The organism is Streptomyces gilvus, assembly GCF_022513565.1.
Classification (GTDB): Bacteria; Actinomycetota; Actinomycetes; order Streptomycetales; family Streptomycetaceae; genus Streptomyces; species Streptomyces gilvus.
The window spans coordinates 173,015-229,904 of sequence record NZ_JAKWBE010000011.1 but is presented as its reverse complement, the minus strand read 5'-3'; the positions used below and the strand labels follow the sequence as shown (position 1 = coordinate 229,904).

General features: G+C 71.0%; 52 protein-coding genes, 1 tRNA gene and 1 pseudogene (1 of these 54 only partly in view). 32 read left to right on the top strand and 22 right to left on the bottom strand.

Annotation, left to right across the window (positions count from 1 at the left end; translation table 11 throughout):
* Positions 1-333 precede the first annotated feature (333 nt).
* The 4 genes and pseudogenes from MKW14_RS19415 to MKW14_RS19400 all read right to left on the bottom strand — a co-directional run bounded on the left by MKW14_RS19415 (position 334) and on the right by MKW14_RS19400 (position 4,790).
* Entirely contained in the window at positions 334-1,167 is an 834-nt protein-coding gene (locus tag MKW14_RS19415) for an S-methyl-5'-thioadenosine phosphorylase (RefSeq protein WP_240863886.1), read from the bottom strand.
* Between the two features lie 117 nt (positions 1,168-1,284).
* Positions 1,285-1,605 (bottom strand): FmdB family zinc ribbon protein, encoded by a 321-nt coding sequence (locus tag MKW14_RS19410; protein ID WP_240863885.1) that lies wholly within the window; start codon positions 1,603-1,605, stop codon positions 1,285-1,287.
* A gap of 67 nt (positions 1,606-1,672) precedes the next feature.
* Positions 1,673-2,965 (bottom strand): MFS transporter, encoded by a 1,293-nt coding sequence (locus MKW14_RS19405; RefSeq protein ID WP_240863883.1) that lies wholly within the window; start codon positions 2,963-2,965, stop codon positions 1,673-1,675.
* A 288-nt stretch (positions 2,966-3,253) separates the two neighbouring features.
* Positions 3,254-4,790, bottom strand: a pseudogene (locus MKW14_RS19400) (potassium/proton antiporter).
* A gap of 239 nt (positions 4,791-5,029) precedes the next feature.
* On the opposite strand from MKW14_RS19400, the gene MKW14_RS19395 reads away from it, so the two are divergent.
* Positions 5,030-7,870, top strand: coding sequence for a penicillin acylase family protein (locus MKW14_RS19395; protein ID WP_240863881.1), 2,841 nt, complete (start codon positions 5,030-5,032; stop codon positions 7,868-7,870).
* Positions 7,871-7,949: 79 nt separating this feature from the next.
* On the opposite strand, the gene MKW14_RS19390 is transcribed toward MKW14_RS19395, so the two are convergent.
* A complete protein-coding gene (locus MKW14_RS19390) occupies positions 7,950-8,534 on the bottom strand; it encodes a 5-formyltetrahydrofolate cyclo-ligase (RefSeq protein ID WP_240863879.1) in 585 nt (194 codons plus the stop codon).
* A gap of 133 nt (positions 8,535-8,667) precedes the next feature.
* Between MKW14_RS19390 and galU the strand changes: the two genes are divergently transcribed.
* The 7 genes from galU (at position 8,668) to MKW14_RS19355 (ending at position 14,341) form a co-directional block, all read left to right on the top strand.
* Positions 8,668-9,570 carry a UTP--glucose-1-phosphate uridylyltransferase GalU gene (gene galU, locus MKW14_RS19385; protein ID WP_240863877.1) on the top strand — a complete coding sequence of 301 codons (903 nt, stop codon included), beginning with the start codon at positions 8,668-8,670 and terminating at the stop codon, positions 9,568-9,570.
* A gap of 5 nt (positions 9,571-9,575) precedes the next feature.
* Positions 9,576-10,898: a molybdotransferase-like divisome protein Glp gene (glp, locus tag MKW14_RS19380; RefSeq protein ID WP_240863874.1), complete on the top strand. Its 1,323-nt coding sequence runs from the start codon at positions 9,576-9,578 to the stop codon at positions 10,896-10,898.
* 130 nt (positions 10,899-11,028) lie between these two features.
* A complete protein-coding gene (gene moaC, locus MKW14_RS19375) occupies positions 11,029-11,541 on the top strand; it encodes a cyclic pyranopterin monophosphate synthase MoaC (protein ID WP_133045849.1) in 513 nt (170 codons plus the stop codon).
* Positions 11,538-12,080: a MogA/MoaB family molybdenum cofactor biosynthesis protein gene (locus MKW14_RS19370; protein WP_240863873.1), complete on the top strand. Its 543-nt coding sequence runs from the start codon at positions 11,538-11,540 to the stop codon at positions 12,078-12,080. Before moaC ends, MKW14_RS19370 begins: the two co-directional genes overlap by 4 nt.
* A 20-nt stretch (positions 12,081-12,100) precedes the next feature.
* Positions 12,101-12,706 carry a GNAT family N-acetyltransferase gene (locus MKW14_RS19365; RefSeq protein WP_240863871.1) on the top strand — a complete coding sequence of 202 codons (606 nt, stop codon included), beginning with the start codon at positions 12,101-12,103 and terminating at the stop codon, positions 12,704-12,706.
* 177 nt (positions 12,707-12,883) lie between these two features.
* Positions 12,884-14,128, top strand: a complete 1,245-nt coding sequence (gene sepX, locus MKW14_RS19360) for a divisome protein SepX/GlpR (RefSeq protein WP_240863870.1) — start codon at positions 12,884-12,886, stop codon at positions 14,126-14,128.
* 139 nt (positions 14,129-14,267) lie between these two features.
* Positions 14,268-14,341, top strand: a tRNA-Ala gene (locus MKW14_RS19355).
* A gap of 72 nt (positions 14,342-14,413) precedes the next feature.
* Here MKW14_RS19355 and MKW14_RS19350 read toward each other — a convergent pair.
* Genes MKW14_RS19350 through MKW14_RS19330 form a run of 5 tightly spaced genes read right to left on the bottom strand, consistent with a single transcriptional unit; the run spans position 14,414 to position 17,976 of the window.
* The gene (locus MKW14_RS19350) at positions 14,414-15,646 is read right to left on the bottom strand and encodes a site-specific integrase (protein WP_240863868.1); all 1,233 of its coding nucleotides are present in this window, start codon (positions 15,644-15,646) and stop codon (positions 14,414-14,416) included.
* A complete protein-coding gene (locus tag MKW14_RS19345; RefSeq protein ID WP_240863866.1) occupies positions 15,634-15,843 on the bottom strand; it encodes a helix-turn-helix domain-containing protein in 210 nt (69 codons plus the stop codon). The genes MKW14_RS19350 and MKW14_RS19345 overlap by 13 nt, the downstream gene beginning before the upstream one ends.
* Positions 15,840-17,231 (bottom strand): replication initiator protein RepSA, encoded by a 1,392-nt coding sequence (gene repSA / locus MKW14_RS19340; protein WP_308314610.1) that lies wholly within the window; start codon positions 17,229-17,231, stop codon positions 15,840-15,842. Before repSA ends, MKW14_RS19345 begins: the two co-directional genes overlap by 4 nt.
* Before the next feature lie 26 nt (positions 17,232-17,257).
* Positions 17,258-17,470, bottom strand: coding sequence for a hypothetical protein (locus MKW14_RS19335; protein WP_240863864.1), 213 nt, complete (start codon positions 17,468-17,470; stop codon positions 17,258-17,260).
* On the bottom strand, positions 17,467-17,976 hold the full coding sequence (locus MKW14_RS19330; RefSeq protein WP_240863863.1) for a hypothetical protein: 510 nt from the start codon (positions 17,974-17,976) through the stop codon (positions 17,467-17,469). Before MKW14_RS19330 ends, MKW14_RS19335 begins: the two co-directional genes overlap by 4 nt.
* A gap of 189 nt (positions 17,977-18,165) precedes the next feature.
* Here MKW14_RS19330 and MKW14_RS19325 point away from each other — a divergent pair, with 189 nt between their 5' ends.
* Positions 18,166-18,486 carry a putative quinol monooxygenase gene (locus MKW14_RS19325; RefSeq protein WP_240863861.1) on the top strand — a complete coding sequence of 107 codons (321 nt, stop codon included), beginning with the start codon at positions 18,166-18,168 and terminating at the stop codon, positions 18,484-18,486.
* Positions 18,483-19,718, top strand: a complete 1,236-nt coding sequence (locus MKW14_RS19320; protein WP_240863858.1) for a helix-turn-helix domain-containing protein — start codon at positions 18,483-18,485, stop codon at positions 19,716-19,718. Before MKW14_RS19325 ends, MKW14_RS19320 begins: the two co-directional genes overlap by 4 nt.
* Positions 19,719-20,431: 713 nt before the next feature.
* Here the strand turns inward: MKW14_RS19320 and MKW14_RS19315 are convergent.
* Complete coding sequence (locus MKW14_RS19315) at positions 20,432-20,914, bottom strand: GNAT family N-acetyltransferase (RefSeq protein ID WP_240863856.1); 483 nt, start codon at positions 20,912-20,914, stop codon at positions 20,432-20,434.
* A gap of 68 nt (positions 20,915-20,982) precedes the next feature.
* On the opposite strand from MKW14_RS19315, the gene MKW14_RS19310 reads away from it, so the two are divergent.
* Positions 20,983-21,789 (top strand): exodeoxyribonuclease III, encoded by an 807-nt coding sequence (locus tag MKW14_RS19310; protein ID WP_240863854.1) that lies wholly within the window; start codon positions 20,983-20,985, stop codon positions 21,787-21,789.
* A gap of 9 nt (positions 21,790-21,798) precedes the next feature.
* On the opposite strand, the gene MKW14_RS19305 is transcribed toward MKW14_RS19310, so the two are convergent.
* A complete protein-coding gene (locus MKW14_RS19305; protein WP_240863852.1) occupies positions 21,799-22,440 on the bottom strand; it encodes a MerR family transcriptional regulator in 642 nt (213 codons plus the stop codon).
* Between the two features lie 126 nt (positions 22,441-22,566).
* On the opposite strand from MKW14_RS19305, the gene MKW14_RS19300 reads away from it, so the two are divergent.
* The 4 genes from MKW14_RS19300 (at position 22,567) to MKW14_RS19285 (ending at position 26,162) form a co-directional block, all read left to right on the top strand.
* A complete protein-coding gene (locus tag MKW14_RS19300) occupies positions 22,567-24,066 on the top strand; it encodes a flavin-containing monooxygenase (RefSeq protein ID WP_240863850.1) in 1,500 nt (499 codons plus the stop codon).
* Entirely contained in the window at positions 24,063-24,980 is a 918-nt protein-coding gene (locus MKW14_RS19295; protein WP_240863848.1) for an alpha/beta fold hydrolase, read from the top strand. Before MKW14_RS19300 ends, MKW14_RS19295 begins: the two co-directional genes overlap by 4 nt.
* Positions 24,977-25,861 (top strand): SDR family oxidoreductase, encoded by an 885-nt coding sequence (locus MKW14_RS19290; protein ID WP_240863846.1) that lies wholly within the window; start codon positions 24,977-24,979, stop codon positions 25,859-25,861. Before MKW14_RS19295 ends, MKW14_RS19290 begins: the two co-directional genes overlap by 4 nt.
* Positions 25,862-25,949: 88 nt before the next feature.
* Positions 25,950-26,162 carry a hypothetical protein gene (locus tag MKW14_RS19285; RefSeq protein WP_240863844.1) on the top strand — a complete coding sequence of 71 codons (213 nt, stop codon included), beginning with the start codon at positions 25,950-25,952 and terminating at the stop codon, positions 26,160-26,162.
* A gap of 64 nt (positions 26,163-26,226) precedes the next feature.
* Here the strand turns inward: MKW14_RS19285 and MKW14_RS19280 are convergent, their stop codons facing one another.
* Positions 26,227-29,454 carry a S41 family peptidase gene (locus tag MKW14_RS19280; protein WP_240863841.1) on the bottom strand — a complete coding sequence of 1,076 codons (3,228 nt, stop codon included), beginning with the start codon at positions 29,452-29,454 and terminating at the stop codon, positions 26,227-26,229.
* A gap of 164 nt (positions 29,455-29,618) precedes the next feature.
* On the opposite strand from MKW14_RS19280, the gene MKW14_RS19275 reads away from it, so the two are divergent.
* The 7 genes from MKW14_RS19275 (at position 29,619) to MKW14_RS19245 (ending at position 35,647) form a co-directional block, all read left to right on the top strand.
* Positions 29,619-30,212 (top strand): TetR/AcrR family transcriptional regulator, encoded by a 594-nt coding sequence (locus MKW14_RS19275; protein WP_240863839.1) that lies wholly within the window; start codon positions 29,619-29,621, stop codon positions 30,210-30,212.
* 127 nt (positions 30,213-30,339) lie between these two features.
* Positions 30,340-32,550 carry an MMPL family transporter gene (locus MKW14_RS19270; protein ID WP_240863837.1) on the top strand — a complete coding sequence of 737 codons (2,211 nt, stop codon included), beginning with the start codon at positions 30,340-30,342 and terminating at the stop codon, positions 32,548-32,550.
* 158 nt (positions 32,551-32,708) lie between these two features.
* On the top strand, positions 32,709-33,155 hold the full coding sequence (locus MKW14_RS19265; protein WP_240863835.1) for a hypothetical protein: 447 nt from the start codon (positions 32,709-32,711) through the stop codon (positions 33,153-33,155).
* Positions 33,156-33,318: 163 nt separating this feature from the next.
* Complete coding sequence (locus tag MKW14_RS19260) at positions 33,319-33,879, top strand: isochorismatase family protein (RefSeq protein WP_240863832.1); 561 nt, start codon at positions 33,319-33,321, stop codon at positions 33,877-33,879.
* Between the two features lie 52 nt (positions 33,880-33,931).
* The gene (locus MKW14_RS19255; protein WP_240863830.1) at positions 33,932-34,429 is read left to right on the top strand and encodes a YbaK/EbsC family protein; all 498 of its coding nucleotides are present in this window, start codon (positions 33,932-33,934) and stop codon (positions 34,427-34,429) included.
* Positions 34,426-35,271 carry an EamA family transporter gene (locus MKW14_RS19250; protein ID WP_240863827.1) on the top strand — a complete coding sequence of 282 codons (846 nt, stop codon included), beginning with the start codon at positions 34,426-34,428 and terminating at the stop codon, positions 35,269-35,271. The genes MKW14_RS19255 and MKW14_RS19250 overlap by 4 nt, the downstream gene beginning before the upstream one ends.
* Before the next feature lie 100 nt (positions 35,272-35,371).
* Positions 35,372-35,647, top strand: coding sequence for a DUF1876 domain-containing protein (locus tag MKW14_RS19245; protein ID WP_240863825.1), 276 nt, complete (start codon positions 35,372-35,374; stop codon positions 35,645-35,647).
* 33 nt (positions 35,648-35,680) lie between these two features.
* On the opposite strand, the gene MKW14_RS19240 is transcribed toward MKW14_RS19245, so the two are convergent.
* The 6 genes from MKW14_RS19240 to MKW14_RS19215 form a co-directional block, all read right to left on the bottom strand.
* Entirely contained in the window at positions 35,681-36,847 is a 1,167-nt protein-coding gene (locus tag MKW14_RS19240) for a serine hydrolase domain-containing protein (RefSeq protein WP_240863824.1), read from the bottom strand.
* A 74-nt stretch (positions 36,848-36,921) separates the two neighbouring features.
* Complete coding sequence (locus MKW14_RS19235) at positions 36,922-37,380, bottom strand: organic hydroperoxide resistance protein (RefSeq protein WP_240863823.1); 459 nt, start codon at positions 37,378-37,380, stop codon at positions 36,922-36,924.
* 170 nt (positions 37,381-37,550) lie between these two features.
* The gene (locus MKW14_RS19230; protein WP_240863820.1) at positions 37,551-38,006 is read right to left on the bottom strand and encodes a MarR family winged helix-turn-helix transcriptional regulator; all 456 of its coding nucleotides are present in this window, start codon (positions 38,004-38,006) and stop codon (positions 37,551-37,553) included.
* Entirely contained in the window at positions 38,003-38,770 is a 768-nt protein-coding gene (locus tag MKW14_RS19225; RefSeq protein ID WP_240863818.1) for an energy-coupling factor ABC transporter ATP-binding protein, read from the bottom strand. The genes MKW14_RS19230 and MKW14_RS19225 overlap by 4 nt, the downstream gene beginning before the upstream one ends.
* A complete protein-coding gene (cbiQ, locus tag MKW14_RS19220; RefSeq protein ID WP_240863816.1) occupies positions 38,758-39,555 on the bottom strand; it encodes a cobalt ECF transporter T component CbiQ in 798 nt (265 codons plus the stop codon). The genes MKW14_RS19225 and cbiQ overlap by 13 nt, the downstream gene beginning before the upstream one ends.
* 1 nt (position 39,556) lies before the next feature.
* The gene (locus MKW14_RS19215; protein ID WP_240863814.1) at positions 39,557-40,615 is read right to left on the bottom strand and encodes an energy-coupling factor ABC transporter permease; all 1,059 of its coding nucleotides are present in this window, start codon (positions 40,613-40,615) and stop codon (positions 39,557-39,559) included.
* Positions 40,616-40,785: 170 nt separating this feature from the next.
* On the opposite strand from MKW14_RS19215, the gene MKW14_RS19210 reads away from it, so the two are divergent.
* A complete protein-coding gene (locus tag MKW14_RS19210; protein ID WP_240863812.1) occupies positions 40,786-41,133 on the top strand; it encodes an SsgA family sporulation/cell division regulator in 348 nt (115 codons plus the stop codon).
* 39 nt (positions 41,134-41,172) lie between these two features.
* On the opposite strand, the gene MKW14_RS19205 is transcribed toward MKW14_RS19210, so the two are convergent.
* From MKW14_RS19205 to MKW14_RS19195, 3 genes are all read right to left on the bottom strand, one after another.
* On the bottom strand, positions 41,173-42,846 hold the full coding sequence (locus MKW14_RS19205) for a penicillin-binding transpeptidase domain-containing protein (RefSeq protein WP_240863810.1): 1,674 nt from the start codon (positions 42,844-42,846) through the stop codon (positions 41,173-41,175).
* Positions 42,847-42,940: 94 nt separating this feature from the next.
* Positions 42,941-44,566 (bottom strand): penicillin-binding transpeptidase domain-containing protein, encoded by a 1,626-nt coding sequence (locus MKW14_RS19200; RefSeq protein ID WP_240863808.1) that lies wholly within the window; start codon positions 44,564-44,566, stop codon positions 42,941-42,943.
* 110 nt (positions 44,567-44,676) lie between these two features.
* Positions 44,677-46,416: a dolichyl-phosphate-mannose--protein mannosyltransferase gene (locus MKW14_RS19195; protein ID WP_240863806.1), complete on the bottom strand. Its 1,740-nt coding sequence runs from the start codon at positions 46,414-46,416 to the stop codon at positions 44,677-44,679.
* Between the two features lie 96 nt (positions 46,417-46,512).
* Here MKW14_RS19195 and rsmI point away from each other — a divergent pair, with 96 nt between their 5' ends.
* The 9 genes from rsmI to MKW14_RS19150 all read left to right on the top strand — a co-directional run.
* Positions 46,513-47,373: a 16S rRNA (cytidine(1402)-2'-O)-methyltransferase gene (gene rsmI, locus MKW14_RS19190; RefSeq protein WP_240863804.1), complete on the top strand. Its 861-nt coding sequence runs from the start codon at positions 46,513-46,515 to the stop codon at positions 47,371-47,373.
* 244 nt (positions 47,374-47,617) lie between these two features.
* The gene (locus MKW14_RS19185) at positions 47,618-48,043 is read left to right on the top strand and encodes a hypothetical protein (protein ID WP_240863802.1); all 426 of its coding nucleotides are present in this window, start codon (positions 47,618-47,620) and stop codon (positions 48,041-48,043) included.
* Positions 48,044-48,090: 47 nt separating this feature from the next.
* On the top strand, positions 48,091-48,978 hold the full coding sequence (locus MKW14_RS19180) for a TatD family hydrolase (RefSeq protein ID WP_240863800.1): 888 nt from the start codon (positions 48,091-48,093) through the stop codon (positions 48,976-48,978).
* A 121-nt stretch (positions 48,979-49,099) separates the two neighbouring features.
* Entirely contained in the window at positions 49,100-50,371 is a 1,272-nt protein-coding gene (locus tag MKW14_RS19175; RefSeq protein ID WP_240863798.1) for a resuscitation-promoting factor, read from the top strand.
* A 60-nt stretch (positions 50,372-50,431) separates the two neighbouring features.
* Positions 50,432-51,355, top strand: a complete 924-nt coding sequence (gene rsmA / locus MKW14_RS19170) for a 16S rRNA (adenine(1518)-N(6)/adenine(1519)-N(6))-dimethyltransferase RsmA (RefSeq protein ID WP_240863796.1) — start codon at positions 50,432-50,434, stop codon at positions 51,353-51,355.
* Positions 51,352-52,251 (top strand): 4-(cytidine 5'-diphospho)-2-C-methyl-D-erythritol kinase, encoded by a 900-nt coding sequence (locus tag MKW14_RS19165; protein WP_240863794.1) that lies wholly within the window; start codon positions 51,352-51,354, stop codon positions 52,249-52,251. The genes rsmA and MKW14_RS19165 overlap by 4 nt, the downstream gene beginning before the upstream one ends.
* Before the next feature lie 342 nt (positions 52,252-52,593).
* Positions 52,594-54,399, top strand: a complete 1,806-nt coding sequence (locus MKW14_RS19160; RefSeq protein WP_240863792.1) for an ABC-F family ATP-binding cassette domain-containing protein — start codon at positions 52,594-52,596, stop codon at positions 54,397-54,399.
* A gap of 194 nt (positions 54,400-54,593) precedes the next feature.
* Positions 54,594-56,429 (top strand): outer membrane protein assembly factor BamB family protein, encoded by a 1,836-nt coding sequence (locus MKW14_RS19155; RefSeq protein ID WP_240863790.1) that lies wholly within the window; start codon positions 54,594-54,596, stop codon positions 56,427-56,429.
* A 64-nt stretch (positions 56,430-56,493) separates the two neighbouring features.
* Positions 56,494-56,890, top strand: partial view of an outer membrane protein assembly factor BamB family protein gene (locus MKW14_RS19150; RefSeq protein WP_240863788.1) — the beginning only. It continues 1,352 nt past the right edge of the window; only the first 397 of its 1,749 coding nucleotides appear in the window; its start codon is at positions 56,494-56,496; its stop codon lies beyond the right edge, outside the window.

Below are 56,890 nucleotides of genomic sequence, written 5' to 3'. Positions count from 1 at the left end.
AGATCACCACCTGCGTCGGAGAACCGGCTTGCAGGCCCACGATGAGGCTTCGAGCCGATCTCTGCCGCAGCCGGTGGACTACCGACGAGTTGTGGACAACTCCCTCACCCGAACGGGGACTTCCGCTCGGCCGGATCTCCCGCCGCTCGGTCGAACCCCCTGCCGCTCGGTCGGATCTCCCGCCGCTCGGTCGGACCCCCTGTCGCTCGGTCGGATCTCCCGCCGCTCGGTCGAACCCCCTGTCGCTCGGCCGGATCTCCCGCCGCTCGGTCGGACCCCCTGTCGCTCGGCCGGATCTCCCGCCGCTCGGCGGACCTTCCGCCCGGCGCCGCGTCACGGCAGCTCGAAGCCCGGATCCATCCCGCCCAGCGCCGTCGTGCACAGGCAGTTCCGGTCCTCGTTCGCCGGCAGGGCGGCCACGGCGTCGAAGAGGACACCCCGCAGCCGGTCGACGTTCGCCGCGAACACCCGCAGCACCTCGTCGTGCGAGACGCCCTCGCCGGTCTCGGCACCGGCGTCGAGATCGGTCACCAGGGTCATCGACGTGTAGCACAGCTCCAGTTCACGGGCGAGCGCCGCCTCCGGATGGCCGGTCATGCCCACCACCGACCAGCCCTGCGCCTGGTGCCACAACGATTCCGCACGGGTCGAGAAGCGCGGCCCCTCGACCACGACCAGCGTGCCGCCGTCCACCGGCTCCCAGTCCCGGCCCCGCGCGGCCTTCAAGGCCGCGCCCCGTCCCACCGGGCAGTACGGGTCCGCGAGGGACACGTGCACAACATTGGGGACGGCGCCGCCGGGCAGCGGCAGCCCGTCGAAGTACGTCACCACCCGGGACTTCGTCCGGTCGACCAGCTGGTCCGGCACCAGCAGCGTGCCGGGCCCGTACTCGGGGCGCAGACCGCCCACCGCGCAGGGCCCCAGGACCTGCCGCACGCCCAGGGACCGCAGGGCCCACAGGTTGGCCCGGTAGTTGATCCGGTGAGGCGGCAGATGGTGGCCGCGTCCGTGCCGGGGCAGGAAGGCGACGCGCCGCCCGGCGACCTCGCCGAGGAAGAGGGAGTCGCTGGGAGGGCCGTACGGGGTGTCCACCCGGACCTCGGTCACGTCGTCGAGGAACGAGTAGAAGCCCGAGCCGCCGATTACACCGATCTCTGCGTTCGCCATGGCCAGCACAGTATCCGTCCCCGGCGGGGCACGGAGAACCGCCCGCGAACGCCGCGGACCGCCCGCGAACGCCAAGGACCCTGCCGTCGTACGACGGCAGGGTCCCGGAAGCGGAGCCTAGGCGGCGGAGCTGCTGCTGGAGGAGGTGCCGGTGCCCGAGGACTTCGAGTCCGAGGACGACGTGGACGACGACGTGGACGACGACGAGGTCGAGGTCGAGGTCGCCGGCTTGGACGACGACGGCGAGCTGCTCGACGAGGAGCCGCGGCTGTCGTTGCGGTAGAAGCCCGAGCCCTTGAAGACAATGCCGACCGCGGAGAACACCTTCTTCAGGCGGCCACCGCAGTTGGGGCACTCGGTCAGAGCGTCGTCGGTGAACTTCTGCACCGCCTCGAGGCCCTCGCCGCACTCGGTGCACTGGTACTGGTAGGTCGGCACTGTCTTCCTCCTGGCACTCTCACTCAATGAGTGCTAACGAGGGTCCATAGTGACGTATTCCTGAGGATCAGTCCACCGTCACCGGCACGCGGTGACCGACGCCACGTGCGACGGTCCGGCCGCGGGGGTGCGCCGAGAGCCTGGACCGCAGTGCCAGGAGGGTCGCCAGCGCGAGCACTGTACCGGCCATCGGCACCAGGAACCCCGCTCCGTCCCAGAAGCGGTCCTCGAGCTGCCCGGCGACCGTGACGGCGGCCGCCTGGCCGAGCGCCACGGCACCGGTCAGCCAGGTGAACGCCTCGGTGCGGGCGCCGGCCGGAACCAGCCCCTCGACCAGGGTGTAACCGGTGATCAGCGCGGGCGCGACGCACATGCCGACCAGCAGGCCGAGGCCGGCCAGGACGAACAGGGAGTGCGCGGCCCACAGGCCGGAGGCCACCAGGGCGAGCGCGCCGTAGCCCACGACGAGACGGCGTTGCGGGGCGGTCTTCCACGCGACGGCGCCGCAGACGATGCCGGAGAGCATGTTGCCCGCGGCGAAGACGCCGTACAGCACGCCGTTCAGTCCGGGCTCCCCGATCGACTCGCTGAACGCGGCCAGCGACACCTGCATGCCGCCGAAGACGGAGCCGATGCCCAGGAAGGCCACCACCAGGACGCGCACTCCGGGCACCCGTAGAGCCGAGGCGTGCTCCACGCGTGCGTGCCCGGCGAGGGTGGTCGCCGGCTGGGTGCTCTTCTGCGCCGCGAACAGCAGTCCGCCGAGCAGGGTGAGCCCTGCCTCCGTCACCAGACCCGCGGCCGGGGTCACGGTGGTGCACAGGGCGGTGGCCAGCAGGGGACCGAACACGAAGGTGAGCTCGTCCGTGACGGACTCGAAGGCGGCCGCGGTGGTCATCAGGGGCGTGTCCTGCAGCTTCATGCCCCAGCGGGCGCGCACCATCGGGCCGATCTGCGGCACCGAGGCACCCGTCGGAACGGCCGCCGCGAACAGCGCCCACAGGGGCGCGTGGGCCAGCGCGAGGGCCGTCAGCGTCAGCCCCGCGAGCGAGTGCAGCAGCACGCCCGGGACGAGGACGGCGCGCTGCCCGTGGCGGTCGGCGAGCCGGCCGCTGTAGGGCGCGAACAGGGCCATGGAGACGCCGGTGACGGCCGCGGTGGCGCCCGCGGCGCCGTACGAGCCGGTGGTGTGCTGCACGAGCAGCACGATGGAGATGGTGAGCATCGCGAACGGCTGGCGCGCCGCGAAGCCGGGGAGCAAGAACGTCCAGGCGCCGCGGGTGCGCAGCAGCTGCCCGTACCCGGGGCGGGCCGGCGCCGCCGCGTTCCCGGACGGCTCGGTGGTGACCGTGGATGCCACGGCCCGTGCCTTTCTGCCGCCTGGTAGCGCGCCCGTGCGGGGGCGCCGAGAGCTGTCCTCTTGCGCGGAACTGCGGTAGATGCCGGTGTCCACTGCAAAGGACGGGCCGGCCGCCATACGGTCGCGCCAGCTCTGCGTCAGGCAGAGTTGGTTCGATCAGGGTGCGCCTTCATCGTACAGGGATCACCGTCTTGTCCGCCTGTGAAAACGAGCACCACGCGCGCGTACACCTGCGATTGGCGCCGGGGTGAACCATACGAAGCACGCCCTTAACGCCCCGGGGGGCGTTCAGCGCCCCGCGCCCGCCCCGTTCGTCCCCAGCCACCCGGCCAGCTTGCCGCCGTGGCCCACGGCGCGCAGCCGCCGTTCCGCGGCGTCGCGCACCGGATCCGTGGCGACGACCAGTAGTTCGTCGCCGCGCCGCAGCACCGTCGTCGGCATCGGAACAAACGATTTTCCTTCGCGGACGACGAGTGTGACGGCGGCTCCGGCCGGCAGGCGCAGCTCGTTGACCTCGACGCCGTGCATCTTCGAGCCCTCGGGGATCGCCACGGACAGCAGGTGCCCGCGCAGCCGCTCCAGAGGTGCGGACTCGATGCCGAGGTCCGCCGCCTCGCCGCCCTCGCCGAGGTTCAGCTTGCGGGCCAGCCACGGCAGGGTCGGCCCCTGGACGAGCGTGTAGACGGCGACGAGCACGAAGACGATGTTGAAGATGCGGCGGCTGGAGTCCACGCCCTGCACCATCGGGATCGTCGCCAGGATGATGGGCACGGCCCCGCGCAGCCCGGCCCACGACATCAGCGTCTGCTCCTGCCAGGGCACACGGAACGGCGACAGGCACAGCACGACGCTCAGCGGGCGCGCGACCATGGTCAGCGCCAGGCCGATGACGAGGGCGGGCACGACGTCGTCCCCGAGGTCGTGCGGGGTGACCAGCAGGCCGAGCAGGACGAACATGCCGATCTGGGCGATCCAGCCGAGCCCGTCGGCGAACCCGCGCGTGGCGGGCCAGTGCGGCAGTTTCGCGTTGCCCATCATCATCGCGGCGAGGTAGACCGCCAGGAAGCCGCTGCCGTGCGCCAGGGCGCCTCCGGCGTACGCCGTCACCGCGATCGCCATGACGGCGATCGGGTAGAGGCCGGAGGCGGGCAGTGCCACGTGCCGCAGTCCCCAGGATCCGAGCCAGCCCACCGCGAGACCGATGGCGGCGCCGATGGCGAGTTCGAGAGCTATCTCGCCCAGCAGCACGTACCAGTGCTCGACCGGGCCGGCCGTGGAGAACGCCACCACCAGGATGACCACGGGAGCGTCGTTGAAGCCGGACTCGGCCTCCAGCGTGCCCGTCACGCGCGCGGGCAGGGGAATCCTGCGCAGCACCGAGAAGACCGCCGCCGCGTCCGTCGAGGAGACGACCGCGCCGATGATGAGGGCCTGCCGCCACTCCAGCCCGACCAGGTAGTGGGCGGCCGCGGCCGTGACCCCCACGCTGACCGCGACTCCGGCCAGCGCCAGCGCGGAGGCGGCGGGCAGGGCCGGCCGGATCTCCTTCCACTTCGTGCCGAGACCGCCCTCGGCCAGGATCACCACGAGGGCCGCGTATCCGATGACCTGGGTGAGCGCGGCGTTGTCGAAGCGGATGTCGCCGATGCCGTCCTGGCCCATGAGGATCCCTATGGCCAGGTACACGAGCAGGCTGGGGAGCCCGCTGCGCGAGGAGATCCGGACCGCTGCCACGGCGACGAGCAGAACGAGCGAGCAGACGAGCAGTAGCTGGTTGAGGTGGTGGACAGTCAGCGGCCGTTCCCTTTCCCTGGCTCACACGCATCCCGCGTGGGAGCTCACGTACATGGGACACGAGGTCGTGGGACTCCGCATCCAAGTACTTCGTTACCTTACCTAACTCTTGACGATTTCTTGACGCTCCGCGAGGCAAGATCGAACGCCCGCCCGCGCTCGTTCCCGACACCGCGTCAAGGGGCTCAGGGCCCTGCGCCTATGGTTGCTCCAGCGCTCATTCAAAGTCACAGCCCGCCTGCCGCTCGCGTTAGGACAGCAAGGACAGCGATGCCCCCCAACATCACCGCCACAACGGGTGACAAGCCCGGCAAGTCCGGCAGGAAGAAGGGGCGCAAAGCCCGACTCATCGTGCTGGTACTGGTCTTGGCCCTCATCGCGGGCGTTGCCTACGGGGCGTACTGGTCCATCAGCACCGTGCGTGCGTCCTTCCCGCAGACGACGGGTTCGATAACACTCGACGGTCTGTCAGGACCCGTGGACGTCAAGCGCGACGGTTACGGCATTCCGCAGATCTACGCCTCCTCCGACGAGGACCTGTTCATGGCGCAGGGCTACGTCCAGGCGCAGGACCGGTTCTACGAGATGGACGTACGCCGCCACATGACCGCCGGGCGCCTGTCGGAGATGTTCGGCAAGAGCCAGGTCAAGAACGACGAGTTCCTGCGCACCCTGGGCTGGGACCGGGTGGCCCAGCAGGAGTACGACACCAAGCTGTCGGCCTCCACGAAGAAGTATCTCCGGGCCTACGCCAAGGGAGTCAACGCCTACCTGCGGGGCAAGGACGGCAAGGACATCTCCCTCGAGTACGCGGCCCTGGGCTTCACCAACGACTACAAGCCGCAGAAGTGGACCCCCGTCGACTCGCTCTCGTGGCTGAAGGCGATGGCCTGGGACCTGCGCGGCAACATGCAGGACGAGATCGACCGCGCCCTGATGACCAGCCGCCTCGGCCCCAAGCAGATCGCCGACCTGTACCCGGACTACCCGTACAGCCGCAACAAGGCGATCGTCCAGGAGGGCCAGTACAACGACCTCACCAAGGCGTTCGACCAGAACGGCAGCTCGTCGTCGAGCGGAACCTCCACGAGCGGAACCTCCACCAGCGGAACGTCGACCACCAGCGGAACCTCGACCGGCGGAACCTCCACAAGCGGCTCTGCGGGAGTTTCCGGCTCGACGGCGTCCTCGGCACTGCAGGGCCAGCTCTCGGGCCTCTACAAGGTCCTGGACGACGTTCCCGCCGCCGTTGGCGTGAACGGCCAGGGCATCGGATCCAACTCGTGGGTCGTCTCCGGGGCCCACACCATCACCGGCCACCCCCTGCTCGCCAACGACCCGCACCTGTCGGCCTCGCTGCCGTCCGTCTGGTACCAGATGGGCCTGCACTGCCGGACCGTCTCCAGCAAGTGCCAGTACGACGTCACCGGTTACACCTTCGCGGGCATGCCCGGCGTGATCATCGGCCACAACCAGGACATCGCCTGGGGCATGACCAACTCCGGCGTCGACGTCACCGACCTCTACCTGGAGAAGCTCACCGGCGACGGCTACCTGTACGACGGCACGGTGAAGCCCTTCAAGACCCGCACGGAGACCATCAAGGTCGCCGGCGGCGCCGCCAAGAAGATCGTCGTCCGCCAGACCGCCGACGGCATGCCGCTGCTGTCCGACCGGGACGACGAGCTCGTCAAGGTCGGCAAGAAGGCCACCGTCGACACCGCCGCACCCGACCGCGGCGACGGCTACGGCGTCGCGTTGCGCTGGACCGCGCTGGACCCGGGCACCTCCATGGACGCCGTCTTCGCCATGGACAAGGCCTCGAACTGGAGCGGCTTCCGTTCCGCCGCCGCACTGTTCGACGTGCCCTCGCAGAACCTGGTCTACGCCGACAAGGACAACATCGGCTACACGCTGCCCGGAAAGATCCCCACGCGCGCGAAGAAGGACGACGGCTCGATCCCCGCGCCGGGCTGGGACTCCGGCTACAAGTGGACCGGGTTCATCCCCGAGAAGGCGCTGCCCTACGAGTACAACCCGAAGCGCGGCTACATCGTCACCGCCAACCAGGCGGTGATCGACCCGGACAAGTACCCCTACACGCTCACCACGGACTGGGGGTACGGCACCCGCAGTCAGCGCATCACCGACCTGATCGAGTCGAAGATCAAGGACGGCGGCAAGATCTCCACGGACGACATGCGCCAGATGCAGCTCGACAACAGCAGCGAGATCGCCAAGCTGCTCGTGCCCAAGCTGCTGAAGATCGACATCAAGGACAGGGACACCAGCGGGGCGAAGGCCGTCCGCGAGGCGCAGGACCTTCTGGAGGGCTGGGACTACACCCAGGACGCCGACTCGGCCGCGGCCGCCTACTTCAACGCCGTCTGGCGCAACATCCTCAAGCTCGCCTTCGGCAACAAGCTGCCCAAGGAACTGCGCGTCAAGGGCCAGTGCCTGTGGGTCGACCCGGTCAACACCACCGGCCCCGCGGACGCGACCAACAAGGTCCGCGAGTGCGGCCAGCGCGACGCCGACCAGGCGCAGCCGGACGGCGGCGACCGCTGGTTCGAGGTCGTGCGCAACCTGATGAACGACCCGAAGAGCGACTGGTGGACCACGCCCAAGTCGCTCACCCGGCCGGGGGCGCAGAACAACCGTGACGACCTGTTCAAGCGCGCCATGATCGACGCCCGCTGGGAGCTCACCGCCAAGCTGGGCAAGGACATCGACACCTGGAGCTGGGGCCGGCTGCACCGCCTGTTCCTGAAGAACCAGACCCTCGGCACCGACGGCCCCAGCATCCTGAAGTACGTCCTCAACCGCGGCCCCTGGAAGCTCAGCGGCGGCGAGGCGACCGTCAACGCCACCGGGTGGAACGCGGCCGGCGGATACGGCGTCGTGTGGGTCCCGTCGATGCGCATGGTGGTCAACCTCGACGACCTCGACAAGTCGAAGTGGATCAACCTCACGGGAGCCTCCGGGCACGCCTTCAGCGCCCACTACACCGACCAGACCGGCAAGTGGGCCGACGGCGAACTCCTCGACTGGAACTTCTCCGACAAGGCCGTGGACAAGAACACGAGCGACACGCTGGTGCTGAAGCCATGAGGCCGAGCCTCCGGCGGTGAGTCACGGAAACGGGTCCTTCACGCGTGCGTGGAGGACCCCTTTCCGTGTGCGCGGCGGTTCACGCGCCGCTGCGGAAGCGGCGTACGCCCGACGGTGTCACCACGGCGTGCACCGGCCGGTCGTGCGCCTCGGCCGGAACGCGCTCGACGACCTCCGAGTCGTACAGCAGCACCACCAGCGCCGGATGCGCGCCCGCGCCCTCCAGACGAGCGAGGACGCGGTCGTACGACCCTCCGCCGCGCCCCAGCCGCATCCCGCGCGCGTCGACCGCCAGCCCCGGCAACAGCACCACGTCGGCTCCGGCCACGGCGTCCGGGCCGAGACGCTCGCCGGTCGGCTCGAAGAGGGCCATCTTCCCGCCGCGTTGGACCCGCGCCAGGGAGCCCTCGCCGCTGTACGCGCCCCAGTCCAGGTCGTTGTCCGGCAGCAGCGCCGGGAGCAGGACCCGCACGCCCCGCGCGCACAGCGCGTCCAGGAGCGCGAGGGTGCCGGGCTCGCTCCCCACGGAGACGTACGCCGCCACCGTGCGCGCCCGCGCCAGTTCGGGCAGCTCGAGGGCGCGGGCGGCGAGCGCCCCGGCGGCCTCTCGCACGTCATCCGCCGTCAACCTGTTTCTCACCGCGAGGAACTCTCGCCGCAACATTCGCTTGTCAGGCTCGGCCGAACGTCCGGTGTGGCTCACTGATCGCACCCCGTACCCTTCCAATCCGCTCATATGAGAGCCAATTAACCGGAGCCGCGGATTCCCCGCAAAGGCACCGGATAAGGTTGCGGGCATGACTCAGTCCCACCCCAGGATCACCAAGGCTGTCATTCCCGCAGCCGGCCTCGGCACCCGGTTCCTGCCGGCCACCAAGGCCACTCCCAAGGAGATGCTGCCGGTCGTCGACAAGCCCGCGATCCAGTACGTGGTCGAGGAGGCCGTGGCCGCGGGCCTCGACGACGTCCTCATGGTCACCGGCCGCAACAAGCGCCCGCTCGAGGACCACTTCGACCGCAACTACGAGCTGGAGTCCGCCCTCCAGAAGAAGGGCGACGCCGGCCGGCTCGCCAAGGTCCAGGCCTCCAGCGACCTGGCCACCATGCACTACGTGCGGCAGGGCGACCCCAAGGGGCTGGGTCACGCCGTGCTGTGCGCCGCCCCGCACGTGGGCGAAGAACCCTTCGCCGTCCTGCTCGGCGACGACCTCATCGACCCGCGCGACCCCCTGCTCGCGCGCATGGTCGAGGTGCGGGAGCGGCACGGCGGCAGCGTCATCGCGCTCCTGGAGGTCGCGCCGGAGCAGATCCACCTCTACGGATGCGCGGCCGTGGAGACCACCGAGGACGGCGACGTCGTCAAGGTGACCGGAATGGTCGAGAAGCCCGACCCGGACGACGCCCCGTCGAACTACGCGGTCATCGGCCGCTACGTCCTCGACCCGCACATCTTCGAGATACTGCGCAAGACCGAGCCGGGCCGCGGCGGCGAGATCCAGCTCACCGACGCCCTCCAGCAGCTCGCGCAGGACGAGAAGGTCGGCGGCCCGGTGCACGGCGTGGTCTTCAAGGGCCGCCGCTATGACACCGGCGACCGCGGTGACTATCTGCGTGCCATTGTCAGACTCGCATGCGAACGTGAAGACCTGGGCCCGGACTTCCGGACCTGGCTTCGCAGTTACGTAGCCGAGGAGATGTAGCAACGTTGAGCAGCGCCGCGCCCCGCACCACCGGCCCGGACCACCTGTGGTCGGTGGACGAGCACCTGGAGGACGTCCTCACCACCGTCCGCCCCCTGGAACCCATCGAGCTGCAGCTCCTCGACGCCCAGGGCTGCGTCCTGGTCGAGGACGTCACGGTGCCGCTGTCACTGCCGCCGTTCGACAACAGCTCCATGGACGGGTACGCGGTACGGGTCGCGGATGTCGCGGGCGCGAGCGAGGAGTTCCCGGCGGTGCTGGACGTCGTCGGGGACGTCGCGGCGGGCCAGGCCGAGCTGCTCCACGTGGGCCCGGGCCAGGCCGCCCGCATCATGACCGGCGCCCCGCTGCCGCCCGGCGCCGAGACCGTCGTCCCCGTCGAATGGACCGACGGGGGCCTCGGCGAGGGCCCGGTCGCCGGGATGCGCGCCCGCAGCCTCGGCCCCGAGGGCGCCGAGGGGCACGTGCACGTGTACCGGTCCGCCGAGGCACGCGCACACGTGCGCGCCAAGGGCAGCGACGTCAAGGCCGGGGACCGGGCCCTCGAGGCCGGCACGGTCCTCGGGCCGCCGCAGATCGCCCTGCTCGCCGCCATCGGCCGCGGCACGGTCCGCGTGCGCCCGCGCCCGCGCGTGGTCGTCGTCTCCACCGGCAGCGAACTCGTCCAGCCCGACGAGGAACTGCGCAGCGGCCAGATCTACGACTCCAACAGCTTCGCCCTCACCGCCGCCGCCCGCGACGCCGGCGCCATCGCCTACCGCGTGGGCGCCGTCGCCGACGACGCCGAGACCCTGCGCGCCACCATCGAGGACCAACTCGTGCGCGCCGACCTCATGGTCACCACCGGCGGTGTGAGCGTCGGGGCGTACGACGTCGTGAAGGAAGCCCTGTCCCACGTCGGCGACGAGGACGAGGCGGGCGGCGGCGTCGAGTTCCGCAAGCTCGCCATGCAGCCCGGCAAACCCCAGGGCTTCGGCACCATCGGCCCCGACCACGTCCCGCTGCTCGCCCTCCCGGGCAACCCCGTCTCGTCGTACGTCTCCTTCGAGCTGTTCGTCCGCCCCGCGATCCGCACCCTGATGGGGCTCGACGACGTCCACCGGCCGCGCACCAGGGCCACGCTCACCACCGGCAAGGCGCTGACCTCGCCGAAGGGCCGCAGACAGTTCCTGCGGGGCACCTACGCCGACGGCTCCGTCAGCCCGGTCGGCGGCGCCGGTTCGCACCTGGTCGCGGCCCTCGCGCACGCCGACGCGCTGATCGTCGTACCCGAGGACGTGGAGTCCGTCGAACCCGGCAGCGAGGTCGAGGTCGTCCTGCTCGGCTGACCCACGCGCGCGTGGGCCGCTCAGGGGGACGGTCCTGCTCCGTCGTCCGCGCCGACTTGGCGTACCGTGTCGCGCACAGCAGGCCCACGCGCCGCACCGCGAGGGGCCCGGACCGGGAGCGTCACACACCATGACCGTGCCTTCCCGGGGGGAGACCCCCGGACCGTCTGTGCAGGACCGACTGACACACATCGACGAGGCGGGCGCCGCCCGCATGGTCGACGTGTCCGGCAAGGACGTGACCGCGCGCACCGCCCGCGCCAGCGGCCGGGTCCTCGTCTCACCGCGCGTGATCGAGTTGCTGCGCGGTGAGGGAGTACCCAAGGGAGACGCCCTCGCCACCGCGCGCATCGCCGGGATCATGGGCGCCAAGCGCACCCCGGATCTCATCCCGCTGTGCCATCCGTTGTCGGTGTCCGGTGTGAAACTGGACCTGTCGGTCGCGGACGACGCCGTGGAGATCCGGGCCACCGTGAAGACCACGGACCGCACGGGCGTCGAGATGGAGGCCCTCACCGCGGTCTCCGTCGCCGCGCTCACCGTGATCGACATGGTCAAGGCGGTCGACAAGGGAGCGGTCATCACGGACGTGCGCGTGGAGGAGAAGACGGGCGGCAAGTCGGGCCACTGGAGCCGGACATGACGCCCGAACCCGCGACCGGCGGCGCGCTGCGGGCCTCGTACAGCGCGCTCGTCGTCACGGCCTCCAACCGCGCCGCCGCCGGTGTCTACGAGGACAAGGGCGGCCCGCTGATCGCCGAGGGACTCAAGGGCTTCGGGTTCGCCGTCGGCGGCCCGCGGGTCGTCCCCGACGGGGACCCCGTGGAGGCCGCCCTGCGCGCGGGCGCCGAGGCCGGCTACGACGTGATCGTGACCACCGGCGGCACCGGCATATCGCCCACCGACCGCACTCCCGAGGCGACGCGCAGGGTGATCGACTACGAGGTGCCGGGCATCGCGGAGGCCGTCAGGGCGTTCGGACGGGAGAAGGTGCCGACCGCCGCGCTCTCCCGGGGTCTGGCCGGGGTCGCGGGACGCACGCTGATCGTCAACCTGCCGGGTTCCACCGGCGGGGTCCGGGACGGACTGGCCGTCCTGGAACCCCTGCTGGTCCACGCCGTCGACCAGATCCGGGGCGGCGACCACCCCAGACCCGGCTCCACCAGTGGGGGTGCGAGCTGAACAGCCCATCCTGGCCCGTCGTGCTGACGGACGGCGACATCGTCCTCAGGCCGATAAAACTGCGCGACCAGCGGGCGTGGCGCGAGGTCAACCGGCGCAACCGGGACTGGTTGCGCCCCTGGGAGGCGACCATTCCGCCGCCCACGCCCAGCGGCCCCATCGCGCACCGGCCGACCTACCGTCAGATGGTCCGGCACCTGCGCTCGGAGGCGAACGCGGGCCGGATGCTGCCGTTCGTCATCGAGTACCAGGGGCGGCTCGTCGGGCAGTTGACGGTCGCCGGCATCACCTGGGGCTCCATGTGTTCCGGGCACATCGGTTACTGGGTGGACGAGGCGGTGGCCGGCCGCGGAGTCATGCCGACGTCCGTGGCGCTCGTCGTGGACCACTGTTTCCGGGCCGTCGGTCTGCACCGCATCGAGGTCTGCATTCGCCCCGAGAACGGGCCGAGCCGGCGGGTCGTGGAGAAACTCGGATTCCGCGAGGAGGGACTCAGGCCGCGTTATCTCCACATCGACGGAGCCTGGCGCGACCATCTCGTGTTCGCGCTCACCGCGGAAGAGGTCCCGGACGGGTTGCTCAGCCGCTGGAAGCGGGCAGCCTCCCAGCGGAGGAATCCCGCATAAATTGAATGCGTGTTCGAAATTGATCGCTCGGCGACCGTCTCACGGCATTAAATTCCCGGCCCCGGCGACCGGCTGATCGCATCGGTCACAAAAAAAGTTCGAAATATCAGCCAGATCGTGCGACACACCGGCCCAATTGGCGGATGGCCTCACGCAAACCCCTCTACCGTGTGAGGCGTGAGCAGCAGCGGCCTCATCTACGCAGTCATTGTCGGGGCCTGGGCCGCCTACTTGGTGCCGATGTGGCTCCGTAGGCAGGACGAGCTGAACGAGGCCCGTCCGACGGAACGCTTCAGCACCGCCATCCGGTTGCTGTCCGGACGAGCGGGCATGGAGCGTCGGTACGCCAGGGACCTGCGCGCGCGCTCCGCCGAAGAGGGGGAGCCCGGCGCGGACGCACCGGACGCGATCACCGACTCGGTGGACGTCCGGGCCTTCGCCATGCCTCCGACCCGCCCGCAGGCGCGCGCGGACGTGCAGGCGCCGGCGTCGGGGCGTGCGCAACCGGCGCGCGACAGGTCGGAAGCGCCGGAGTCCGGATCAAGTTCCGCGCCCGCCCGCGCCGCCTCCGCACACCACCGGTCGGGCGACTCCGCGCCGGCGCGGAAGCGAGTGCCGAGCGCGCGGCGCACACCCGCGCAGGAAGCCGCCGCCGCGCGCGCCCGGCGTACCAAGGTGCTCGCGCGCCGTCGGCGCACCACCGTGATGCTCTTCCTCGCCTTCACGCTCGGCGCGATCGTCGCCGCCGTCGGAGGCCTGGCGTTCCTGTGGGCGCCCGGCGTGCCCGCCGTACTGCTCAGCGGGTACATCGCCTACCTGCGCGCCCAGGAGCGCCGGCGCTTCGCCTTCCAGATGGACCGGCGCCGGGCCGAGGTCGCCGCGCAGCACCTGCGCGAGCGCGCCCGCCAGCCGCGCCGCCGCCCCACCGTCGAGTCACCGGTCGACGAGCCCGAGGAGGGCCCGGAGCCGGAGGCCGACCCCGGGCTGTCCGCGCTGGCCGCCGACCGGCGCGCCCTCGTCGAGCAGACCGACCACGCCGAGTGGGTCGACCAGCAGCGCGAGCGGCAGCGGCGGCCGGGGCACGGGGACAGCTGGGACCCGGTACCGGTGCCGCTGCCGACGTACGTGACCGCGCCGGTCGCTCCGCGGGCGACCTCTGACGTGGACCTCGGGGCGCCGGACGCGTGGAGCTCGGCGCGGTCGAGTGCCGTGGCCCCGGACCAGGAGACGCAGGACGCCGCCGCGGCCGAGCACCGGGACGGCGTGGAGGCGCCGGGGGCCGACGCGGAGGACAGGGCCGAGGATGACGGGCGCAGCGACGCCCGCCGGGCGGCCTCCGCGCGCCGGGCGCGCGAGCGGGGGCGTACGCCGCTGTTCGACCAGTACGAGGACGGGGACCGGCCGAAGGCCGCCAACGAGTAGCCGACGGCCCCGAGCGCCTTCGCCGGCCCCGCACCCCGCGGTCTCTCCCGCCCGTCCCACCTGTGCCGCTGCCCTCCACCCGGCCGGGAACGGATTTCCAAGCACGCGGATCGGGGTGCTAGAGTTTCACTCGTTGCAAGGGCCTGTGGCGCAGTCCGGTAGCGCACCTCGTTCGCATCGAGGGGGCCAGGGGTTCAAATCCCCTCAGGTCCACGCAGCTCAAAGCCCCTGTTGGTGATCACCGACAGGGGCTTTGGCATGCCGTACAGCAGCTAAGTACAGCAACTACTTTGGATCTTGCTTCCCAAGGTGCTTGCCCAGCTTGCGAAGTGCCCGCCGGGTCGACTCGGACGGGACGTGCGTGTAGACCTCCATCGTCACCGCGATCTTGCTATGGCGAAGGATCTGCATCGCGACTCGGGGGTGCACGTCGAGGGCTGCAAGCAGCGAGCCGCAGGTGTGCCGGGTGTCGTGCAGACGGATGCGGCGGACGCCGGCGCGAGCCGACCGAGCGACGAACAGCCGGTTGAAGTTGCGGGGTTCGTACGGCGTGCCGTAGCGCGTGGTGAACACGAAGTCGGATTCGGTCCACAGCTCACCAGCGGCTTGCTTCGCCAACTCTCTTTCCTTCAGGCGGAGTTGTAGCGCCGTGACGCAGATCTGCGGCAGCGGAAGCGTGGCCGTGGACGCCTCGGTCTTGGTCTCGTCATGGACCAGGCGCCGGTTGATCCGCTGTAGCTGCATCTGCACCGTGATCTCTCCGGCGTCCAGGTTCACGTTCTCCCAGGTGAGGCCCAGCACCTCGCCGCGCCGGAAGCCGAGGACCAGGATGAGGACATACGCCGCGTACAGCGGATCATGCGCCGCGCTCGATGCTTCGAGGAACTGCCGGGCCTCTTCCACGGACCACGGGTGCCGCTTCGTCTTCCGCGCCGATCGCACCTTGACCAGACCCGCCACGTTCTTCGAGATCAGCTCTTCCGTCATGGCGTTGGTCAAGGCTGACCGCAGGACCGCGCGGGCATCCTGGACCGTGCGGCGAGATGGGATGCGCTCACAGCAGGCGCCGGCCGCACAGCAACGAGCCGTGTCCCGCTTCGCGTCGAGGCCCTGGGCGCAGCACTGGCACTGTTCCAGAAGGGTGTTCACCCAGCTCCGCACGTCTCGCACGGTGAGCTTGTCGAGCCGCTTCGAGCCCAGCCCCGGCACGATGTAGAGCCGGACATGCATGGCGTAGGTCTCGGCCGTCTTGGGCTTCAGATCAGGCTCTACGACCTCCCGCAGCCACCGCGTGAGGTACTGCGCCAAGGTCGGTGTCGAGGTGACCACCGGCCCTTCCTTCGCCTCAGCGTGCAGTTTGATCCACTTGTCGTGGACCTCTTCGCGAGTCTTGCCATAGACGTACTTCCGCTTGCGGTTGCCCTCGGGGGTGGTGACCCAGGCGTACGCGGCGAAGCCGTTCTTGTACGGGTAGATCGAGCCTTCGCCGTTGCCACGCTTGCCGCTCATGCCGACCACTCCGCTTCTGCTTCCTGGGCACGGCGTTCGACGTATTCGTCCACGTAGCGAGGCAGGATGCGGCGGTTGCGGCCGTCCTTGATGGAGCGAATCTCCCCGGTGAGCACCAGCATCTTGGTCTTTGAGAGGCCATAGCCGAGCATCTCGGCGACCTCTGCCGTGGTGTACCACTTGCGCGTGATCACAGCCGTCGTCATGCTGCGGCTTCCTCCCATTCGAGTTGGTCTTGCAGGGCTTCGCGTGCGATCTCTCGGTTCAGTCGGATGTCCTTTGCGATCGATTCGGCCAGCCAGGACTCTCCCGGCGTGTGGCCCTGTCCGGCGTAGGTCCAGTGGGCGAGCACGAGCGTGGAGCCCTCCGAGTCGTCAAGGTCCTCGGACAGGCCTCGCTCACGGCGTTCCTGGCGGGCGCGGTAGTCGGCCCGCACCTGCCGGAGGGCGCCCAGGGTGGTGGAGTAGCGGCGGGACTTGGTCGAGAAGTGCCCGCGGAAGCCGAGCATGTGAGCCCACCGCGCCAGCATCCGGTCCGGGTAGGCGTCGTCGAGATCCCAGCAGGCTTCGATCAGACGCCGGGTGTGCGCAGGCAGCGGCAGCTTGTCAAGTTCTCCCAGCTCCCCGATCCGGTGATCCACCGTGCCCGTGGTCTCCGCCGCCTTGGTGGCGTACTTGGCCACGTAGGAGGCCACCGCCGCTTCGGTCAACTCCTCACTCCCAAAGGCGCCGATCGCCTGCACGTCGACCTGAGAGCCCCACCGCAGCACCCGCGCGGGGAAGTCACCGGAAGCAGGCACCGGCACAGAGACCCGACCGGCAGCGGCACGGATCGCGCCGTCCAGGAGAGCGATCGTGGCCCACGCCGGCGGAGCGGTGTCGGGCCCGTCGGGACCGTCGAGGCGCACAACGGCGTGGAAGTGCACGGCGCCCCGCTTCTGGAACTCCGCGACCTTGCCGAAGGAGACCCGGCACACCTCCTTCAGGGCCGACTGCGTGAGGCCCGCACGGTGCGCGATCTCCCGGCGGAGGTAGATGGTGAACCGGCGCCACAGGTCCCCGGCGAAGTTGTTCCAGAGGACCGCCCCGGCGTAGTCGTACCGGTCCGGGTTGAGCGCCGTACCGAGAGCGGGATCGTCCTCCGCGTGGGAGCTCCCGCAGCGGCAGCGTCCGGAGTCCGGCCGGTTGTGCACGGGCCCGAACGAGGGCGCGGTGAGCGTGGCGAAGACCCGGGGGTGATCCCGCACGACCGGTGAGACACCCTTATTGAGGTCACCGGTGATCCCGGCACGGATCAGGTGGTACGTATCCCCGGCGTAGGTCCAAGCACAGGCCGGGCAGCGCGAGGCACGGCGATTACCGCAGGCCACCCGCAGCATGCCGCCCGGCTCACCGTCGGTGCTGTACGAGTAGAGAACGTCACCGGTCTTCGCATCACGGGTGACCGTCTGGCCTTGAAGCCGGATCGGGTGCGCGCAGCCACCGGTACGGCGGACCTGTTCCTGCCAGCGGTCAAAGCCGGGCGAGTTGGCCACCCGAAGCATGTCCGCGAGGGTGATCGGGTCGGTGCCCAAGGAGGCCGCAGCACCGGCCACGGCCTCAGGGGCGACGGGGAACTCCGTCACAGGTAGTCCTCCCTCGGGTAGCCGTGTCCGAGGGGCGGATACAGTCCGCGAAGCTTGGCGTCGTCCTCCGCGTACATCGCATCGTTGATCACAGTGAAGAAGTGGGTGTACGGCCTGACGTCGTGCCGATCCAGCCACACGTTGATCCGACCGGCGCGCTCTTCGTCCGCGGCTTCCTGCGCGTGCAGGGGATCTTCGAAGTAGGTCACTCGGCACCCCCGCCCTGGCACACCCAGCACGGGACGTAGCCCTCCTCGTACCAGCCGGAGGCGTCGTCGATGACCTGGTTGACCCAGAGCTTCCCGGCGTCATCGCACCTCGGGCACGGACCGTCGATCACGGCCGGGAGGTTCCGCGCGGCCGGGGCAGGAGCGGTCCACCCGATGGTGATCGCCGCCAGAGATTCCGCGAGGCCCAGGCGCCGCTTGGAGGGAAACCGCTTCTTGTGACGGCGGTTGATCTCCGGGGTGGTCATGTCGCGCAGCCACAGCAAGCGGTGACCGAGCAGATGGGACGCGCGCAGGCGGATCTCTTCACGACCGAGACGAGCGACGCCCTGATTGATCCAGCCGACCACGGCCGCGTCCTGCGACCCCTGCAAGAGGTAGCCATTCGGCATGTCCGAGGCGTACAGCGCGACCGCGCGCTCCATGGCCTCCAGCTCTTCGAGTAACACGGCCGACGGCAAGTGCGGAGCAACCAACGTTGCAGGCATGATGGAGCCTCCCCTAGTGGGATCAGCCCCGGACTGTGTCGTGATCTTGGCGGATGCGCACGGTCCGGGGCGCCTTGTTGTCCGGCACTCTCGAAGCTACCCGCAGAAAAACTGCGAGTCAACAGAAAACCTGCGACTAGCAGTCTTGGTTCTACTCTGCGAGACTGAATGCGACGAGATGGAGGAGAAATGGACAACTTTGGGCTTTTTGTTCGCTTCACGCTTCGCGATGGCGCAGGCGAGGCATTCGACGCACTGATCCGAGAGACCGCAGCGGGAATTCAGGCCCATGAGCCCGGCACGCTGGTCTATGCGTGCCACCAAGTTGAGGGCGCACCCAACGAGCGGATCTTCTACGAGCTGTACGCCGACCGCGAAGCATTCGAGGAGCACGAGCGTCAGCCCCACACCCGGCACTTCCTTGAGGAGCGCTCCAAGTACGTTGAGAAGACTGAGGTTGACCGGCTTCAGCCGTACGCCGGCAAGCACCCCACCGGAGCTGAGGCGTGACAGGCTCCGACACCAAGACCCTCGGCCAGCGAATCAAGGAACTGCGCCGCGATGCGGGCATGTCGCAAAGCGACCTCGCCGCCGCAATGGGGCGCTCGGAGAGCTGGGTCTCACAGGTCGAAAGAGGCGTACAGCCTGTGGAGCGTCTGTCGGTGCTTCAAGCCCTTGCCGACGCGCTGAACGTGTCCGTTCGCGAGGTACGCCCTGATGCAGCACCAACCGAGGAGGCCGGGCCCGCAGAGACGCAGCGCAGCAATGATCTCGATGGCCTACGTGTAGCCCTCACCGGACACCCTGCCCTGGGCAGCCTCTTTGAGCAGCCGCCGACTGAGCCGATCCCCCCGTTGGCAGACTTCCGACAGCGTGTGGAAGAGGCGTGGACGCTCGCCCATGCGTCAAGCTATGCGGCGTTGAGCGATCACCTAACCGAGTTGCTGCCGAGCATCGAGACCGCAGTACGGCACGCGCCAGCCAGTGACCGCATTGACCTTCATGCCCTCCGCGCCAAGGCATACCAAGTCGCAGCCGCGAGCTTCACTCGGCAGGACCAGGCCGATGCTGCTTGGGTTGCTGCAGACCGTGCGCTACAGGCTGCCGAACTCGCAGGCCAACCCTTGGAAGTTGTTGCGAGCCTGTTCCGCATGGCTCACGCGTTCATGCGGCAGCAGCACATGGAACAGGCCGAGCAAGCAGCGAAGTCCGCCGTGACTGTCATGGCGCCCAGGGCGGAATCGCCCGCGTGTCCCCCTGAAGAGCTATCGCTGTTGGGTGCCATGAACTTGGTTCTCGCTGTGATCAACGCGAGAGAGGGTCACCGGGCAAAGACGCATGAGCACATCAACCGGGCTCGCGAAATCGCGGCACGGTTGGGGGAGGACCGCAACGACTTCGACACGGAGTTCGGGCCTACGAACGTCGAGATCCATGCGATGAGCACGGCGGTCGAGTTGGGAGACGCGGGACTAGCCCTAGAGGTAGCCCAGGCGGTTGACGCATCAGGTCTTTCGCCCGAACGGCAGTCGCGTTTCTTCCTTGACGTGGCGCGGGCACACGCGCAGCGGCGACACGTTGGCGAGGCTACAGCCGCCCTCTTGGAAGCCGAAAGGCTGGCTCCGGAGCAGATCCACGATCACCACCTAGCCCGCGAAGTAGTCCGAGATCTGGTCCAACTGTCGGAGCCTCGTGTCCCTGAATCCTTGCGTGGCCTAGCCGAACGGAGCGCGGTCGGCTGATCGCCTTGGCGACCCGAGTTACGGGTTTCTCTACCTCATCAAGCCCCGGCTGCGCTCCGCTCCGCCGGGCGCGCTCCCGGCTCCGCTGCGGGCGACGCTCCTGCCTCCGGCCCGCTCCGCCCGCGCTGCGCCGACGCGCGCCCACATGTGGATAGGGCCGGACGCCATGAGGGAGCTCCCGTACAAGACATCGGCGGGGCCGGTCGGCTCCGAGACTTTAGGCAGCCACCATGGGGCGAGCCTCGAAGATCATGGCCCTAACGTCGTGCTTTAACGGGCAGGTCCACAGACTGCCCGACGCGCCGGAAGCTTACAGGGCCATGATCACTCGCCCCATGGCAGCTCCAGCCCAAAGTCTCGGAGCCGACCTCTCGCCGTTGCTGGCTGCCGGCCAACGGGGCGGGGGAGGGGGGAGGGAAGGGTGCAGTACAGCAGCGAAGTACAGCAACCACCTTGACCGCAGGTGACCGCCTACGGTCGCTAACAGCCCCTTGACCAGCGCAAGAGACCTCAGCAACCCTCGTGCCCATAGTTCGCATCGAGGGGGCCAGGGGTTCAAATCCCCTCAGGTCCACCGCAACAACTGGTCAGGGAAACCTGGGGCAGTTGATGAGATCCCGTCCGATCGGAAGATCGGGCGGGATCTTTGGTGTGCGCTCTCGAGCCGGAGGCTCGGCTGACAGCGCGTCAGCCGAGCGGGAGCGCCGGTCTGCTCAGGCACCCAGCGGCTTCGCGAAGCAGCGGCTGCTTTCGTGGAAGCGGTAGTAGCCGAACTTCTCGCACGGCTCGTAGCCGCTGGACGTGTACAGGGCGATGGCCTCCGGCTGCTTCAGGCCGGTCTCCAGGACCATCCGGGCGCGGCCCGCCGCCCGCGCGTCCTCCTCCAGGGCGGCCAGGATGCGGCGCGCGAGGCCGCGGCCGCGGGCCGGGGCCACCACGAACATGCGCTTGAGCTCGGCGTCGCCGTCGCGGTTGCCCTCGCCGTTGGCGTCCTGGGCGCGCCAGCCGCCGGTGGCGACCGGGCTGTCGTACTCGTCGTACGCGATCAGGTAGACGCCGTTCGGGGGCTCGAAGTGGGACGGGTCGAGCGGGGTGGCGTCTCCGCCGTCGCCGTAGCGGACGTGGTACTCGGCCTGGACCTCGTCGTTGAGCTTGACGGCGTCCGGGTGGTCGAAGGGGACGCGGCGAATGTTCATGCTGTGGACCGTACACCTGTGCGTAACCGGGATCCGGACTGCGTCCAGTGTGCCGGTAGGGTTCCCGGGTGCTCACTGTGACCTCCGTCAACGTCAATGGACTGCGTGCCGCCGCGAAGAAGGGCTTCGTCGAGTGGCTCGCCGGGACCTCCGCCGATGTGCTGTGCCTGCAGGAGGTGCGGGCCGAGCCGCAGCAGCTGTCCGAGGAGGTGCGCACCCCGGACGGGTGGCACGTCGTGCACGCGCCGTCCGCCGCCAAGGGCCGGGCCGGCGTCTCCCTCTACACCCGCCGTGAGCCCGACCGTGTCCGGGTCGGATTCGGCTCGGCCGAGTTCGACACCACCGGGCGGTACGTCGAGGCCGACCTGCCCGGGGTCACCGTCGCCTCCCTCTACCTCCCCTCCGGCGAGGTCGGCACCGAGCGGCAGGACGAGAAGGTCCGCTTCATGGCCGAGTTCCTCGTCCACCTGAAGGCGCTGCGCGAGCGGGCCGCCGCCGAGGGGCGCGAGGTCGTCGTCTGCGGCGACTGGAACATCGCCCACCAGCCGGCCGACCTCAGGAACTGGCGCGGCAACCAGAAGAACTCCGGCTTCCTCCCCGAGGAACGGGAGTGGCTCACCCAGGTGTTCGACCAGACCGACGGCGGCTACGTGGACGTCGTACGCGCCCTGCACCCGGACGCGGAGGGCCCGTACACCTGGTGGTCCTACCGGGGACGGGCCTTCGACAACGACAGCGGTTGGCGCATCGACCTTCACGTCTCGACGCCGGGGCTGGCGGCCAAGGCCGTGAAGGGGTACGTCGAGCGGGCGGCCACGCATGACGAGCGCTGGTCGGACCACGCGCCCGTTACGGTCGTCTACGACCTCCGGTAAGGCCTCCTGTCAATCCCGCTTGCGCAACCGCCGGTCCAGTGCCAGTGACAGTTCCGCCTCCACCACGCTGCGGGCCAGGGGGCGCAGGCGGTGGAGGTCGTCCTCGGTGCCGTGACGGAGGACCAGGGCCGCGAACATCTCGGCGAGTTCGTCAACGTGTTCGCGGACGCGGGCGGCCGCTGCCAGGACCTCGGCGAGGGGGATACCCTCGCGGACCAGGGCGGAGGAGACGTCCAGGAGACGGCGGCTGATGTGGACGATCTCGTCGCCGTCGGTGCCCAGGTAGCCGAGGTCGAGAGCGGCGGCGAGGTTCTCGGGGGTGGCCTGGCCCTCGAAGCGGGCGGCGAGTTCCTCGGGGGTGAGGCGGACGGGCTCCTCCTCGGTGGGGGCGACGCCGAGGACGTCGGCCACGTCGCGGCCGTGGTCCAGGGCCTCCGCCAGTTCCGCGATTCCGGTGAGGGTGTGGCCGCGTTCCAGGAGCGCCGCGATGGTGCGCAGCCGGGCCAGGTGGTGGTCGTCGTACCAGGCGATACGGCCCTCACGGCGGGGCGGCCCGATCAGCTTGCGCTCGCGGTAGAAGCGCAGGGTGCGCACCGTGATGCCGGCCAGCCGCGCCAGCTCCTCCATGCGGTACTCACGCTTCTCGGTCACGACGGCACCCTATGTTGTACTCCCGGTAACTTCCTTCCCCGCGCCCCCTACCCATCGGTACGGAGCTGCTCTACCCTCCCATTGCGCCAGTGTTCACTGGCGGAGTTGCGGAGGAAGGGCGACGGCATGGCCGAACACGAGCATGTGCGGGTGGCGGTGATCGGGTCCGGGTTCGGCGGGCTCGGGGCCGCCGTACGGCTGCGGCGCGAGGGTGTCACCGACTTCGTCGTGCTGGAGCGGGCCGGGAGCGTGGGCGGCGCCTGGCGGGACAACAGCTATCCCGGGTGCGCGTGCGACGTGCCGTCCCATCTGTACTCGTTCTCCTTCGCGCCCCATCCCGACTGGCCGCGCACCTTCTCCGGGCAGGAGCACATCCGCGCCTATCTGGAGCATGTGACGGACGTCTTCGGGTTGCGCCCGCACCTCCGCTTCGACTCCGAGGTCAAGATGATGACCTGGGACGGTGCGAAGCTCCGGTGGGACATCGAGACCAGCTCCGGATCGCTCTCCGCGGACGTCGTCGTCTCCGCCACCGGGCCGCTGTCCGACCCGAAGATCCCCGAGATCCCGGGGCTGGACTCCTTCCCCGGCAAGGTCTTCCACTCCGCCCGCTGGGACCACGACCACGACCTGCGCGGCAAGCGGGTCGCGATGGTCGGGACGGGCGCCTCCGCCATCCAGATCGTGCCGGCGATCCAGCCGGAGGTCGGCCGCCTCACCCTCTTCCAGCGCACCCCGCCCTGGGTGCTGCCCCGCGTCGACCGTGCCATCACCGGGGCCGAACGGGCGCTGCACCGCGCGCTGCCCTTCACCGCCAAGGCCCGGCGCGGACTGCTGTGGGGCATCCGGGAGTTGCAGGTCCAGGCGTTCACCAAGCATCCCGACGAACTCGGTTTCGTGGAGCAGTTGGCCAGGCGGAACATGGGCCGTGCCATCAAGGACCCGGCCCTGCGCGCCAAGTTGACGCCCGACTACCGCATCGGCTGCAAGCGGATCCTGCTCAGCAGCGAGTACTACCCGGCGCTCGCCCGGCCCAACGTCGACGTCGTGGCGAGCGGGTTGGCCGAGATCCGCGGTTCCACGGTCGTCGCCGCCGACGGGAGCGAGGCCGAGGTGGACGCGATCATCTTCGGTACGGGCTTCCACGTCACCGACATGCCCATCGCCGAACGGGTCGTGGGCGCCGAGGGCAAGACCCTCGCCGAGGCATGGAAGGGCGGGATGGAGGCCCTGCGCGGGGCGTCCGCCGCCGGGTTCCCGAACTGGCTGTCGATCATCGGGCCCAACACCGGCCTGGGGAACTCGTCGATGATCCTGGTGATCGAGTCCCAGCTGAACTACATGGCGGACTTCCTGCGCCAATTGGGCGTCCTCGGCGGCCGCGCGGCCCTGGACGCCCGGCCGGCCGCCGTCGCCGCCTGGAACCGCCGGGTGCAGGAGCGGATGCGGCGGACGGTGTGGAACACCGGCGGCTGCACCAGCTGGTACCTCGACCCCAGTGGCCGTAACACCACCATCTGGCCCGGGACCACGACCGAGTTCCGGCGGGCCACCCGGCGGGTCGATCTCGCCGAGTACGAACTCCTGCGCGTCCCCGCCGCGTCGGCCGCGGAGGTGGGCGCGTGAGCCGCCCGATCGCCGTGGCCTCCGGGCCGTACGCCCCGCCCGCCCCGAACCGTGAACTCACCGCCGTCTCCGCCGACGGCGCCCGGCTGCACGTGGAGGTCCACGGCCCGGACGGCGCCCCCGCCGTCGTCCTCGCCCACGGCTGGACCTGTTCGACCGCCTTCTGGGCGGCCCAGATCCGGGACCTCGCCGTCGACCACCGCGTCATCGCCTACGACCAGCGCGGCCACGGGCGCAGCCCGGCGAGCCCGGCCTGCAGCACGGAGGCCCTCGCGGACGACCTGGAGGCCGTGTTCGACGCGACCCTGATCCCCGGTGAGCAGGCCGTGGTCGCCGGACATTCCATGGGCGGCATGACCGTGATGGCCGCGAGCGGGCGGCCCGGGTTCCGGGAGCATGTCGCCGCCGTCCTGCTGTGCAGCACCGGGTCCTCACGGCTGGTCGCCGAGTCGACCGTCGTACCGATGGGGGCCGGTGCGCTGCGGACCTGGCTGACCAGGCACATCCTCGGCTCGCGCGCGCCGCTCGGACCGGTCACGCCCCTCGCGCGCCGGATCCTCAAGTACGGGACTATGGGCCCGGGTTCGGCGCCGCACATGGTGGAGGCGTGCGCGCGGATCGTGTACGCCTGCCCGCGCACCGTGCGCCACGCCTGGTCGCAGGTGCTGGACCTGCTCGATCTCGACCACGCCGTACGGGAGTTGAGGGTGCCGACGGCCGTCGTCGTCGGGACCGCCGACCGGCTCACCCCGCCCGTGCAGGCGCGGGCGCTGGTGGCGGCGCTGCCCGACTGCGTGGGCCTGACCGAGCTGCCGGGGCTCGGCCACATGACCCCGGTGGAGGCGCCGGAGCTGGTCACGGGCCGGATCCGGGACCTGGTGACGACGTACGTGACGATCAAGGAGGGTGCATGAGCAGGGTGAGCCTGGAGGGGCAGGTCGCGGTCGTCACCGGCGCCGCGCGCGGGGTCGGCGAACTGCTCGCGCGCAAACTGTCGGCGCGCGGGGTCAAGGTGGCGCTGGTCGGGCTGGAACCGGACGCCCTCAAGCAGGTCTCCGGGCGGCTGCACAGCGACAGCGACCACTGGTACGCCGACGTCACCGACCACGAGGCGATGAGCCGGGTGGCCGCCGAGGTCAAGGAGCGGTTCGGGAAGGTCGACATCGTCGTCGCCAACGCGGGCGTCGCGACCGGCGGGCCCTTCGTCGACTCCGATCCGGAGGCCTGGCGGCGGGTGATCGAGGTCAACCTCATCGGATCGGCCGTCACCGCACGGGCGTTCCTGCCGGTGCTGATGGAGAGCCGCGGCTATCTGCTGCAGATCGCGTCCCTCGCGGCGATCACCCCGGCGCCGATGATGACCGCGTACTGCGCCTCCAAGTCCGGTGTGGAGGCGTACGCGCACAGCCTGCGGGCCGAGGTCGGGTACAAGGGCGTACGGGTCGGGGTCGGGTATCTGTCCTGGACCGACACGGACATGGTGCGCGGCGCCGACCAGGACGAGGTCATGCGGGAGTTGCGGCAGCGGCTGCCGTGGCCGTCCAACAAGACGTACCCGCTGGGGCCGGCCGTGGACCGGCTCGTGGCCGGGATCGAGCGGCGGTCGAGCCATGTGTACGGGCAGTGGTGGCTGCGCGGGATGCAGGGCGTGCGCGGATACCTGCCGGGGATCATCGGGACCGTCGGACAGCGGGAGATGCGGCGGTTCGGGTCACGGCTGGAGGGCATGCGCGGCGGCCTCGTCGGCGCAGGTGGGGCGGCGGACGAGGCGGCTCGGGCTACGCAGCGTAACTGATCGAAATGCGAGGGTTGTCGGGTCGTGTGAATCTGGTCGAGGCCCGATCAAGGGCCTTTCCCCTCACCCTCAACGGGAGTGAACCCACATGGGTATGAAGGACCAGTTCCAGGAGAAGTCGCAGCAGTTGCAGGACCAGGCCAAGCAGAAGGCCCAGCAGGGCCGTGAGCAGGGTCAGCGTGGCCGTCAGCAGGGCCAGGGCCCGGGCCAGGACCGCGACCGTGACCGTGACCGGATGCGGGACGAGGAGTCGGACCGCATGCGGCGCGAGGAGGAGCCGCTCGAGGACTTCGAGGCGTAGCCGCTGCGCTTGGCTTTGGCCGACAAGGTGGGGTGCCCTGTGTGTCGGGGCGCCCCACTTTGGATCAGGGGGTTGGTCTGGGCGGCAGCTTTGGACGTGAACGGTCTGGGACGTTGCTGTAATCCGGAGGCGTTGCCGGGGGGTTGGTCTCCAGGAGGTCCACGGCCAGTTGTACGGCGTCGTCCAACTGGGCGTGGCGGCCCTCCGCCCAGTCCAAAGGGGTGCGGAGGATTTCCAGGTCGGGGGTTACACCCCTGTTTTCCACGCCCCAGCCGTACGCGTCGAACCAGGCCGCGTTCATCGGCACGGTGATCACCGTTCCGTCGCCCAGGCGGTGGCGGCCGGTCATGCCGACCACTCCGCCCCAGGTGCGCTGGCCCACGACGGGGCCCAGCTTGAGGAGTTTGAAGGCGGCCGTGATCATGTCGCCGTCGGAGGAGGTCGCCTCGTCGGCGAGGGCGACCACCGGGCCGCGCGGGGCGTTCGAGGCGTACGACACCGGCTGGGCGTTTCTCGTCAGGTCCCAGCCGAGGATCGTGCGGGTCAGCTTCTCCACGACCAGTTCGCTGATGTGGCCGCCCGCGTTGCCGCGCACGTCGACGATGAGCGCGGGGCGGGAGACCTCCATGCGCAGGTCGCGGTTGAACTGGGCCCAGCCCGAGCCGCCCATGTCCGGGATGTGCAGGTAGCCGCAGCGTCCGGCGCTCAACTCCCGTACGACGGCACGGCGTTTGGCGACCCAGTCCTGGTAGCGCAGCGGGCGTTCGTCGATCAGGGGAACCACGGCGACCCGGCGGGAGCGGCCCGCCTCGCCCTCCGCGGGGGTGAACGTCAGCTCCACGGTCGTGCCGCCGGCGCCCGCGAGCAGCGGGTACGGGCCGGTCAGCGGGTCCACGGGGCGGCCGTCGACGTGGGTGAGGACCGCGCCCTCGCGGATGCCGGTACCGGCCAGCGGGGAACGCGCCTTGGAGTCCGAGGAGTCGCCGGGGAGGATCCGCTTGACCACCCAGCCCTCGTCCCTGCGTACGAAGTTGGCTCCGAGCAGGCCCTGCCAGCGCTGGTAGTGCGGCGGGCCCTCGTTGCGGCGGGCGGCCGTGACATAGGCGTGGGAGGTGCCGAGTTCGCCGAGCACCTCGCGCAGCAGGTCCGCGAAGTCGTCGGGGGACGCGACCCGTTCGACCAGCGGGCGGTACTGCTCCAGGACCCCCTTCCAGTCGACGCCGCACATCCCCGGGTCCCAGAAGTACGCGGGGATCAGCCGGCCCGCCTCCGCGTAGGACTGGCGCCACTCGGCGGCCGGGTCGACCTCGTGCAGGATGCGGCGCAGGTCGATCCAGACCGTGGAGTCGCCGTCACCGGACTCGGTGGAGGGGACCGCCCGCAGGTCGCCCTCGTCGACCACGACCAGCCGGGTGCCGTCGCCGCTGACCGCGAACCAGTCGAGGTGTTCGACGAGTTCGGACTTCTTCGCCTTGCTGATGTTGAAGTGCTCCAGGGTCGGACGGCCGGTGGTGTCGTCCGGGTTGGCGAAGGTCTCGCCCAGCGCGCCGGAGATCGGCCAGCGCAGCCAGACCAGCCCGCCGCCCGCGACCGGGTACAGCGAGGAATACTTGGAGGCGGCGACCGGGAACGGGGTGACCCGGCTCTCCAGGCCCTCCACCTCCACGGTCACGGCCCCGTCGCCCTCGTCCTCCTCCACCGGATCCAGGCCCCCGGCGGCCGGCCGGCCCTCCGGGTTCAGCGCGAAGGGGGAGGGGGTGGCCGAGGACAGGGGCACCAGGTAGGGCCGGCAGCCGAGCGGGAAGGACAGGTCCCCGGTGTGGACGTCGTACACCGGGTCGAAGCCGCGCCAGGACAGGAACGCCAGATAGCGGCCGTCCCGGGTGAACACCGGGCCCTCGTCCTCGAAGCGGCCGTCGGTGACGTCGATGACGTGGCGGTCCCTTATGCGGGCCATCTTGATCTGGCGCAGGGTCCGCCCGATCCCCGGGTGCGACCAGGTCAGCCACGCCCCGTCCGGGGAGAAGGCGAGGTCGCGGACCGGGCCGTTGACCGAGTGGATCAGCTCGGTCACCTCGCCGTTGGAGTCCTCCGTGGCGTCGAGGAGGAGGAGCCGTCCGTCGTGCGAGGCGATGGCGAGACGTTCGCCCTGCGGATCGGAGACCAGCTCCAGCGCCCGGCCCAGTTGCCCGGAGGCGAGCCTGCGCGGCTCGCGGTCTCCTGTGGCCCGCGGCAGATAGGCGATCTCGATCGCGTCCTCGCCCTCCGCGTCGGTCACGTAGGCGACCTGGCCGGTCGAGCCCAGCATCTCGGGGAGGCGGACCCGTACGCCCGGGGTGTCGGTGAGGGTGCGGGCGGGGCCGTCGCGGTGGGTCAGCCAGTACAGGCTGCCGCGTACGACGACCGCGCCGGCCCGGCCCGTCTCGTCCACCGAGATGCCGTCCACGTGCTGGCCCGCGGGCACCTGGTACGTACGGCGTCCCGCGCGCGGCCCGCTCAGCCGTACGTCGAGTTTCCGCGGTTCGGCGGAGAGGTCGTCGACGATCCACAGGTCCCCGGCGCACTGGTACACCACGCGCGTGCCGTCGCTGGAGGCGTGCCGGGCGTAGAAGGCGTCGTGGTCGGTGTGCCGGCGCAGGTCGGAGCCGTCGTAGGCGCAGGAGTAGAGGTTGCCGATGCCCTCGTGGTCGGAGAGGAAGGCGATCCGGCCGCCGACGAACATGGGGGAGTGGAGGTGGCCGTCGAGGTCGGCGAGCAGGCGTTCGCCGTGCAGCCACAGGCGGCCCGTGGCGCCGCCCCGGTAGCGTTTCCAGGCGGCCGGTTCGTGCGGCGGGGTGCCGGTGAGCAGGAGCGTTCTGCGCTCGCCGGCGATGTCGGCGACCTGGATGTCGGAGACCGGGCCCCAGGGGAGCTGCCGGCCGGGGGAGCCGTCGGGGGTGACCTTGTAGGCCCAGGTGAAGTAGGAGAAGGGCTCGCCGTGGGAGGCGACGGCGAGGATCGTGCCGCCCGGGTCCCAGCCGCAGACCTGGGTGTCGGCAGAGCCCCAGTACGTGAGCTGCCGTCCCGGGCCGCCGTCCACCGGCACGACGTGGATCTCGGGGACCAGGCTGCGCCAGCTCGTGTACGCGATCATGGCGCTGTCGGGCGAGAAGCGGGGGTGGCCCGTCTTCGTACGGTCCACGGTGAGGCGCCAGGCGCGGCCCGGGCCGTCGAGGGGAGCCAGCCAGAGGTCGTCCTCGGCCACGAAGGTCAACAGGTCGCCGCTCAGGTGCGGCAGGCGCAGATAGCTCACCTCCCCATGCTTTTCCCCTGGATGGGTCAGAGCAACTTGTGGATACTTACTGATCCTTCACACACGTGAGCCAGCGCACGTACGAAACGGTTTCGTTTCGCTCGTTCTCAGGGTATGTTCATGGTGTACGAGGAAGGCACCCCCCGAGCGGAAAGGTGAGTGGCATGACTGAGGTCGCGACCGCGCGTCGCAGTCGGATCACGCCCGAGCGCGAGGCCGAGCTGTACGCGGCCGTGCTCGACCTGCTCAGGGAGGTCGGCTACGACGCCCTCACCATGGACGCCGTGGCCGCGCGCACCAAGTCCAGCAAGGCCACGCTCTACCGCCAGTGGGGCGGCAAGGCCGAGCTGGTGGCGAAGGCCGTGCGGCACAACAAGCCGGGCGGGTCGCTCGGCTCGTTCGACACCGGCTCGCTCAGGGGTGACCTGCACGCGCTCACGATGGCGTCGGACGACTGCGAGATGGAGCAGAACTCCGCGCTCATGCGAGGTCTGGCCATGGCCATCCATGGCAACCCGGACCTGCTGAAGGCGTTCAAGGAGTATCTGATCGAGCCCGAGATGGCGGAGTTCCGCAAGGTGCTGCAGCGGGCGGTCGACCGGGGCGAGGTCCGAGCGGACAACCCCGCCATCGACTACGTGATGCACATGATGATCGGCGGGTTCGCCGCCCGCACGATGATCGACGAGCAGCCGCCGACGCAGGCCTTCCTCCTGTCGTACATCGACGCCGTGGTGCTCCCCGCCCTCGGCGTCTGACCCCTCCCCACCCTCTCCCCAGCACCTGACGTCACCGCTCACGTCGTCGGGACGATCACCCCTGCCTCCCCGTGGGTGGTCACCCCTGCCCTGAAAGACCCCACGACCTGACCGGGAGTACGCCTCCGTGGCCACGTTCCTCTATCGACTCGGCCGGTTCGCCTTCAGGCGACGGCATTTCGTCGCCCTGCTCTGGGTGGCCCTGCTGACCCTCGCGGGGGTCGCTGCGGCCAGCGCCCCCTCCGCCGGCTCCACCTCCTTCTCGATCCCCGGCACCGAAGCGCAGAAGGCCTTCGACCTGCTGGACCAGCGCTTCCCCGGCACCAGCTCCGACGGCGCCACCGCGCGCGTGGTCTTCAAGGCGCCGGCCGGCGAGAAGATGACCGACGCCGGCAACAAGGCGACCGTCGAGAAGACGGTGAAGGAGCTGGCCGACGGCTCCGAGGTCACCTCCGTCGACGACCCCTTCAAGGCGCACGCCGTCAGCGGGGACGGCACGGTCGCCTACGCCTCCGTGCGGTACGACAAATCCGGCATGGAGCTCAAGGACGCCTCCCGCACCGCCCTGGAGGACACCGCCCAGCAGGCGCGGGACGCCGGGCTGACCGTCGAGGTCGGCGGTGACGCGCTGCAGTCCGGGGCCGAAGCGGGCGCGGCCGGCGAGGTCGTCGGCCTCGTCATCGCCGCGATCGTCCTCGTCATCACACTGGGCTCGCTCGTCGCGGCCGGACTGCCGCTGCTGACGGCGATCATCGGCGTCGGCATCGGCGTCTCCACCATCACCGCGCTCGCCAAGGCCCTCGACCTCGGCGACAGCACCTCCACGCTGGCCCTGATGATCGGACTGGCGGTCGGCATCGACTACGCCCTGTTCATCGTCTCCCGCTACCGCGGCGAGCTGGCCGAGGGCCGCGACCGCGAGGAGGCGGTCGGCCGCGCCGTGGGCACCTCCGGCTCGGCGGTGGTCTTCGCGGGCCTCACCGTCGTGATCGCGCTGGCGGGCCTGTCGGTCGTCGGCGTCCCGATGCTGACCAAGATGGGCCTCGCGGCGGCGGGCACGGTCGTGGTGGCCGTCCTCATCGCCCTCACCATGATCCCGGCGCTGCTCGGATACGCGGGCCGGCGGGTACGGGCGGCGGGCGAGAAGCGGCGCAAGAAGGCCTCCGACCTGCCCGGCAAGCCCGGCCTCGGCGAACGCTGGGCGAGCTTCGTCGTCCGCCGTCCCGCCGCGGTCCTGCTGCTCGGAGTCGTCGGCCTCGGCGCCGTCGCCGTACCCGCCACCCAGCTCGAACTGGGCCTGCCCGACGACGGCTCCCAGCCGACCTCCACCACCCAGCGCCGCGCCTACGACCTGCTGTCGGAGGGCTTCGGGCCGGGCTTCAACGGGCCCCTGATGACCGTCACCGACGCCAGGAACAGCGACGACCCCAAGGCGGCGGTCGCGAAGGTGGCAGCCGAGATCAAGCGCCTGGGAGATGTCGCCACGGTGAGCCCGGCGATGTTCAACAAGGCCGGCGACACCGCCGTGATCACCGTCATCCCGAAGTCCAAGCCGTCCTCCGCCCAGACCGAGGACCTCGTCCACGCCATCCGTGCCAAGGGCGCGGACATCAAGGCCGACACGGACGCCCAGGTGCTGGTCACCGGCACCACCGCGATGAACATCGACTTCTCGCAGAAGCTCAACGACGCCCTGATCCCGTATCTGGGCCTGGTGGTGGGGCTCGCGTTCCTGCTGCTGATCGTGGTCTTCCGTTCGATCCTGGTCCCGCTGAAGGCGGCCCTCGGCTTCCTGCTCAGCGTGCTCGCCGCGCTCGGCGCCGTGGTGGCGGTCTTCCAGTGGGGCTGGCTCGGCGGGCTCCTCGGGGTCGAACAGACCGGCCCGATCATGTCGATGATGCCGATCTTCATGGTGGGCGTGGTCTTCGGTCTCGCGATGGACTACGAGGTGTTCCTCGTGACCCGGATGCGGGAGGCGTACGTCCACGGCGAGACGCCCGGCCAGGCCGTGGTCACCGGGTTCCGGCACAGCGCCCGGGTGGTGGCCGCCGCCGCGGTCATCATGATGGCCGTCTTCGGAGGGTTCATCAGCTCCAGCGAGTCCATGATCAAGATGATCGGCTTCGGCCTCGCGATCGCCGTCTTCTTCGACGCGTTCGTCGTCCGCATGGCGATCGTCCCGGCGGTGCTGGCGCTGCTCGGCCGCAGGGCCTGGTGGCTGCCGAAGTGGCTGGACCGGGCGCTGCCCAACGTGGACGTCGAGGGCGAGGGCCTGAAGTCCCCGGACGGAACGAAGGACGCCGACCCCGACGAGGACCGGGAGCTGGTGCGGGCCTGAGCCTTCCGGAGCCGGCGGCGGCCTCCTGAGCCGCGGGGTGTAGTGCGCTACACCCCGGGTTCGGGAGGCCGCTCCCTCGTTGCGCGGGGCGCCGGACGGGATCGTGGAACACGTCGGCGAGTCCGCCGGCGGACCCCCTCCCCGAAAGGCCCCCTCCCATGAAGCACGCCCGGTCCACGACGTCCGTCACCACCCCCTTCGCCGCCGCCGTCCGCAAGGCCGTCGCCGACGTCCTGCTGGGGGGCTTCTTCGTGGCCGGCCTCGCCGCGAGCACCGCGGCCGGTTCGGTGCTCGACGGCACCGCCAAGAACGCCGCGAGCGGCGCCGGGGCGGTCGTGGCGCTGATCGCGGGCTCGCGGATCGCGAAGAAGCCCCGGATCAAGGCGTTCCTGGGCCGCCCCGGCACCCTGTGGTTCCTGTTCCTCTTCAACGGCGCCACGGCCGTGGCGATGTACCTCACGATGGACGGCGTCAAGGGCGTCGTCGGCGCCTGCGCGATGGGCCTGGTCTCCCTGGGCGCGGCGGGCGGCCTGGTCACGGGACGCCGGGCACGGGCGCAGGCGCGGGCGGCGCGGCAGACGGCGGCGGGCGCTCCGTGGGCCTGATCCGTGGGCCGGAGTCGTGGGCCTGATCCGTGGGCCGGAGTCGTGGGCCTGATCCGTGGGCCGGAGTCGGGGGCCGGATTCGAGGGCCGGAGTCGGGGGCCGGATTCGAGGGCCGTGGGCGTGATCCGGGGCGATTGTCAGTGGTCCCGTCTAGCGTGACCCCATGACCACACTTCAGGAACGTCCCAACACCGCCCTGCTGGTGATCGACGTCCAGCAGGGCGTCGTGGCGTCCGCGCACGAGCGGGACACCGTCGTCGCCAACATCGCCGCCCTCGTCGACAAGGCCCGCGCCGAGGACGTTCCCGTCGTCTGGGTCCAGCACTCCGACGAAGGGCTCGAGAAAGACAGCGACGACTGGCAGTACGTGCCCGAACTGCCGCGCCGCGACTCCGAGCCCCTGGTGCACAAGAACTACGGCGACTCCTTCGAGGCCACCGACCTGGAGCGGGTCCTCGCCGAGGCGGGGGTCGGCCACCTCGTGGTCACGGGCGCGGAGACGGACGCGTGCATACGCTCCACGATCCACGGGGCGTTCGTCCGGGGCTACGACGTCACGCTCGTCGCCGACGCGCACACCGCCAACGACCAGCGCGAGTGGGGCGCCCCGCCGCCGGACCAGGTCATCGCGCACACGAACCTGTACTGGCGCTGGCAGGGGGCGCCGGGGCGGACGGCGGCGGTGACGGAGACCAAGGAGGTGACGTTCGGTCAGCGCGGCTGACCCGGTCAAACCCGGTCGCCTGCCGCGTACACGTACCGCTAGCGTGCCGTGCATGACGGCTTTGGAATCGGCAGCCCATCCACGTTTCGCCGCGGCCCTGAAGGAGCTCGGCCTCGACGACCTCAACGCCCGTGTCCGCCGCTTCCCGGAGGCGACCCGTACCGCGGCGGAGGCCGCCGAGGCGATCGGGTGCGAGCTGAGCCAGATCTGCAAGTCGCTGATCTTCGCGGCGGACGGGGTGCCGGTGCTGGTCCTGATGGACGGGGCCTCCCGGGTCGACGTCGAGTTGGTGCGCGCGGAACTCGGCGCCGGGAAGGTGACGCGGGCCAAGGCGGACGTCGTACGCGAGACCACCGGGTACGCGATCGGCGGTGTGCCGCCCTTCGGGCACCTGACCAGGACACGGGTGCTGGCGGACCGTTCACTGCTCGCGCACGACGTGGTGTGGGCGGCGGCCGGGACGCCGTACAGCGTCTTCCCGATGGAGCCCGAGGACCTCGTCGCCCACGCCGGCGCCACCCTCGTGGACGTGCGCGAGCGCACCTCGTGACGCCGCTGGTCGCCTCGGCCGTCCTGGCCGCCGCGGTCACCCACGCCAGCTGGAACGCGATCGCCCACCACATCACCGACAAGCTGGTCGGCTTCACCCTGATCGCGGGCGGCGGATCGCTGATCGGGCTGGCGATGACGCCGTTCGTCCCGGTACCGGCGGCGGGCGCCTGGCCCTACCTGGCGGTCTCGGCCGTCATCCACCTCGCCTACTACGTGCTGCTGATGAGGTCCTTCCGCCTCGGTGACTTCGGACAGGCCTACCCGATCGCCCGCGGCACCGCGCCCCTGGTGGTCACGCTGCTCGCCGCCGTCTTCGCGCACGAGGTGCCGGACGGCTGGGCCGCGGCCGGCATCGCCCTGTCCAGCGCGGGCCTGACCGGGGTCGCCCTGTGGGGCCTGCGCGGCAGCCGGCCCGACTGGGCGGCGATCGGCGCGGCCCTCGCGACCGGTCTGACCATCGCCGGGTACACGGTCGTCGACGGCCTCGGCGTGCGCGCCTCCGGCTCCTCCCTCGGCTACATCGCCTGGCTGATGGCGGTGGAGGGCCTGGCGATCCCGGCGTACGCCCTGTACCGCCGACGCGGACAGTTCACCACCGTCCTACGGCCCTTCGCCGCGCTCGGCCTGCTCGGCGCCGCGCTGTCCGTACTCGCGTACGGCCTGGTCCTGTGGGCCCAGACCAGGGCGGAACTGGCTCCGATCGCGGCCCTGCGCGAGTCGTCGATCATCGTCGGCGCCGCCATCGGCGCTGTGTTCTTCAAGGAGCGCTTCGGGGCGCCCCGGATGGCGGCGGCGGTGCTGCTGGTGGCGGGGATCGGGTTGATGCTGCGGGCCGGGTAGAGGGGGGATCGGGCTGATGCTGCGGGCCGGGTAGGGGTGGTGCGTGCGGGACGGCCCTTCGAGGAGCACTCTGGAAGCAGGTGTTCCGGAGGTGATCGTCATGATGCACACCACTGTGGGATGGCATGTCGAGCTGGAGTTCCGGGAGGACGAGCAGCACACCGAGGCGGTCGCGCTCGTCCGGCTGCCGGATGGGAGCGAGGTGCGGGCCCACGGACACGCGACCCGGCACCACACCGACTCCCATCAGCCGAAGGTGGGGGAGGAGATCGCCGGTGCCCGGGCGTTGAACGAGATCGCGATGCAGCTGCTGACCAAGGCGCACGGGGAGATCGACTCGGCCTCGGGGCGGACCTCGCATCCGATCCATGTGTGACGCGCCCAGTGCCATGTGACGCACGCCGGCTCGCTACACGGCCACTACGTCCCGTACCGCCCGTACCAGCGCCTGTGCCCGCGGGTCCGCCGTCACCGACTTCCTGAAGCCGTTGGTGACGTAGCCGAAGGCGATGCCGGTCTGCGGGTCGGCGAAGCCGAGGGCGCCGCCGCGGCCGGGGTGGCCGAAGGAGGCGGGGGTCAGGAGCGGGGAGGCGGCGCCGTGGAGCATGTAGCCGAGGCCGAAGCGCGTGTTGACGACCAGCACACGGTCGGGCCCGGCGCTGCGCCCGGCGCGGGCGAGTTCCGTCGTCTCCGGGGTGAACAGGCGTGTGCCGCCGTCCACTTCGCCGGTCAGCGACGCGTAGAAACGGGCCAGCCCGTCCGCCGTCGCGATGCCGTTGGAGGCGGGGAGGGCGGCGGCGCGGTAGCCGGGGTCGTTCTCGTCGGGGAGCGGGGTGATGGCGGCGAAGGCGCGGCGGGTGAGGGAGTCGGGGTCGGCGTAGGCGTCGGCGACGGCCCGCTTGGGGCGGGTCCGCAGCACACCGGCCGCTTCCGCCGGGGGGTGGGCCTCGCCCACGCGGCCCACCCGGGCCTCCTCACCGGTCGGCAGGCCGAGCCAGAGGTCCGCGCCGAGCGGACCCGCGATCTCGGCCGCGATCCACTCGCCGATCTCCCGGCCGGTGATCCGCCGCACCAGCTCACCGGTCAGCCAGCTGTAGGTCTGCGCGTGATAGCCGTGCTCCGCCCCCGGCTCCCACACCGGCGCCTGCGCCGCGACCGCCTCCGCACCGAGCGCCGGGTCCGCGGCCTGGGCGGGCGTCAGCGGATGGTCCAGCACGGGAACGCCGGCCCGGTGCGCCAGCAGGTGCCACACCCGCGTGCGCTCCTTCCCGGCCGCCTTGAACTCCGGCCAGTACTCCCCGACGGGCGCGTCCAGGTCCAGCTCTCCTCGCTGGTGCAGCAGCAGGAGTACGGCGGCGGCGACGCCCTTGGTCGCCGAGCGCACGATCTGCGCGGTGCCGTGCTCCCACGGCTCGGCGCCGTCGACGTCCTTCGTGCCGCCCCACAGGTCGACGACCCTGTGCCCGTCCCGGTACACGGCGACCGCCGCGCCCCGGTCCCCGAGCAGCTCGAAGTTCCGCACGAACGCTTCCCGGACCGGCTCGAAGCCCTCGGCGACTGCGCCGTTCACGTCCACGCCCGCACTTCCCTCCGGATCACCTGCGACTGGGGGGTCAACACCCCCGCACAGCCTGCGATTCCCGGGTGCCGCTACCCCAGCAGGATCGTTACGTCGATGTTGCCGCGCGTCGCGTTCGAGTACGGGCACACCTCGTGCGCCGCGTCCACCAGCTTCGCGGCGATGCCGGGGTCCAGGACGGGGAGCGAGACGCTGAGGGCGACCGCGAGGCCGTAGCCGCGGTGCTTGTTCGGGCCGATGCCGACCTTCGCGGCGACGGTCGAACCGGTCAGGTCGTAGCCCTCGCGGTTGCCGACGAGGATCAGCGCGTTGTGGAAGCAGGAGCTGTAGCCGGCCGCGAAGAGCTGCTCGGGGTTGGTGCCGTTGCCGTCCCCGCCGAGCTGCGGCGGCATAGCGACCTTCAGCTCGATCTGGCCGTCCTGACTGGTGACATAGCCGTCCCGGCCGCCGTGCGCGGTCGCCTCGGCGACGTACATGATCTTTGTCGGACGGGTGTCGACGGCTGTGCCGACGGCGGTGTCGTCACTCATGGCTGGCCCCCTACTTCGAGTGCGCGCGAGTACATCGTGCACAAGGTACTGGCCGGTAGGTCGGGGGTGGGTTACCGGGGGGTAGCGACCGGGGGTAACCCGAGGTCAGGGCCCCAGGTCAGGGCCCCAGGTCAGGGCCCCAGGTCAGGGCCCGAGGTCACGGCCCGAGGTCACGGGGTGAGGCTGTGGGCGAGCTGCCGCAACTCCTCGCGCAGCCGCGCGACCCCCGCGGTGTCCAGCCCGGTGGCCGCCAGGAGCGCGCCGGGGACGCGCGCCGCGCGCTCCCTCAGCTCCTCCCCGCGCCCCGTGCACGCGACGAGCACCGAGCGCTCGTCGTGGGCCGCGCGCTCCCGGCGCACGAACCCGGCGCTCTCCAGCCGCTTGAGCAACGGCGACATCGTGCCGTAGTCGAGGCGCAGGGCGGCGCCGAGCTCCTTCACCGTCGTCTCGCCGCGCTCCCACAGCACGAGCAGGACGAGGTACTGCGGGTAGGTGAGGCCGAGTTCCTCCAGCACCGGGCGGTACGCGGCCGTCACGGCGCGCTGGGCGGCGTACAGCGCGAAGCACAGCTGGTCCTCGAGGAGCAGCGACCCGGCTGCGGGTTCGTCCTCGTCCTGGTTCGTCACGCGCCCATTGTCACGGACCGCGGGTCGAAGCCGAAGGGCAGTTCCAGGCGGTGGGCGCGCATGAGGGCGTCGTCGGAGAGGAGTTCGCCGGTGGGGCCGTCCGCGGCGATCACGCCGTCGCTGAGGATCAGGGAGCGCGGGCACAGCTCCAGGGCGTACGGCAGGTCGTGCGTGACCATGAGGACGGTGACGTCCAACGCGCGCAGAATGTCGGCCAGTTCGCGGCGGGAGGCGGGGTCGAGGTTGGAGGAGGGCTCGTCCAGGACGAGGATCTCCGGTTCCATGGCGAGGACGGTCGCCACGGCGACCCGGCGGCGCTGCCCGAAGGAGAGGTGGTGCGGGGGCCGGTCCGCGAAGTCCTCCATGCCGACCTGCTCCAGCGCAGCACGCACGCGTGCCTCCAGTTCCGCGCCCCTGATCCCGGCCGCCGCGGGCCCGAAGGCCACGTCCTCGCGGACCGTCGGCATGAAGAGCTGGTCGTCCGGGTCCTGGAAGACGATGCCGACCCGGCGCCGTATCTGAGCCATGTGCCGCTTGCCGACGGGCAGTCCGGCGACCGTCACCGTGCCCGCGCCGCCGGTCAGGATGCCGTTGAGGTGCAGGACGAGGGTGGTCTTGCCGGCGCCGTTCGGGCCGAGCAGCGCGACCCGTTCGCCGCGCGCGACGACGAAGTCCACGCCGAACAGGGCCTGGTGGCCGTCGGGGTAGGCGAAGGCGAGGCCGGAGACCTCGAGGGAGGCGGGAGCGGTGGTCACAGGGTCCATCCCAGCAGGCAGACGACAAGGGCGGCGGAGGGCAGCGCGAGGGCGTACGACCACTGCGCGCGGGAGGCGGTCACCTCGTCGATGACCGGCATCGAGCCGGAGTAGCCGCGGCTGACCATGGCCAGGTGGACGCGCTCCCCGCGCTCGTAGGAGCGGATGAACAGGGCGCCCGCGCTCTTCGCGAGCACCCCCCAGTGCCGCACGCCCCGCGCCTCGAACCCGCGCGACTCCCGCGCGATCCGCATGCGCCGCATCTCGTCCGTGATGACGTCGCCGTAACGGATCATGAAGGACGCGATCTGGACCAGCAGCGGCGGGAGCCTCAACCGCTGCAGGCCGAGGAGGAGTTCGCGCAGTTCGGTGGTGGACGCCAGGAGTACGGACGCGGCGACGCCCAGCGTGCCCTTGGCGAGCACGTTCCACGCGCCCCACAGGCCGTTCACGCTCAGGGACAGCCCGAGGACGTCCACCCGCTCGCCCTCCGCCACGAACGGCATCAGCACCGCGAAGGCCACGAACGGCACCTCGATCAGCAGCCGCTTCAGCAGGAACCCGGCCGGCACGCGCGCGTGGTACGCGACGACGCCCAGCAGAACGGCGTACACGCCGAACGCCCACATCGCCTCGCGCGGGGTCGACACGACGACCACCACGAACCCGAAGGCCGCCGCCAGCTTGGTGTGGGGCGGCAGGGCGTGCACGGGGGAGTGAGCGTGCCGGTAGAGCCGGTGTGCTCCCCCACGCTCGAATGCGCTCGCGCGGGAGGTACCCCCATCCGCGCCCATGTCAGACGGCGCTCGTGCTCGTCGGCGAGACGTCCGGCGTACGCCGTCGGCGCACGACCCAGAACACCGCGCTCCCCGCGACCACGGTCACGCCCACGCCGATCACGCCCGCCAGCCCCCCGGACAGGCGGGCGTTCTCGACGTCCTTCACCCCGTAGTCGGCGAGCGGGGAGTCCGCCGACGCGTGCTTCTCGGTCTTGGTGTCGAGGCCCTTGTCGTGGGCGACCTTCTCCAGGCCGTCGGGGTTGGAGGAGGCGTAGAAGCTGACGACGCCGGCGAGGACGAGGGAGGTGACGAGGCCGGTGATCCACAGGGCGCGGCGGGAGGTGCGTGCCGCGACGGGCGCCGTGCGCGCCCCCTCGGGTGCGGGCACGTCGACGAGCGCGCCGTCCACCCGCAGCTGCAGTCGCCGGCGCAGACCGCGCGCGCCGTGCACGAGATCCGGGCGCACGGCGATCACCGCGCCCACCGTGAGCGCCGTGATGACCGCCTCACCCACGCCGATCAGCACGTGCACGCCGATCATCGCGGTGGCGACCTTGCCGAGGGAGACGTCCGTGGTGCCGCCGACGGCGTAGATCAGCGTGAAGGCGACCGCGGCGGCCGGCACGGAGACCAGCGCGGCGACGAAGGACGCGACCGTGACCGAGCGTCGCCCGCCCGGGAGCACCTTCACCAGGACGCGGAAGACGGCGTACGACACGACGGTCGTGACGATCGCCATGTCGGTGATGTTCACGCCGAGCGCGGTCAGTCCGCCGTCCGCGAAGAGGACGCCCTGCATGAGCAGCACCACGGACACGCACAGCACCCCGGTGAAGGGCCCGACGAGGATCGCGGCCAGCGCACCGCCCAGCAGATGGCCGCTGGTCCCCGCGGCCACGGGGAAGTTCAGCATCTGCACGGCGAAGATGAACGCGGCGACCAGTCCGGCCAGCGGTGCCGTGCGCTCGTCCAGTTCCCGGCGCGCACCGCGTAGGCTCACCGCGACCGCGGCCGCGGCGACCACGCCGGTCGCGGCGGAGGTGGGGGCGTCGATGAATCCGTCAGGTACATGCACCGTCCGATCATAGAGGGTTATTGCGAAGACTTTGCAAGAGCCAGAACCTCGTGGATCGTGGTGTGAGATGCCCGACGTCAAGGGGCGCGATCGGGAAAATATGGGACATTGGAGAGGGGGGTGGACGCACAGCATCCACACAGGTAACGCAGCGTGAGAGGGCCGTCACGATGTCCGTAGTCGAACAGTACGCACGAGCCCACATCGTCACGGACGCCGCGATACCGGAGGACGAGACGATTCCCGTCGTCCTGCGCTACGACCCCGACTCCGACCCGCGCTCCATACGGGTCAGGCTCCCCGGGACGCACGAGTGGACGTTCTCGCGCTCCCTCCTCGAACAGGGTCTGCGCGCCCCGGTCGGCAGCGGCGAGGTCCGTGTCTGGCCGTGCGGGCGGGTGCAGGCCGTCGTGGAACTGCACTCCGCGCAGGGCGTCTCGGTCGTGCAGTTCGAGACCAAGACCCTGATGAGGTTCCTGCGCCGCACCTATCTGGCGACCGCGCCGGTCACCGGCTGACGGCGCCCGCCATGCGGCCGGCACCCCCTCCGCTGCGGGTCAGCCGCCCATCCTCAGCAGCGTCGCCACCATCGGTCCGGCCGTGTCGCCGCCGTGGCCGCCCGCCTGGACCACACCCGCCGCGACGAGGTCGCCGCGGTACGCGGTGAACCAGCCGTTCGGCTTCTTCTGGCCGTCGACCTCCGCGGAGCCCGTCTTGGCGCCGTAGTTCGGGCCGAGACCCGCCATCGCCTTGGCCGCCGTGCCGTACGCCGCCGTGTACTGCATGACCTCCTTCAGCTCGGCCTGCGTCTTCGCGGACATCGTGCGCGAGGCCTTCCCCAGGGTGCGGTGGTCGACGCTCGGGGAGACCAGGTACGGCTGGCGGAAGACGCCCGACTCGACCGTGGCCGCGACCGAGGCCATGTTCAGCGGGTTCATCCGCACCCCGCCCTGCCCGATCAGCGAGGCGCCCATCTGCGCGCCGCTCTGCACCGGAATGGAGCCGTCGAAGCTCGGGACGCCGATGGCCCAGTTGTTCATGCCGAGGCCGTAGACCTGCTGGGCCTCCTCGGTCAGGGAGCTGTTGGTCAGCTTCGGCGCGAAGTTGATGAAGGCGTTGTTGCAGGAGGCGCCGAAGGCCAGCTTGAAGGTGCCCTGCTTGATCTCGGAGTCGTCGTCGTTGTGGAAGGTCCACCCGGCGAGCTTGTACGTCTTGGGGCAGGGGTGCGAGGCGTCCGGGGTGATCAGGTTCTTCTCGAACAGCATCGTCGAGGTCACGATCTTCATCGTGGAGCCGGGCGCGAGCGAGCCCTGGAAGGCCACGTTGAAGCCGTGGGAGGCGTTCGCGACGGCGAGGATCTCACCCGTCGACGGCCGCATCACCACCACCGACGACTTCGCCTGCTTGGTCACCTGCTGCTCGGCCGCGGCCTGGAACGTCGGGCTGAGCGTCGTCCTCACCGAGCCCGGCGTGCCCTTGGTCAGCGTCAGCAGCGTCTTGTCGGACAGCTTGGCCTTCTGGGACGCCGTGCCCCGCACCACGTCCAGCTCGACGCCCGCCTTGCCGCCGGCGATCTTGCCGTACTTCTCGCGCAGGCCGTCCAGGACGGGCCCCAGCGACGGGTACTTGGCGGTGGTCAGCTCACCGCCGTCACGGTCGTAGGCCTTGACCGGCGGGGTTCCGGACTCGCCGGTGACCAGCTTGTCGCCGTCCTCCAGGTCGGGGTGGACGACCGCGGCGTGCCAGTCGACCAGCGGCTTGCCGTCCGCCTTGTTCCGGACGACCGTCAGCGCGCTCTGGTAGGCGAGCGGCTTGCTGGTGCCCTTGTACGACACCGTGCCCTTCACGGAGAAGGGCACCTTGTCGCCGACGCGGGTGCCGGGGGTGATCGTGACGCCCGTGATGTGGGCGTCCTTGGTGTAGCCGGTCAGCAGCGAGCCGGCCGCCGTGGCGTCGTTCGTGACGGCGGCGGCCTGCGCGGCCTTCCCCTGCTGCCAGGAGGTGAGGAACGTCGTGGCGGTCGTCCGGACCTCGGTCGCGGACAGCGGGCCGGTCTTGACGGGCTTGTGGTCGGCGCTGGAGGAGGACGACGCCCGGTCGTCGGCGGCGGCCCCGCCGCCCCACAGCGCGTAGACGCCGAAGCCGGCGCCGCCGACGACCACGGCGATCATCCCGCCGATGACGGCGGGCCTGGTCTTCCGTCGCTCGGCGACGCGCCTTCTGTTGCCCACTGTTCCCGTTCCTCCGAGAATTCCCAGGGTCCCCGTTGCCCTCATCCATCCCAACGACGGCAACAGCCTAGAGTCCCCTCCTGCGCGGGTGACGTCAGCCGGCACTCCGTAGCACAGCTGCGACAATCGGACCGGCCGCCGTGCCGCCGTGGCCGCCCTCCTCGGTCATGGCCGCCGCCGCGACGTCGTTGCGGAAACCGGTGAACCAGCTGTTGGACACGGTCTGCCCGTCGACCTCGGCGGAACCGGTCTTCGCGCCGATGTCCCCGCTGAGCCCGGCCATCGCCTGTGCGGCCGTCCCCTGCGTCGCGGTGAGCCGCATCATCTGCTTGAGCTGCGACGACGTGCTCGCGGACAGCCCCTTGGCGGTGGCCAGTTCGCGGTCGTCGAGCTTCGGGGAGACCAGGTAGGGCTGGCGGAAGGCGCCCGTGATCGCGGTCGCGGTGACCGAGGCCATGTTCAGCGGGCTCATCTGCACCTGCCCCTGGCCGATCGCGTTCGCCGCCCGGTCCGGGCCACTGACCGCGGGGATCTTGCCGTCGAAGGAGACGATGCCCGTCTTCCAGTCGTTCTGCCCGAGCCCGAACCGGTCCTGGGCCTCCTGCGTGAGCGAGGAGTCGGTGAGCGGCTTCTCGTCGATGAGCTTGATGAAGGCCGTGTTGCACGAGCGCATGAAGCTGTTGGCGAGCGTGGCGTTCTCGTTGGGCTGCAGGCCCTTGAGGTTGGTGAAGGTCTGGCTCTGCCAGGTGGCGGAGGGCGTGCAGGGCGCGGGGCCGTTCATCGAGGTCACGCCGTTGTCGATGAGCATCGCGGCCGTGATGATCTTCATCGTGGAGCCCGGCGCGACCGCGCCCTCGAAGGCCGCGTTGAACTGGTCCTTGCGGTTGTTGGCCACCGCCAGCACCTCGCCGGTGCTGGGCTTGACGGCCACCACCGACGACTGGGCGAACTTCTTCACCGCCTTCTCGGCCGCCGCCTGCGCGCTCGCGCTGATGGTGGTCCGCAGCTCGCCCGCCCTGCCCTTGGCGAGGGTCAGCAGCGAGGTGTCGGCCACGCCCTCGGCCTGGTGGTGGATCGCCAGTTCGATCCCGGGTGTGCCGCCCGCCTTGTCGCCGTACCGCTGGCGCAGGGTGTCGAGGATCACGCCGAGCGAGGGGTACTTCTCCTTGGTCAGCACGACGCCGTCGCGGTCCACCGCCTCGATCTCGGGGCTCGCCGACTGGCCGGTGACCAGGGTGTCGCCCGGCTTCAGCTGCGGATGCAGGACCGACGGCCGCCAGTCCACCAGCGCCCGCCCGGTGGTCTTCCCGCGCACCACCGTCAGCTCGCTCCTGTACGTCAGCGGCTTGGACTTGTTCTCGTACGACACCGTCGCCTTCACGGTGAACGGCACGGTCGCGCCGGTCGCCGCGCCGGGCGTGATCCGCACGTCCTGGATGTGCGCGGTCTCGCCGTAGGCCGTCAGCAGCGGCTCGGCCGCCGTCTGGTTGTTCGTGTACGTCGCCGCCTGCGCGGCCTGTCCCTTCTCCCAGGCCGCGAAGAACTTGCCCGACGCCTCCTTGATCTCGTCGGCGCTCGGCGGTCCCGTCTTCACGGTCGCCGCCCCCGAACCCCCGTCGTCGTTCAGCGCGGACACGATGTTGTAGCCGGCGTACCCCGCGCCGCCGACCATCACCGCGAACACGCCGCCTATGACCGCGGCCCTGACCCCCTTGGGCATGAAAGGTCCCTCCCCGTTTCCCCGTTGCGGTTCTCGCACTGTATGGGGCGGGAGGGGGAGCTGTGAGGGGGGTTTCCGTATGTTGTCCGGCCGCGGCGGCGGAAGGTCCGCTATACCCAGGTATCCAGCCACATACGTGAACGCCAGTCGTCGATCGGGATGGCGGTGCCGGTGTACAGGGGCCAGAAGTAGATGAAGTTCCAGGTGATCAACAGGACCAGTACGCCCGCGCCCGTCGCGCCCGCCACGCGCCGGGTGTCGCTGGAGCCGGGCGGGCCGACGATCGCGCCCAGCAGCATCGCCACCGCGAGGCACAGGAACGGCACGAACACGACGGCGTAGAAGAAGAAGATCGTCCGGTCCTGGTACATGAACCAGGGCAGCCAGCCCGCCGCGACCCCGCAGGCGATGGCGCCGGCTCGCCAGTCCCGGCGGAAGAACCAGCGCCACAGCACGTACAGCAGCGCGAACGCGGCCACCCACCACAGCAGCGGTGTGCCGATCGCCAGGACCTCACGGGCGCACTTCTGGCCGGCGTCGACGGGGCAGCCGTCCTGGCCGGGGGAGGGCGACTCGTAGAAGAACGACACCGGGCGGCCGTCGACGATCCAGCTCCAGGGGTTGGACATGTAGGTGTGCGGCGAGTGCAGGTTGACGTGGAACTCGTAGACCTCGTGCTCGTAGTGCCACAGGCTGCGCAGCCAGTCCGGCAGGAAGGTCCAGTGGCCGCCCTTGCCGTCGGTGGCGGCCCAGTTGCGGAAGTAACCGCCGGAGCCGTCGGTGGGGGAGAGGATCCAGGCCGTCCAGGAGGCGAGGTAGGTGACGAGCGCGACCGGGACGGTGGCCAGGAAGGCGATGCCCAGGTCACGCCTCAGGACGGCGGTGTGCGGGTGCCGGGCGCCCGCGACCTTGCGGGAGCCGACGTCCCACAGCACGGCCATCACGCAGAACGCGGCCAGGACGTACAGGCCGTTCCACTTGGTGCCGATGGCCAGGCCCAGCATCAGGCCCGCCAGCCAGCGCCAGGGGCGCCAGCCGAGGCGGGTGGTCTCGGCGATGTGCGCGTCCGGGCGGACATGGCCCTCGGCGTCCGGCTGGAGCGCCGCCGCGAGTTTCTCCCGGGCCTTGTCCCGGTCGATCACCAGGCAGCCGAACGCCGCCAGCACGAAGAACATCAGGACGCCGTCGAGGAGCGAGGTGCGGCTCATGACGTAGTGCAGGCCGTCCACGGCCATCAGGCCGCCGGCCAGGCAGCCGAGGAAGGTCGAGCGGAAGATGCGGCGGCCGATCCGGCACAGCATCAGCACCGACAGCGTGCCGAGCAGCGCGGTCATGAACCGCCAGCCGAACGGGTTGAAACCGAACATCAGCTCGCCCAGCCCGATCACGTACTTGCCGACCGGCGGGTGCACCACGTACGCGGCGTCCGTCGGGATGGTGACGTGCCCGTGCGAGGACAGGATCAGGTCGTTGGCGTTCTTGTCCCAGTTGACCTCGAAGCCGCGGTGGACGAGCGCCCATGAGTCCTTGGCGTAGTACGTCTCGTCGAATATCACCGCCTTCGGACTGCCCAGGTTCCAGAACCGCAGCACCCCCGCCATCAGCGTGACCAGCAGCGGACCGCCCCAGCCCGACCAGCGCGCGATCCGCCCGGCGAGCGCCGGCGGCACCCCGAGGACCTGCCACAGCCGCGGGCTGGGCTGGACGTACGGCGGTACCAGGCGCTCGCGGACATCGCTTCTGGGCGGCGCGGCATAGCCGAAACGGCGCAGCCGCTGCTGCCACGACGGCCGCTCGTCCTGCGGGCTCTGGCCTTGCCGGGTGTCCGGGGAGGACGCGGTACTGGTCACCGCGCCATCGTAGGGAACCGTTCTGTGTGAGTCCCGTGCATGGCCGGTAAGGGTACGAACGCGTTCCCTTCCGGCCGCTGCTGGGAGGATGGGGGCGTGACTGGAACCCTTGTCTTGGCGGGCACCCCCATCGGCGACATCGCGGACGCTCCTCCCCGGCTGGCGGAGGAGCTGGCCGGGGCGGACGTGGTGGCCGCCGAGGACACCCGGCGCCTGCGGCGCCTGACCCAGGCGCTGGGCGTGACGCCCAAGGGGCGCGTGGTGTCGTACTTCGAGGGCAACGAGTCCGCCCGAACGCCCGAGCTGGTCGAGGAACTCGTGGGCGGCGCGCGCGTGCTGCTGGTGACCGACGCCGGTATGCCGTCGGTGTCGGACCCCGGCTACCGGCTGGTCGCCGCCGCCGTCGAACGGGACGTCCGGGTCACCGCGGTGCCCGGCCCGTCCGCCGTGCTCACCGCGCTCGCGCTGTCGGGGCTGCCCGTGGACCGGTTCTGCTTCGAGGGCTTCCTGCCGCGCAAGGCCGGCGAGCGGCTCGGGCGGCTGCGCGAGGTCGCCGAGGAGCGGCGCACGCTCGTCTACTTCGAGGCCCCGCACCGGCTGGACGACACCCTCGCCGCCATGGCCGAGGTGTTCGGGACCGAGCGGCGCGCGGCGGTGTGCCGGGAGCTGACGAAGACGTACGAGGAGGTCAGGCGCGGCCCGCTGGGCGAGCTGGCGGAGTGGGCGGCGCAGGGGGTGCGCGGGGAGATCACCGTGGTGGTGGAGGGGGCGCCCGAGCGGGGCGCGCAGGACGTGAGTGCCGAGGAGCTCGTACGCCGCGTGCGCCTGCGCGAGGAGGCCGGCGAGCGCCGCAAGGAGGCGATCGCGGCCGTCGCGGTGGAGGCGGGGCTGCCCAAGAGGGAGGTGTTCGACGCGGTTGTGGCCGCGAAGAACGCCGCTTCGGCGAGTGGTTCCTGAGGTGCTCGTGAACTGCGCCACACCCCCTCTGAGCAGGGCGCATCTCCGCTGAGCACGCGCCCCACAGCCAGGCAAAGGACTGTCGTGAAAAGCAAAGCCCCAGGGGGTGGGCGGGGCCGCTTTGGCAAGGAAAGTCCAAATCGACTCCAACAGTCGACAGACCTGGTGCATTCACGCCGGCGGAAGCGTCCACTGGATGAAGGGACGCACCCGTCCCTTTGTCCAGCGGACAAGAGGAGCTGGCATGAGTGAGATCGCGGGGCAGACCGGCCTCCGTGGCGCGGCGGGCGAAGTCGTGCACGAGTCGTACTCCTTCGCCTGCATGCGCTGCGGGCACGGCTGGGAGCAGTCGTACGAGATAGAGCACCACACGGACGCCGAGGGCCACGAGTTCGTGATGTACGTGGCCGGCGGACAGGTCGTGCCCTCTCCGCTGTCCAAGCCGACCTGCCTCAACTGCGACGGCCACGTGGTACGGATCATGCGGCCGGGCCAGGTCTCGTCGGTGCGTGAGGCGGCGCACCGCCACCAGCACCGGGCGCCGCAGGCCGGGCCGGTCGAGGCGCCGGAGACGGCGGCCGAGGGCGCGGAGGGCGCCGAGGCCGGGCAGCGCGACCACCACTGGCACCTGTCGGACCTCCTGCACCCCTTCCAGCGCAAGGCGAGCTGACCGCTCCCCGAGCCGGGCGGGCATGCCCCCTTTCGTAGGATCGGGGCATGCCTTCCTCCACCTCCCGCGGCGACAAGAACGCGGCGCCGCCGCTCCCGGAGCCCCTGCGGGTGCCCGTCGCCGACTCCCACACCCACCTCGACATGCAGTCCGGCACGGTGGAGGAGGGCCTCGCCAAGGCCGCCGCGGTGGGCGTGGCGACGGTCGTGCAGGTCGGCTGCGACATCCGCGGCTCACGGTGGGCCGCCGAGACCGCGGCGGCGTACGAAGCCGTCCACGCGACGGTCGCCCTGCACCCCAACGAGGCGCCGCGCATCGTGCACGGGGACCCCGACGGCTGGTCCCGGCAGGGCGCGCGCGAGGCGGGAGGCGCGGGGGCGCTCGACGAGGCGCTCGCCGAGATCGACCGCCTGGCCGGGCTCCCCCAGGTCAAGGGCGTCGGCGAGACCGGCCTCGACCACTTCCGCACCGGGCCCGAGGGCAAGGAGGCGCAGGAGCGCTCCTTCCGCGCCCACATCGAGATCGCCAAGCGGCACGGCAAGGCGCTCGTCATCCACGACCGCGACGCCCACGCGGACGTGCTGCGCGTGCTGAAGGAGGAGGGCGCCCCCGAGCGCACCGTCTTCCACTGCTACTCCGGCGACGCCGAGATGGCCGAGGTGTGCGCGAGCGCCGGGTACTTCATGTCCTTCGCCGGCAACGTCACCTTCAAGAACGCCCAGAACCTGCGGGACGCGGTCGCGGTGGCCCCGGCCGAGCTGCTCCTGGTGGAGACGGACGCGCCCTTCCTGACGCCGGCGCCGTACCGCGGACGGCCCAACGCGCCGTATCTCATTCCGGTCACGGTGCGCGCGATGGCCGCCGTGCGCGGCGTCGACGAGGACGCGCTGGCGTCGGCACTCGCCGCCAACACCGCACGCGCCTTCGGGTACTGACCCGGAAGCGAGCCGACCGAACACAACTCTGAGTAGCCACGTCACTTTGGAGAGTGACGGTCGCTCCGCTAGGTTCTGGGGGCCCTTTTCCGGACCCCTCCGGCCCCAGGAGCGTGTCGGCATGAGCAACTCGCAGCACCAGACGTACGAGCCGTACGGGGTGTACACGGCGCCGCTGCCGTACCCGGACACCTACCGCCCCGCGTACGAGGCCCACGAGGCCCACGCCACCCAGCCGGTGCTTCCGCGCCAGGAAGGGCGGGGTGCGCGTCGGCGCAGGGCGCGCTCCGCGGAGCGCTCGGACGGGTCCGTGCGCCGGCTGCTGCCGCAGGCGCTGGTCATCGCCTTCCTCGCCGGCGGCACCACCGCCTTCGTCGCCAAGGACAAGGCGGTCGAGCTGACCGTCGACGGCAGGCCGCGCACCCTGCACACCTTCGCCGACGACGTGGACGAACTGCTGGCGGAGGAGGGCGTCGAGGTGGGGGCGCACGACGTGGTGGCGCCCGCCCCCGGCACCGCGCTCGCCAGCGGCGACGAGGTCTCCGTGCGCCACGGGCGCCCCGTCCGGCTCACGATCGACGGGCAGCGGCACGAGGTGTGGACGACGGCGCACACGGTCGAGGAGGCGCTCGACCAGCTGGGGGTGCGTCCGGAAGGGGCGTACCTGTCCGTCTCGCGCTCCCGGCCCATCGGACGCGCCGGGCTCGCGTTCGACGTGCGCACCGAGCGCGCGGTGACCGTCATGGCCGACGGGCGGGCGCGGATGGTACGGACGAACGCGGCGACCGTGCGCGAGGTCATCGAGCAGGCCGGTGTCCGCCTGCACGGCGAGGACACCACCTCCGTGCCGGGGGACAGCTTCCCGCGCGACGGGCAGACGGTGACCGTGCTGCGGGTGACCGGCGGCAGGGAGGTGCGCGAGGAGACGATCCCGTTCCGGACGGAGCGCAGGGACGACCCCTCGCTGTTCAAGGGGACGGCGGTCGTCGAGCAGGTGGGGCAGCCGGGGCTGCGGCGGATCACGTACCTGCTGCGGACCGTCAACGGCGTCAGACAGAAGCCGCGCAAGGACGGCTCGGAGGTGGTGCGGCGGCCTCGGAAGCAGATCGTGAACGTGGGCACGAAGCCGTTGCCGGCGTCCGTCTCGGGGGCCGACGGGCTGAACTGGCGCGGGCTCGCCGCCTGTGAGTCGGGCGGGCGCCCGAACGCGGTGGATCCGTCGGGGACGTACGGAGGGCTGTACCAGTTCGACACCCGGACCTGGCACAGCCTCGGGGGGAGCGGACGGCCGCAGGACGCGCCGGCGGCGGAGCAGACGTTCCGGGCGAAGAAGCTGTACGTGCGCCGGGGGGCCGCCCCCTGGCCGCACTGCGGGGCGCGGCTGCACGGGTGAGGCCCTGCCCGCGGCCACCGGGGCGGGAGGGCGGCGGTCGCTCCCCGTACCCTTGTCGCCGTGAGCAGTACTCCCTCCTCAGACGCCCTCCTCGGGCCCGCCGACGTCCGTGAGCTCGCGGCCGCCCTCGGGGTGCGCCCCACCAAGCAGCGCGGGCAGAACTTCGTGATCGACGCGAACACCGTGCGCCGTATCGTGCGCACCGCGGAGGTCCGGCCGGACGACGTGGTGGTGGAGGTCGGTCCCGGGCTCGGCTCGCTCACCCTCGCGCTCCTGGAGGTCGCCGACCGCGTCACCGCCGTCGAGATCGACGACGTCCTGGCGTCCGCGCTGCCCGCGACCATCGCGGCGCGCATGCCGGAGCGCGCCGAGCGGTTCGCGCTGGTGCACTCCGACGCGATGCACGTGACCGAACTGCCGGGCCCCGCCCCGACCGCGCTGGTGGCGAACCTCCCGTACAACGTCGCCGTGCCCGTGCTGCTGCACATGCTCGACACCTTCCCGGGCATCGAGCGCACCCTCGTCATGGTGCAGTCGGAGGTCGCCGACCGGCTCGCCGCCGCGCCCGGCTCGAAGGTGTACGGCGTCCCGTCCGTGAAGGCCAACTGGTACGCCGAGGTCAAGCGGGCCGGTGCGATCGGGCGGAACGTGTTCTGGCCCGCGCCGAACGTCGACAGCGGGCTGGTGGCGCTGACGCGCAGGACCGAGCCGGTGAAGACCACGGCCACGAAGAGCGAGGTCTTCGCCGTCGTGGACGCGGCGTTCGCCCAGCGGCGCAAGACGCTGCGCGCCGCGCTCGCCGGGTGGGCCGGTTCGGCCGCGGCGGCGGAGGCGGCCCTGGTCGCCGCCGGTGTGTCCCCGCAGGCGCGCGGGGAGTCCCTCACGGTCGAGGAGTTCGCGCGCATCGCGGAGAACAGGACCGTGGGGGCCCAGAGCGCGGAGCAGTCCCGTCCCGTCGACACCGAGGAGCCCGGTCTCCAGTGAGCGTCACCGTTCGCGTCCCCGCCAAGGTCAATGTCCAGCTCGCGGTGGGCGCCGCGCGCGCCGACGGCTTCCACGACCTGGCCAATGTGTTCCTGGCGGTCGGGCTCTACGACGAGGTGACCGTGACGCCCGCCGAGGAGCTGCGGATCACCTGCGAGGGGCCCGACGCCGGCCAGGTGCCCCTGGACCGTACGAACCTGGCGGCCCGGGCGGCCCTCGCGCTGGCGGAGCGGCGCGGCATCGAGGCGGCCGTGCACATCCACATCGCCAAGGACATCCCGGTCGCCGGCGGCATGGCGGGCGGCAGCGCGGACGGCGCCGGCGCGCTGCTGGCCTGCGACGCGCTGTGGCGGACCGGTGCCTCGCGTGCCGAACTGCTCGCCATCTGCGCCGAGTTGGGCAGTGACGTGCCGTTCAGTCTGGTGGGCGGGGCGGCGCTCGGTACCGGGCGCGGGGAGCGGCTGACGGCGCTGGAGGTCGGCGGGAGCTTCCACTGGGTGTTCGCGATGGCCGGGAGGGGGCTGTCGACGCCGGCCGTGTTCCGGGAGTTCGACCGGCTGGCGGAGGGCCGCGACATCTTGGAGCCGGTGGCCTCGCAGCCGCTGCTCGACGCCCTCGCCAAGGGCGACCCGGACGCGCTCGCCGCCGCCGTCTCCAACGACCTGCAGCCCGCGGCGATCTCCCTCTTCCCCGAACTCGCCGACACCCTCGCGGCGGGCCGCACGGCCGGCGCCCTGGCCGCGCTGGTCTCCGGCTCGGGCCCGACGACCGCGTTCCTCGCCCGCGACCCCGAGTCGGCGGCCAAGGTCGCGGAGGCACTGCGGAGTTCGGGCACCTGCGCCACGGTCCGTACGGCTACGGGCCCGGCGCCGGGAGCGACGGTGGTCAAGGACTGAGGGCAGGCGATCTTCGCCCCGGCTGATCAAGGTCATCGCCCGCTTCAAGGGCCTCGCCCCGCAGGCGAGGATCGCCTACACCAACCCGGTCAACGGCGTCACCAAGGACGTCACGACGGTCAGCGGCCACCGCGACTGGCTCCGGACCGACTGCCCCGGCCGGACGATGTACGACCTCCTGAACGAGGTCCGCACGGCCGCGTCCCGCTGACCCCGGGGTCCCGGCGTCCCAGGGTTTTCCACAGGACCCTGGTTTTCCACAGGTCACCCTGCTCCGGGATCGGTCACCTGTCGGCGCGCATTAGGCTGGGAGGCTGATCGATCCCCCTGGGCAGGAGAGAAATGGCCGTCAATCTGGTCAATGTCGAGAACGTCAGCAAGGTGTACGGCACTCGTGCCCTCCTCGACGGCGTCTCCCTCGGCGTCTCCGAAGGGGACCGGATCGGGGTGGTCGGCCGCAACGGCGACGGCAAGACGACGCTGATCCGGATGCTGGCCAAGCTGGAGGAGACCGACACCGGGCGCGTGACGCACTCCGGCGGGCTGCGCCTGGGCGTGCTCACCCAGCACGACTCCCTCGACCCGGCCGCCACCGTGCGGCACGAGGTCATCCGGGACATGGCCGACCACGAGTGGGCGGGCAACGCCAGGATCCGGGACGTGCTCACCGGACTGTTCGGCGGCCTCGACCTCCCCGGGTTCCCGCAGGGGCTCGACACCGTCATCGCGCCCCTGTCCGGCGGTGAGCGGCGCCGTATCGCGCTGGCCAAGCTGCTCATCGAGGAGCAGGACCTGGTCGTCCTCGACGAGCCCACCAACCACCTGGACGTCGAGGGCATCGCCTGGCTGGCGAAGCACCTGCGCGAGCGCCGCTCCGCGCTGGTCTGCGTCACGCACGACCGCTGGTTCCTCGACCAGGTCTGCACGCGCATGTGGGACGTGCAGAGAGGTGACGTCTACGAGTACGAGGGCGGCTACTCGGACTACGTCTTCGCGCGCGCCGAGCGCGAGCGCATCGCCGCGACCGAGGAGGTCAAGCGGCAGAACCTGGTCCGCAAGGAGCTGGCCTGGCTGCGCCGCGGGGCGCCCGCGCGTACGTCCAAGCCGCGCTTCCGCGTCGAGGCCGCCAACGAGCTCATCAAGGACGTGCCGCCGCCCCGGGACAGCAGCGAGCTGATGAAGTTCGCGTCCTCGCGGCTCGGCAAGACGGTCTTCGACCTCGAGGACGTCACCGTGCAGGCCGGCCCCAAGGTGCTGCTCAAGCACGTGACCTGGCAGCTCGGCCCCGGCGACCGCATCGGCCTGGTCGGTGTCAACGGCGCGGGCAAGACCTCCCTCCTGCGGGCGATGGCGGACGCGGCCCGCAGTGAGGGCGAGACGCAGCCCGCCGGCGGCCGCGTCGCCGTCGGCAAGACCGTCAAGCTCGCCTACCTCTCCCAGGAGGTCGCCGAGCTCAACCCGAACACCCGGGTCCTGGAAGCCGTCCAGCAGGTGCGCGAGCGCGTCGACCTCGGCAAGGGGCGGGAGATGACCGCCGGTCAGCTGTGCGAGACGTTCGGCTTCAACAAGGAGAAGCAGTGGACGCCCGTCGGCGACCTCTCCGGCGGTGAGCGCCGCCGGCTCCAGCTGCTGCGCCTGCTGATGGACGAGCCCAACGTCCTCTTCCTCGACGAGCCCACCAACGACCTCGACATCGAGACCCTCACCCAGCTCGAGGACCTCCTCGACGGCTGGCCCGGCTCGATGATCGTCATCTCCCACGACCGGTTCTTCGTCGAGCGCACCACGGACCGCGTGTTCGCCCTCCTCGGCGACGCCACCCTGCGGATGCTCCCGCGCGGCATCGACGAGTACCTGGAGCGCCGGCAGCGGATGGAGGAGGCGGTCGCGGCGGCCGCGACGCCCGCCGCGGAGAGGCCTGCGGCCGAGAAGAGCGCCGCCGACCAGCGGGCCGCCAAGAAGGAACTCCAGAAGATCGAGCGGCAGTTGGACAAGATCTCCGAGCGGGAGACCAAGCTGCACGCCCAGATCGCCGAGAACGCCACGGACTTCGCGAAGGTGGCCGAACTGGACGCCGAGCTGCGTGAGTTGGGAGGTCAGCGCGAGGAGCTGGAGCTGCGCTGGCTGGAACTCGCCGACGACGCGTGAAGCCTGAGTGAAGGCGCGTAACAGCGGTATCACGGGCCGGTCGTCCCTTGGGAACAGGGGATGAACCGGCCCCGTGCGTTGTCGGTGGCGGGTGGTAGAAAGGGCCGCCTGAGAGTTTTCTGAGTACGACGCCGGGTCACCGCGTACGTCAGGACGTGGCCGGAAATCAGTGATCGAACGGGGGAGAGGCGCTGATGGCTCAGCCGCCCAGTCAGCCGCCGCAGGGCGGCTTCGGAGCACCGCAGGACCAACCGCCGTACCAACCACAGCAGCAGCAACCACAGCAGCAGCAACCACAGCCGCCGCAGGGCGCCTTCGGAGCGCCGCCGCCCCCGCCGCCCCCGCCGCCCCCGCCGCCCCCGCAGCCACCCCAGCAACAGGGCGCGTACGCCCAGCAGTCGGGCCCCTACGCACAGCCCGGCCCCTACGCCCAGCCCGGCCCCTACGGACAGCCCGGCCCCTACGCCCAGCCCGGCCCCTACGGACAGCCCGGCCCGTACGGGCAGCCGCAGCAGCCGGGGTCGTACGGACAGCAGCCCCGTTACGGCTACCCGCCGCAGCCCCAGTACCCGGGCGCACCCGGCACCCCGCCCCCGGGCTCCGGCGGGAGCTTCAAGGGCAGGACCGGTGTCGTGATCGCGGCCGCGGTCGCCGCGCTGGCCGTCATCGGCGGCACCGTCTACGCGGTGACCAGCGGCGGCTCGGGCGACAGGAAGCCGGTCGCGCACAAGAGCGACGACCCCGAGCCGTCCGCCTCCGACACCCCCGTCGACCAGGGCGACGGCAGCGGCGACGGCGGCGCGGACCCGGAGAACCTCAACGAGGGCCGCAAGGCCGGTGAGGCGAAGGTCCTCTGGTACGAGTCGGCGCCGGACGCGCCCGGCGCGGGCGCCGACGCGCCCGGCATGTGGATCACCGGCAAGGCCGCGGTGAAGGCCGCGTACAAACAGGTCTTCGCCTTCAAGGTCGGTGACGGCACGCCCGCCTGGGCGACCGTCACCTTCCCGCAGAAGATCTGCGCGGTCACCCCCGAGAAGTCCGCGGACGACAAGATCGTGGTCGCGTACGAGAGCGGCACCAGCGACCGCGCCAGGTGCAACAAGCTCCAGCAGATGGACCTGAACACCGGTGCCAGGGGCTGGAGCACCACGCTCGCCGACGGCGCGCTGTTCGACAGCACCATCAGCATCAGCATGTCCGTCACCGGCCGGACGGTGATGGTGAGCCGCTCGCAGTCCGGCGTCGCGCTCGACATCGACAGCGGCAGGAAGCTGTTCGACAAGACCAAGTACGGCAGCGCCTGCTTCCCGACCGCCTTCGCGGGCGGCAGCAGGCTGATCTCCGTCGCCTCCTGCGGCGCCGGGGGGTCCGACGAGCACGACGAGATGCAGGAGCTCGACCCGAGGACCGGCAAGGTCCGGTGGACCCGGAAGTTCGACAAGGGCTGGACGGTCGCGCGGACGTACTCCGTCGACCCGCTGGTCGTGTACAGCACGAACGAGGACAAGAAGGCGTGGAACATCTCCGCCTTCAACGCCAACGGCACCTTCCGCTCGCAGGTCGGCTTCGACGCGGACTTCGCCCCGCAGTGCGGCTGGGCGATCCTCTCCCGTGACCTGCAGGGCTGCAAGGGTGTCGCCTCCGACGCGAGCACGCTGTACCTGCCGACGGAGGCGAGCGGCGGGGCGAACGAGGTCGTCGCGGTCAACCTCGCCACCGGCAAGGAGAAGTGGCGGGTCAAGTCCCCGGCGGACGAGTCGATGCTGCCGATGAGGGCCGAGGGCGGCAGGCTCCTCGCGTATGTGCAGCCGTCGTACGACGCGGGCGGGGAGGTCGTGTCGATCCCGACCGGCGGTTCGGACCACAAGCCGGTGAAGCTGCTGCAGAACCCGGCGTCCACGGCGGAGATCGAGAACGGCTTCTTCTCCAAGGACTTCGACTGGGTCGACGGCCGCTTCTACCTCTCCACCACCCGGCTGACCGGCAACGACGACGCGAAGGAGAAGCTGATGCTTGCCTTCGGCAAGTAGTGCTTCCCCAGCCCCGGCCCCTGCCGTCCGTCGTCCCCACCGCCGCTCACGAGGTACCCACACCATGACCCAGCCCCCGCCCCCGCCGCCCAACGAGCCCCCGCAGCAGCCCGGTTTCGGCGCCCCGCAACAGCCCCCGCAGCCCCCGCACACCCCGCCCGCGCAACCGCTCGGCTACGGCTACCCGCAGGCCCCCCAGCCCCCCTACGGTCAGCCGCCGCAGGGACAGCCCCCGCAGCAGCCGTACGGCTACCCGAGCCAGCAGCCGAACCCGTACGCCCAGCCCGCCCCGCCGTACGGCCGGCCGCCCAACCCCTACGCCCAGCAGCCCGGTTACGGCTATCCGCAGCAGACGGTGCCCCTGCAGGCGCAGTCCGGGCAGCCGGGCGGCGGGCGGAGGATCAACGCGCAGGTGGCCATCATCGTCTCCGCGGTCGTCGCCATCGCGCTGATCGTCACCG

What these genes read in the sequence shown, in the direction of transcription:
- MKW14_RS19225 (WP_240863818.1), bottom strand. Translation starts at nt 38,770, where the DNA reads ATGGACCCTGTGACCACCGCTCCCGCCTCCCTCGAGGTCTCCGGCCTC.
- galU (WP_240863877.1), top strand. Translation starts at nt 8,668, where the DNA reads ATGACTCAGTCCCACCCCAGGATCACCAAGGCTGTCATTCCCGCAGCC.
- MKW14_RS19345 (WP_240863866.1), bottom strand. Translation starts at nt 15,843, where the DNA reads ATGACGACGGCTGTGATCACGCGCAAGTGGTACACCACGGCAGAGGTC.
- MKW14_RS19315 (WP_240863856.1), bottom strand. Translation starts at nt 20,914, where the DNA reads ATGAACATTCGCCGCGTCCCCTTCGACCACCCGGACGCCGTCAAGCTC.
- MKW14_RS19180 (WP_240863800.1), top strand. Translation starts at nt 48,091, where the DNA reads ATGCCTTCCTCCACCTCCCGCGGCGACAAGAACGCGGCGCCGCCGCTC.
- MKW14_RS19275 (WP_240863839.1), top strand. Translation starts at nt 29,619, where the DNA reads ATGACTGAGGTCGCGACCGCGCGTCGCAGTCGGATCACGCCCGAGCGC.
- MKW14_RS19395 (WP_240863881.1), top strand. Translation starts at nt 5,030, where the DNA reads ATGCCCCCCAACATCACCGCCACAACGGGTGACAAGCCCGGCAAGTCC.
- MKW14_RS19255 (WP_240863830.1), top strand. Translation starts at nt 33,932, where the DNA reads ATGACGGCTTTGGAATCGGCAGCCCATCCACGTTTCGCCGCGGCCCTG.
- MKW14_RS19245 (WP_240863825.1), top strand. Translation starts at nt 35,372, where the DNA reads ATGATGCACACCACTGTGGGATGGCATGTCGAGCTGGAGTTCCGGGAG.
- MKW14_RS19260 (WP_240863832.1), top strand. Translation starts at nt 33,319, where the DNA reads ATGACCACACTTCAGGAACGTCCCAACACCGCCCTGCTGGTGATCGAC.
- MKW14_RS19415 (WP_240863886.1), bottom strand. Translation starts at nt 1,167, where the DNA reads ATGGCGAACGCAGAGATCGGTGTAATCGGCGGCTCGGGCTTCTACTCG.
- MKW14_RS19325 (WP_240863861.1), top strand. Translation starts at nt 18,166, where the DNA reads ATGGACAACTTTGGGCTTTTTGTTCGCTTCACGCTTCGCGATGGCGCA.
- cbiQ (WP_240863816.1), bottom strand. Translation starts at nt 39,555, where the DNA reads ATGGGCGCGGATGGGGGTACCTCCCGCGCGAGCGCATTCGAGCGTGGG.
- MKW14_RS19370 (WP_240863873.1), top strand. Translation starts at nt 11,538, where the DNA reads ATGACGCCCGAACCCGCGACCGGCGGCGCGCTGCGGGCCTCGTACAGC.
- MKW14_RS19210 (WP_240863812.1), top strand. Translation starts at nt 40,786, where the DNA reads ATGTCCGTAGTCGAACAGTACGCACGAGCCCACATCGTCACGGACGCC.
- moaC (WP_133045849.1), top strand. Translation starts at nt 11,029, where the DNA reads ATGACCGTGCCTTCCCGGGGGGAGACCCCCGGACCGTCTGTGCAGGAC.
- MKW14_RS19185 (WP_240863802.1), top strand. Translation starts at nt 47,618, where the DNA reads ATGAGTGAGATCGCGGGGCAGACCGGCCTCCGTGGCGCGGCGGGCGAA.
- MKW14_RS19175 (WP_240863798.1), top strand. Translation starts at nt 49,100, where the DNA reads ATGAGCAACTCGCAGCACCAGACGTACGAGCCGTACGGGGTGTACACG.
- MKW14_RS19285 (WP_240863844.1), top strand. Translation starts at nt 25,950, where the DNA reads ATGGGTATGAAGGACCAGTTCCAGGAGAAGTCGCAGCAGTTGCAGGAC.
- MKW14_RS19390 (WP_240863879.1), bottom strand. Translation starts at nt 8,534, where the DNA reads ATGTTGCGGCGAGAGTTCCTCGCGGTGAGAAACAGGTTGACGGCGGAT.
- MKW14_RS19155 (WP_240863790.1), top strand. Translation starts at nt 54,594, where the DNA reads ATGGCTCAGCCGCCCAGTCAGCCGCCGCAGGGCGGCTTCGGAGCACCG.
- MKW14_RS19200 (WP_240863808.1), bottom strand. Translation starts at nt 44,566, where the DNA reads ATGCCCAAGGGGGTCAGGGCCGCGGTCATAGGCGGCGTGTTCGCGGTG.
- MKW14_RS19330 (WP_240863863.1), bottom strand. Translation starts at nt 17,976, where the DNA reads ATGCCTGCAACGTTGGTTGCTCCGCACTTGCCGTCGGCCGTGTTACTC.
- MKW14_RS19160 (WP_240863792.1), top strand. Translation starts at nt 52,594, where the DNA reads ATGGCCGTCAATCTGGTCAATGTCGAGAACGTCAGCAAGGTGTACGGC.
- MKW14_RS19265 (WP_240863835.1), top strand. Translation starts at nt 32,709, where the DNA reads ATGAAGCACGCCCGGTCCACGACGTCCGTCACCACCCCCTTCGCCGCC.
- MKW14_RS19235 (WP_240863823.1), bottom strand. Translation starts at nt 37,380, where the DNA reads ATGAGTGACGACACCGCCGTCGGCACAGCCGTCGACACCCGTCCGACA.
- MKW14_RS19290 (WP_240863846.1), top strand. Translation starts at nt 24,977, where the DNA reads ATGAGCAGGGTGAGCCTGGAGGGGCAGGTCGCGGTCGTCACCGGCGCC.
- MKW14_RS19300 (WP_240863850.1), top strand. Translation starts at nt 22,567, where the DNA reads ATGGCCGAACACGAGCATGTGCGGGTGGCGGTGATCGGGTCCGGGTTC.